Source organism: Bradyrhizobium sp. F1.4.3, from assembly GCF_040548375.1.
GTDB lineage: Bacteria > Pseudomonadota > Alphaproteobacteria > Rhizobiales > Xanthobacteraceae > Bradyrhizobium.
The window spans coordinates 1-53,661 of sequence record NZ_JBEPRN010000019.1 but is presented as its reverse complement, the minus strand read 5'-3'; the positions used below and the strand labels follow the sequence as shown (position 1 = coordinate 53,661).

The window sequence follows — 53,661 nt, the reverse complement described above, 5'->3', positions numbered from 1 at the left end:
TGCTTGGCGCTGCCGCCGGCCGAGTCACCCTCGACGATGAAGAGTTCTGAGCCGTCCAAGCCCGCATCGCTGCAGTCGGCGAGCTTGCCCGGCAGGCGAAGCTTCTTGCCGGCGGTCTTGCGCGCGGTCTCCTTCTCCTGGCGGCGGCGCAGCCGCTCCTCGGCGCGATCGATGACGAAGTCGAGGAGCCTGTTCGCCTGGTTCGGATTGCCCGAGAGCCAGTGGTCGAACGGATCCTTCATCGCCTGCTCGACGATGCGTTGCGCTTCGGCGGTGGCGAGACGATCCTTGGTCTGGCCCTGGAATTCAGGCTCGCGCACGAACACCGAGAGCATCACGGCCGCACCGACCATCACGTCTTCCGAGGTGATGGAGGCCGCGCGCTTGCCCTGGCCAACGCGCTCGGCGTGATCCTTCAGGCCGCGCAATAGCGCGCTGCGCAGGCCGGATTCGTGTGTACCGCCATCGGGCGTGGGCACGGTGTTGGTGTAGGAGGACAGGAAGCCGTCGGCGTCCGCGGTCCAGGCCACCGCCCATTCGCAGGCGCCATGCGCGCCGTTGCGCCCCGATTTGCCGGAGAAGATATCGGGATGCACCAGCGTGTCGGCGTGGATCGCGGCTGCGAGATAGTCCTTCAGGCCGCCGGGGAAGTGGAACGTCGCTTCCGCCGGCACGTCCTCGACGCCCTTCAGCAGTTCGGGCGCACAATTCCAGCGGATCTCGACGCCGCCGAACAGATAGGCCTTCGAGCGCGTCATCTTGAACAGGCGCTGCGGCTTGAACGCGGCCTTGGCACCGAAGATGTCGGTGTCGGGCTTGAAGCGCACCCGCGTGCCGCGGCGGTTGTTGACCTTGCCGAGATCCTCGAGCTTGCCCTTCGGGTGCCCGCGCTCGAACGTCATGCGGTAGAGTTTCTGGCTGCGCGCAACCTCGACCTCGAGCAGCGAGGAGAGGGCGTTCACCACGGAAATGCCGACGCCGTGCAAGCCGCCCGAGGTCTCGTAGACCTTGGAGTCGAATTTGCCGCCCGAATGCAGCGTGCACATGATGACTTCGAGCGCCGACTTCTTCGGAAACTTCGGATGCGGATCGACGGGAATGCCGCGACCGTTGTCGATGACGGTCAAAAAGCCGTCGGCGCTCAAATCCACTCCGATGAAGGTCGCATGCCCGGCCAGCGCCTCGTCCATCGAGTTGTCGATGACTTCGGCAAAGAGGTGATGCAGCGCCTTCTCGTCGGTGCCACCGATATACATGCCCGGTCGGCGCCGAACCGGCTCCAGGCCTTCGAGCACCTCGATGTCGGCCGCCGTGTAGTCGGCTTCAGCGCCGCCTGCCCGCGACGCCGCCTTGGCGGGCGCCCGGGTCTTCGGCTCGTTGGCGCCGAACAGGTCGTCTTTTGCTTTGGTTTTCAACTGCTTGGACATATATTTTGATGCACTTTGAGGGCCGCAGAGGCGGCGAATCGGATAGGCCGACTATGCCACTTCTGGCTTGGAAAGGTCACCGCAAGGCAGGCCGGGCGCCGGAGTTGCGAGCCAATCCTGGCGATTTTACGCCGCTGGCCCGCCAGTTCCCGGCAATTTGACGTCCCGGCCCGGCCCGAGCCGGGCTTTGTGACTTGATGTCACACAAGTCCCTGGCTTACCAGTGCTTTTCATCGAGCAGGACCCTGAGACGGGGCGGGAAGGGCTAATCTGGAATGGAGCAGTTTGCGCACGCACTGGCCGACTTCGTGCGCGCTCACCAAGCTTGGGCCGCTCCGATCGTGTTCCTGCTGGCCTTCGGTGAATCGCTGGCGTTCATCTCGCTGCTGATCCCGGCCTGGGGCGCGCTGGTCGCCATCGGCGCCCTGATCGGGGCGAGCGGCATCAGCTTCTATCCGGTCTGGATTGCCGGCGGCATCGGGGCGGCGCTCGGCGACTGGGTCTCCTACTGGTTCGGCTACCGCTACAAGGAGCAGGTCGCGCAGATGTGGCCCTTGTCGCGCTATCCGGAACTCCTTCCTAGAGGAGAGGCCTTCGTGCGGAGCTGGGGCGTGCCCAGCATCTTCATCGGCCGCTTCTTCGGTCCCTTGCGCGCCTCCGTGCCGCTCGCCGCCGGTATCTTCGAGATGCCTTATTGGAGCTTTCAGGCCGCCAATTTCGTCTCGGCGCTGGTCTGGTCGGCGGCGCTCCTGCTGTTCGGCGATGTGATCGCAAAGATCATGGAATGGATCTGGCGGGTGGTTTGACGTCTTGAACCTTGACGGGAACCGTGGCTGGCCTTATAGCCGCGCGCCATGATCAACGCTGCGACCATCCTGTTCGCCCGTCGCCGCCGCCGCTCTTTAGCGGTTTGGGCGGTCGATCGCGTTTGAGATCATCGTCTTTGCCGCTGGACCCGATCCGCGGCATTCTTTCTCCTGTCAGCGCGATCTGATCCGGCGGCCCCCCAAGGAGGCCCAGCGGGAGACCACGATGTACACGCCCCCCTTTTTCAAGCAGGACCGCGCTGCGAGCCTGAAGTTTGCCGACGATCGCGGCTTCGGCACCATGTGCGCCTTCGACGGGAAAAAGCCGATCGCATCGGCGCTGCCGTTCTACCTGACCTATGCCGATGACGGCACGCCGCACGCCGCCTTTCATGTCGCCCGTCACAATCCGCTGCTAAAGCTTGCGGACGGCGCGACCTCCTGGCTGCTCGCGGTCAACGGCCCCGATGCCTATGTCTCGCCCGACTGGTACGTCTCGCCGGATCAGGTGCCGACCTGGCTCTACCAGTCGGTGCATTTGAGCGGGCCGGTGCGGCCTCTCTCGGACGACGAGCTGTCGGTGCAGATCGATACGCTCAGTGACAAGTTCGAGAACTGGCTGCTGCCGAAGAAGCCGTGGACGTCGGGCAAGATGACGGCGGGCCGGCTCGAAGCGATGAAGAAGGCGATCGTGGGTCTGGTGATGACGGTTGAAGAGGTCGAAGGCAGTTTCAAGCTCAACCAGCACAAGTCCGACGCCGATCATACGGCGATCAGCGATGCCATGGGTGCGCAAGGCAACGCCGGTTCACAGCAGATCGCGGGCCTGATGCGCGAGGCGCGCCCGCAGGCCTTTGCGTCCGGTACAGCCCAAGTAAACGAAGCGGCGACAGTTGAAAGGAACGTGTGATGAGCACGAAGAAGAAAATCGGCATTTTGGGCGCGTCCGGCTACACCGGCGCCGATGCGGTGCGCCTGCTGGCGCGGCATCCGAATGCGGAAATCACGGCACTCACCGCCAACACCCATGCCGGCAAGGCCATGAGCGAGGTGTTTCCGCATTTCTTCATGCTGGGTTTGCCCAAACTAGTGGAATGGGAAAAGGTCGACTGGACCAATCTCGACGCGGTGTTCTGCGGGCTGCCGCACGGCACCACGCAGCAGATCATCGCGGCGGTGCTGAAGGCCAACCCGAAGATCAAGGTCCTCGACATGTCCGCCGATTTCCGGCTGCGCAACAAGGAAACCTACGCGCAGTGGTACGGCCACGAACATCAGGCGCTCGAGTTGCAGGGCGAAGCCGTATACGGCCTGACCGAATTCTATCGGGAGAAGATCACCGCGGCGCGGCTGGTCGCCTGTCCCGGCTGCTATCCGACGGCAGCGCTGTTGGCGCTGGTGCCGCTGGCGAAAGCAAAACTGATCGACGTCGATGACATCGTGATCGACGCCAAATCAGGCGTCACCGGCGCCGGACGCGGCCTGAAGCAGAACACGCTGTTCAGCGAGGCAGGCGAGGGGATTTCGCCCTATTCGGTCGGCACGCACCGGCATGCGCCGGAGATCGAACAGGAGATCGGCGTCGCGGCGGGCGCGAGCGTGACCATCAATTTCACGCCGCATCTCATTCCGATGTCGCGGGGCGAGCTCTGCACGTCCTACGTCAAGCTCAACGGCGCGACGCCGGACGATTTGCGGGCCGCACTCGAGAAAGCCTACGCGAACGAGCCCTTCGTGCATGTCGTCAAGAAGGGCGTGCTGCCGCAGACCCAGAACGTACGCGGCTCGAACTATGTCCAGATCGGTGTCATCGCCGACCGGATCAAGAACCGCGCCATCGTGATTTCGGTGCTCGATAATCTGGTGAAGGGCTCGGCCGGTCAGGCGATCCAGAACATGAACCTGATGTTCGGATTCCCCGAGACCGCTGGACTGGAGCAGATCGCGCTGTTTCCCTGATCGGAGTGGTCGCCGTGGACGAAAAGACCCTGCAATTCTATCGGAGCAACGCCCAGTCCTATGCGGATTGGGCGAAGGCGCCCTCGACGCGGCTGCGGAGTTTTCTGGCCCTGCTGCCGCCCGGTGGCGCGATTCTCGAGCTCGGCTGCGGCGCCGGCAATCATTCGGCCGTGATGCTGGAGGCGGGTTTTGCCGTGCGCGCAACCGACGGCTCGCCCGAGATGGCCGAGATCGCCTCGCGCCGGCTCGGCCATCCCGTCGAGGCGATGCGGTTCGACGAACTGGATTCGCAACGGGCCTATGACGGCGTCTGGGCCAGCGCCTGTCTGCTGCATGTCCCGCGCGACGAGCTTGCCGGCGTCCTCGGGCGGATCCACCGGGCGCTCAAGCCGTCAGGCGTGTTCTTCGGCAGCTACAAGATGGGCGAGAGCGATGGGCGGGACAGCTTGGGGCGATACTACAACTACGCATCGCCCGAGTGGTTAGAGGCGACCTACGCCAGCGCGGGGCCGTGGACCATGCTGTCGTCGGAGACCTCTGTGATCCAGAGTTTTGACGAGACGCCCGCCAACATGCTGAATCTCGTCGTTCGCAAGGCCGTGGCCTGATCTTCAGGACACCGTGAAAATCACCGGCGCTATGCGGCGATCCATTCCAGCAGCGCGTTTTGCGCGTGCAGAAGGTAAGCCTTCGCCACCGTGCTCTGGCAAGCGAAATGGGTCATTGCATCAGTCGTGACTTCTTGACCTCTGGTCACCGGCGGGCAGGGGAGGAAAATTGCATCGCTGCGGCATTTGTCGAGGAACTGCGCCGATATCCGGTATTGCCCGAGTTGATCGTGATGCGCCCCGTCGGGCCAGCAATCCGTGATGATCACATCCGCCTCATGCAATGCGTCCAGATCGGTGCTTGCCGCGAACCGCGGACTTGCGATGTCGCGGATATGCCAATCGGCCGGGTAGGCTTGGGTCACCTCGATCGGCAGGGCGATGGACGCTTCGATCCAGGATCGCAGGATGTTGGCATCGGGGGCCACGCCGACAATCTTGAGGCCGTCGAGATGTCCTCGCTTGCACCGGACATAAGCAAGATCACCAAGCGTCTCGCAGGGGTGATTTGACCGCGTTCTCGCATTGACGACCGGCGCGGTGGCGTTCGATGCAAGCTCGTGCAAGGTCGCCAGTTCCCGGGTGCGGACGACCAGGATGTCGAACCAGTTGTCGAGATATTCTGCCAAGTCAGCGGTCGCCTCGCTGACATTGAATCGGATCGGCGGTTGCACGCAAATGCCGCCCATGGCCCTGACGCCAAGATCGAACGCCGTCGTATTCCGCCATCCACCATCGTCGGCGATAACGGCCACGCGCCTTCCAGCGAGGCTTTGAGGCATGGAAAGGTCGTCCCACGCTGCCGCCAGCACCTGCGCGCGGTCGATGATCGACAGGAGCGTGTCCGCGCCCAGATCGTGGAATTGGAGAAAATCCCGGCTGGATTCGTTGTGCATTGCTAGGCGTTGCGGCGCGTCCGGGACACGAGACTAAACCAGCTTGAAGATCGCCAGCGCCAGCACGGCCTGCGCCAGGAAGCCGACGGTGAAGGCCAATGTACGGAACACCGGAACCCCGAGCGCATAGACGATCAGATGCGCGACGCGTGACCAGAAATAGACCACGCAGGCGAGTACCGTCCATTTCGAGGAATAATCGATCGCGTTCAGGATCAGTACCAGCGGCGCGAACAGCACGAGGTTCTCGACGGCGTTGTCATGCGCGAACATCAGGCGGTTCGCCCACTCCGATTGCGGCTTGTCGCCGCGCGAGGGGTTGGCCATCGCGCCACCGAGCCCCCGAACCTGGCAGCGATTGATAGTGTAGGGAATCCAGAGGATTCCGGTCAGGATCACCGTACACGTCAGCCAGAACAATTCGCGCGTCATAACCCGGTCCCCTCCAAAATCGATGTCGTGAGCTTATACGAAAGCGCGCGCCGTTGCGCTATGCGCGAACCCTGACATAGCTGCCGGGCGCGTCTTCGATCGGCGGCAACGCTTCGCTGCCGACGCCGCGCGCCGGGACTTCCTCCGGATCGAGCCCACCAAGCCATTCGCGCCAGTCCGGCCACCACGAGCCCTTGTGCTCCACCGCGTCCTTCATCCACTGGGCCACGTTGACGTCCTTGACGTTGTCGTTGGTCCAGTACTGGTACTTGTTCGAGGCGGGCGGATTGACGACGCCTGCGATGTGGCCGGAGCCGGATAGCACATATTTCACCGGGCCGCCGAAGAACTGCGAGCCGTACAGCACCGATTCGGCCGGCGCGATGTGGTCTTCGCGGGTGGCAAGGTTGTAGACGGGGACCTTGACCTTGGAGAGGTCGAGCAGGGTGTTGTCGAGCACCATCGTGCCCGTGGACAGCCGGTTCTCCAAATAGCAGTTGCGCAAATAGTAGGAATGGTTCGACGCGGTCATGCGCGTGGCGTCCGAATTCCAGTGCAGCAGGTCGAATGCGCTCGGCTGCTGGCCTTTCAGATAGTTGCTGACGACGTAGGACCAGATCAAATCGTTGGAGCGCAGCATGTTGAAGGCCATCGCCATCTTTGAGCCTTCGAGCACGCCGGACGCCTTCATGTCCTGCTCGAGCGCTGCGATCTGATCCTCGTCGACGAAAACGAGGAGATCGCCGGCATGGGTGAAGTCGACCTGCGCTGCGAAGAACGTCGCCGAGGTCACCCGCTGGCGGCGCTTCTCGGCGAGCCAGGCCAGTGTGGTCGCGAGCATCGTGCCGCCGACGCAATAGCCGGCGGTGTGCACCTTCAACTCGCCGGTCGCGCGCTCGATGACGTCCATCGCCGTCAGAACGCCTTCCTTCATGTAGTCTTCCCAGCTCTTGGCTCCGAGCCGCTTATCGGGATTGACCCATGAGATCACGAACACGGTGATGCCCTGGTCGACGCACCACTTGATGTAGGATTTCTCCGGCTTGAGATCGAGGATGTAGAACTTGTTGATCCAGGGCGGCACGATGAGGAGGGGCGTGCGCAGCACCTTCTCCGTCGTCGGCGAATACTGGATCAGCTGCATCATCTCGTTCTGGTGGATCACCTTGCCCGGCGTGGTCGCCATGTTGACGCCGACGACGAGGTTGTCCGGATTGGACTGGCGGATCTTCAGCATGCCCTTGCCGGCGGCGATGTCCTCGGCCAGCATCGTCAGGCCGCGCGCGAGATTTTCGCCGCTGCTTGCGACCGTCTCGCGCAGCACCTCCGGATTGGTCAGCACGAAGTTCGACGGCGACAGCGCGTTGGTGACCTGCTGGGCGTAGAACTCGGCCTTGCGGCGGGTCTGCGGATCAAGCTCTGCGTCGCGCACCAGCTCCTGTGCCCATCTGGTCGTGAGCAGATAGAGCTGCATCATGAAATCGAAAAACTGGTTCGATTTCCACTCCGGATCGGCAAAGCGCTTGTCGCGCGGCGAGGGCGCAATCGCAGGCTGCGCGTCCTGGCCGGCCATCCGCCGCGCCGCGGAGCCCCAGAGGTCGAGATAGTCCTTGGCAAGCTTGGTCTGGACGTCGGAGGCGCGCGAGGTGTCCGACAGCCAGTATTCGGCGACCGACGTGAAGGCCTTGACGACTTCGGTAAGCTCGGCCGGCGGACGATCCTGAACCTCGCCGCTTTCGCGCGGCTTCAGATACGCGGCAAGCGCCTTGCCGCCGCTCTCCATGGCCCGCGCGACATTCATCGCGAAGGCCTCCGCATCGAACTTCGTGTCAGACTTCATGCCGGATTTGGGCGTATCGGTCGTGGCGGTACTCATGAAGGCGACAGTAACGATTCATTCCGTATTCGTCACCGCGAAGCTCGCACGTTTGGCGTCAAACAGGCGCGAAGATGTGCTGCACTGCGATAAAGTTTCTTGGTTCCGTCACAATCAGGCCGCACCGGTCCGCTTGATGGGTTTTGGATGTTTTCTCGCTCGCGCCATTTCGGGCAGCAATGGTTTGAGCTTGGGCGGGTTGTTGGGTTAAGCTTCCCACAGCCGGGCGCTGGGACGAGTAGGGGATTCCCAAGTGTTGGCGTTGAGGGACTTGCAAAAGACGCTGCTGATCTGCGGCGCGCTGCTGATCGCGGCGTTCGCGATGGGCGGCTGCTCGAGTCAACTCGCGGACCTCACGCCCGCCGACGCGCAGGCGCATCCGAAAGACCCCAGCGGCTACCTGCCGGTGCACGACCTGCCGCCGGATCGCGATCAGGCGGTCATCCCACCCGACCAGCGCGCCAAGATCGAGGCGGAGCTTGCCGCTGCGCGTGACCGCCAGGCCGTCGCCGCCAAGGATGCCAAGTAGAGAGGGGTGAGGCGGCGCAAGGTAATCGCTGGCGCCCCCGTCACTCCGTGCTAAAAAGACCTCAGTTCAGCCGAGAGTCAGAGCAAGGGACTTCAATCCCCGTCACTGAAATTCGCTCGAAGTATTTGATTTTGAGTGATTTTTGCGAAAGGGTCGAAGCCTCTCCAATGGTCCGTCTTGACCGTTCGATTCTGCCCTGACCGGTTGCCCGGAGCCCAAGAAGCGATGTCTGGACCCATGGAAGATTTTTACCGCATCCGCCGCCTGCCGCCTTACGTGTTCGAGCAGGTCAACCGGGCCAAGGCGGCCGCGCGGAATGCCGGTGCCGACATCATCGACCTCGGCATGGGCAATCCGGACCTGCCGGCGCCGCCGCATGTCCTGGAGAAGCTCAAGGAGACCCTGGGCAAGCCGCGCACCGACCGCTACTCGGCCTCGCGCGGCATCCCCGGCCTGCGCAGGGCCCAGGCCGGCTATTACGAGCGCCGCTTCGGCGTAAAGCTCAATCCGGACACCCAGGTGGTGGCGACCCTCGGTTCGAAGGAGGGCTTTGCCAACGTGGCGCAGGCGATCACCGCGCCCGGCGATGTCATCCTCTGCCCGAACCCGAGCTACCCGATTCACGCCTTCGGCTTTTTGATGGCAGGCGGGGTGATCCGCTCGGTGCCGTCGGAGCCGACGCCGCAGTTCTTCGAGGCGGTGGAGCGGGCGATCGTGCATTCGATCCCGAAGCCGCTGGCACTTGTGGTCTGCTATCCCTCGAACCCGACCGCCTATGTCGCGAGCCTCGACTTCTACAAGGACCTCGTCGCGTTCGCGAAGAAGCACGAGATCCTGATCCTGTCGGATCTCGCCTATGCCGAGGTCTATTTTGACGAGAACAACCCGCCGCTCTCGGTGCTCCAGGTGCCTGGCGCGATCGACGTCACCGTCGAATTCACCTCGATGTCGAAGACCTATTCGATGGCCGGCTGGCGCATGGGCTTTGCGGTCGGCAATGAGCGCGTGATTGCCGCACTTGCCCGCGTCAAATCCTATCTCGACTACGGCGCGTTCACGCCGGTGCAGGTCGCCGCGACCGCCGCGCTGAACGGCCCGGACGATTGCATCAAGGAGATGCGCGATACCTACCGCAAGCGCCGTGACGCGCTGGTGGAGTCGTTTGGCCGGGCCGGCTGGGAGATCCCGCCGCCGGATGCCTCGATGTTCGCCTGGGCGCCGCTGCCGGAAGCGTTCCGCAGCGTCGGCAGCATGCAATTCGCAACATTGATGGTGGAGAAATCCGGCGTCGTGGTCTCGCCCGGCGTCGGCTTCGGCGAGCATGGTGAAGGATATGTCCGCATCGCCATGGTGGAAAACGAGCAACGGATCAGGCAGGCCGCGCGCGGCGTGCGCCGCTTCCTTGAAAGCGGCATCGAAACGTTGCACAACGTCGTTCCGCTCGCCAACCGGCGTTAATTCTCTTCGACAGGTTTTCTGAAGCATTATGGTCGTACCCCTGAAAGTGGGCATAGCGGGGCTCGGCACTGTGGGCGCCGAAGTTGTCCGTTTGATTGAAACCCAGGCCCGCGTGCTCGCCGGCCGCAGCGGCCGGGGCATTCGAGTCGTCGCCGTCACCGCACGCTCGAAGGCGAAGAAGCGCAGCATCGACCTGCGCGGCGTCGAATGGGTCAGGGATCCGATGGCGCTCGCAACCCATCCCGGAATCGACTGCTTCGTCGAGTTGATGGGCGGCGCCGGCGATCCCGCGCTCTCGGCGGTCGAAGCTGCGCTCAACGCCGGTAAGTCCGTCGTCACTGCCAACAAGGCGCTGCTTGCCAAGCACGGGATCAAGCTGGCCAAGGCCGCCGAAAAGCATGGCGGTGCGCTGAATTTCGAGGCAGCCGTCGGTGCCGCGATCCCCGTCATCAAAACGTTACGCGAGGGCCTCGCGGGAACCGGTATCAACCGCGTCTACGGTATCCTCAACGGCACCTGCAATTATATCCTGACGCGGATGGAGCAGGAGGGCCTGTCCTTCGCCGAATGCCTGAAGGATGCGCAGCGGCTCGGCTATGCCGAGGCCAATCCGTCCTTCGACGTCGACGGCCACGATACCGCGCAGAAACTCGCGATTCTCGCCAGCCTCGCTTTCGGCACGAAAGTTGCTCAAAGCGCAGTGTATGTCGAAGGTATCTCCTCCATCGCGCCGGAAGATCTGCGCGCCGCTGACGATCTCGGTTACCGGCTCAAGCTGCTCGGCGTTGCGGTTCGCACCGCCAAGGGCATCGAGCAGCGCGTGCATCCGACCATGGTTCCAAAATCCTCCTCGATCGCGCAGGTGATGGGTGTCACCAATGCGGTCACGATCGATGGCGAGGGCATTCCGCCGATCACGCTGGTCGGCCCGGGTGCGGGCGGCGCGGCAACCGCATCCGCCGTCGTCGCCGACATCGCCGACGTCGCGCGTGGCATCCGCGCCAATCCGTTCGGCCGGCCCATCTCGCAGCTTCGCGAGACCAAGAAGGCGCCGATGGAGCGCCATGAGGGCGGCTACTACATCCGCCTTTTGGCGCGCGATTTCCCGGGCACCGCGGCTGCGATCGCGACCCGGCTTGCAGAGCAGAAGATTTCGATCGAGTCGATCGTGCAGCGTCATCCCAATGGCGGCACTGGGCCGGCAAATGGCAAGGCGGTGCCCGTGCCCGTCATCCTGATCACCTATGCGACGCATGAGGACGCGGTGCGCCGCGCGCTCGCCGCCGTGCAGCACGACAAGGTGATCAGCGGACGGCCGCAGGTCATCCGGATCGAGAAGAACTAGGGCATGCTCCGGATCCGAAGGATCGCGTTAGCGCCAAGCGTGAAGCGGTTTTCCGGAAAGAGCATGCTCAAACAAAGAGGACGGTTCAAACGAACGAACCGTGGGCGTTGCGAGTTGATGCGGGCAGAGACTTCTGTCCCGAACTGTTTGAAGGAGTGAGCCGATGTCGACCCATATTTCAGTCCCGCCGCACGCGTTGCTCGAGCGCATTCTCACGCTGGAAATCGTGCGGGTGACGGAGCGGGCGGCGGTGTCTTCGGCGCGGCTGCGCGGGCACGGCAATGAGAAGGCGGCCGACCAGGCCGCGGTGGACGCGATGCGGCGCGAGCTCAACAAGCTGCCGATCGAGGGCACCATCGTGATCGGCGAGGGCGAGCGCGACGAGGCGCCGATGCTGTTCATCGGCGAGAAGGTTGGCATGAACGCCGGCCCGCAGGTCGATATCGCGGTCGACCCGCTCGAAGGCACCACGCTGTGCGCCAAGAACATGCCGGGCTCGATTGCCACCATGGCGATGGCTGACGGCGGCACGCTGCTGCACGCGCCCGACGTCTACATGCAGAAGCTCGCGATCGGCCCCGGTTACGCCAAAGGCGTCGTCGAGCTCGACGCTACGCCAGCGGAAAACGTCCGCCGTCTTGCCAAGGCCAAGGGCGTCACGCCGGAAGGCATCACCGTGCTTGTGCTCGACCGTCCGCGCCATGCCAGCATCATCGAGAGCGTGCGCTCGACGGGGGCTGCCGTGCGCCTCATCACCGACGGCGACGTCGCCGGCGTGATCCACTGCGCAGACCCCGATAACACCGGCGTCGACATGTATCTCGGCACCGGCGGCGCGCCGGAAGGCGTGCTCGCGGCGGTGGCCCTGCGCTGCATCGGCGGTCAGATGCAGTGCCGGCTCATTCTCGACTCCGACGAGAAGCGTGAGCGCGCTGCCAAGATGGGCGTCAACGATCCCAAGATGATCTACGGCATCGAGGATATGGCGCGGGGCGACTGCCTGTTTGCCGCCACCGGCGTTACCACGGGCTCGCTGCTCTCGGGCGTGAAGTTCCGCAAGGACGGCGTGATCGAGACCGAGACGGTGGTGATGCGCTCCGTCACCGGCACCGTGCGCTACATCAAGGCCGAGCACCGCGAGTTGGCGAAGTTCCACCTCGACTGAAGCACGGCTGTCATTCCGGGGCGACGCGAAGCGTCGAGCCCGGAATCCATAACCACGATCGGGAGTATGGATTCCGGGCCTGCGCCTCACGGCGCATCCCGGAATGACCAAAAATGAGCAATACAGGGAAGCGCACATGTCCGATCTCACCGCCGTCAAAGCCTTGGTGTTCGACGTGTTCGGCACCGTCGTCGACTGGCGTACCAGCCTGATCACCGACCTCATGTGGTGGGGCAAGGGCCGCGGTATCACCGCCGACTGGACCGCACTGGTCGATGGCTGGCGCGGCATGTACACGGCCGCGATGGATGACGTGCGCAAGCACCCTGAACGCGGCTACGTCATCCTCGACGCCCTGCACCGCCGTTCGCTGGACAAGCTGGTCGAGACATTTGCGATCAAGGGCCTCACCGAGGCCGACCTCGACTACATTACCAAGGGCTGGCACCGCCTGCATCCCTGGCCCGACAGCGTCGCCGGCCTGACGCGGCTGAAATCGAAATTCATCATCTCGCCGCTCTCCAACGGCAACGTCGCGCTGCTCACCAACATGGCGAAATTCGCGGGCCTCCCCTGGGATCTCATCATGTCGGCCGAGCTGTTCGAGCACTACAAGCCCGATCCCGAGACCTATCTTGGTGCCGCGCGATTGCTCGGCCTCAAGCCGGAAGAGGTGTTGATGGTCGCGGCCCACAATTACGACCTCAAGGCCGCGCAGAGCTACGGCTTGAAGACCGCTTTCGTCGCGCGGCCGACCGAGTATGGTCCGCTGCAAAAGATCGATTTCGAAGCCACCGGCAACTGGGACATCGTCGCCAGGGATTTCGGCGGCGTCGCCGATAGGCTCGGCTGCTAGGCCTCGCTGCGCCGCCGCTCAAATCTTGCCGAACGCGACCGTAGCCTTATCGTAGACGCCGTCGCCCATCGTGCCGGCTTGGAAAATGCCGTGCTTCTCGATCCAGTCGAACGACTGTTCGTAGATCTCGCGCGAATAGGGTTCGAACACGATCCTCTCGCCGGGCCCCCAACGCCGCGTATCCATGGCCGCGTGGAAGTGCTCCGGAAACTCGTTCTTGTAATAGCGGGTGTAAAGCTCCGGGCGTAGGTCGATGTCGCGCTGGGCTTTCTTCAGGGCACGGAAGTAGCGCTTGATGTCTTCGGGGGCCGGATCGCCATTGATCATTGAAGCGATCATGAACGTCGTGTCGACGATCTTGCGATAGCCGAGCTGCTCGGCGAAATAGTAGGGACCGTTGAACAGTGCGGCGGCTTCGCTCTTGCCCTCGAACAGCAGCTCCATCCTGCGAAACAGCATGCCGTCCTCGAAGGTCAGGTTGATCTGGTCGGGCGCGAGGTACTGCTCGAGCGCCTGGATTGTCGAATAATGGCTGCCTGACTGGAAGCCGACCGAAATCGGGACGCCGGCAAGGTCGGAAGGCGTGCGGATCTTGGAATCGGCCGGAACGTAGATTCCGGAAGGCGCGACCGAGTAGACGTCGGCATAAAGCTTGGCGTGGCCGTTCGAGGCGGCGACGTTGACGGTCCAGTGACAGGCGCAGCTGACGTCGGCCTTGCGCCCCTTCTCGATACTCTGGAAGGCGCCTTCGTTGACCTTGTTGTGGTGCTGGCCTTCCGTCGAGCGGATCAGCTCGCGGAATTCGTAGTCGAGCCCTTCGTCGCGGAAATAGCCTTTCTCCTCGGCCACCCACTCCTGAAGACGGAAATGCGATTCGATGACGAATTTGGTCATGGCTTCCTCCATATTCGCCGGAGCGGTCCGGCCGTTCGATATGTCTTTGACTGCAGGATAGCAAACAGCGAAGCTCGATCCATGGCTCAATAGGAATGTTTCATATGTCAAAAATGGAATCTTCCGGGATCGACTTCCGCGACCTCAAGGTGCTCGACGCGTTGATCCGCGAGGGCAGCATCACTTGTGCTGCCGCAAGTCTCGAAACCACGCAGCCGGCCGTCAGCAAATTACTGGCGCGATTGCGCCTCCGCTTCGACGATCCCCTGTTCGTTCGCCGCGGCAGCGGCGTGCAACCGACGGCGCGTGCGATCGAGATGGCTCCGCAGATCCGAGCCTTGCTCGAGATGACCGACAGACTTTGGCAGGATCGGCTGCCGTTCGATCCGCAGAAGTCGGAAAAGACCTTCAGCCTGCTTTTGACCGACGTCGGCATGGTGCGATTTCTCCCGCCCTTGGTCGCCCGCCTCGCGAAACTTGCGCCGCGAATTCAGGTGCGCGCATTGCCGCTGGATTCACGGCACTTCGCACTCAAGCTCGAGTCGGGGGAAGCGGATCTTGCGCTCGGCGCCTTGCCGCGAGCGGCGGGTCATCTTCGCTCCCAGCGGCTCTATTCGGACGGCTATGCCAGTGTGGTCCGGCGAGGGCATCCGAGACCGGCGGACGCGCGCACGCGCCGGGGATTTCTGGCCGAGCAGCATATCCTGATCACCGCGTCCGAGACCGGGCATGCAGCCCATATCGAGACGCAGCGCGTGCTGACGCGCACGATCGCGCGCGCCAATATCCTGTTGCTGGTGCCGAGTTTCATCGCGGGCGCGATCGTGGCGTCGCAAACCGATGGCGTCGCGACCTTGCCCGCCAATCTGGCCGCCATCATCGCAGAACCGCTCGGAATGACGGTATTTAGAACGCCGGTTGCACTGCCGCGTATCGAGATCGCCCAATATTGGCACGAGCGTTATCATCGCGATCCCGCCCACCGCTGGCTGCGATCGGTCACGCTCGATCTGTTCGGCAATCGGGCCTAGCACGGAAGAACGCGTGCGCGCGCTCGCTTCGATGCCTCGGCAGGTTGAACCTTTGGAGGCGTCAAAGCGGTGACCATGGCCGCAGCAGGACTTATGGCAATCGCGGCCTTGTGGCCACAAACGCGGCTCTCGCGGAGAACTCCGACCACCAGTAACTAACTGCGGGGTGCTTTTGGAGAAGCGCTCTGCCTTGGTCGGAGAGGACAAAATAGCCAATCATCGGCGCCAGATGGATGTCGGCCAGCGACACTTGATTGCCGCAGAGGTACGGGCCGCCGCCAGCGGCTGCCTCCAGCGCTGCAAGTATCCCTGGCGCAGCTTCGAGGCCTTTTCGAAATTCGTCCTTGTCCACCGGCAATCCCATGCGCGGCCTGAAAACTCCGTGGGAGAAGACTTGCCTCACCAGCGGCCAGTACGCGTAGCTGTCGACGATCGACATGATCTGATTGCCGCGAGCCCGCTCTCTCGGCTCCATGGACTGAAGCCTGGGACCGTCAAAAGCTTCATCTACATAACGCGTGATGGCGCCCGTTTCGTAGGCGATGAACCCAGCGTGAATCAGTGCGGGCACGCGCTTGAAGGGATGCGTTGCGAGGTAGCTCGCAGGGATAGTCTCGGCGAATGGATTCACCTCGATCCAATTGTGGGCCACGCCCTTTTCGTGGAGAGCCAGGCGGGCGATCCAGGAATAGACGCTGTATTGGTAGCCGTGCAGCTCTATTGCCATGCGACGCGGTCCTGACCCTGCCACGATCAGCATTGCCCGATCTTGGCGGGTTTACAAGCCGTCGTGACTTCTAGTGAGCGGCCGCGCGAGTGGCCAGGTCCGTGCGACACTGGCCGGCGGTGCTGTGCGAACACTTGTGGTCACGGAATTCTCAGCGTGAGCTCATTCGCCTCCGCTTCGGCAAAACCTGCCTGCAAGACCTCTTCGCGCTTGTGCCGCAGATGCGCACGCAGGATGTGCGAAAGGCCGACGCCGTCGCGCCTTTGGAGCGCGTTCAGGATCGCTTCGTGCTCGCTGACGGCGAACGCCCAGCGCTGCGGCGTCATCGGCGTGACGTAGCGCGCGCGCCGGATGCGCGCGGTCACGGATGCATAGAGCCCGGTCAGCGCCGGATTTCCGGCCGCGATGACGATGGCTTCGTGAACGGCGCGGTTGCCGCGATAGTACTGAATCAGGTCGCCCTCGCGATAATGCTGAACCATGACCGCGTGCGCGGCGGCGATCTCCGCGATCTCCTGATCCGTGATGCGCTCGCAGGCGAGTTCGCCGGCAAGCGCCTCGAGACCCTGGCAGACTTCGAACAGGTCGCGCATGTCCTTGTCGGTCAGCTTCGCGGCGCGCGAGCCGCGATGGGGCAGTAGCTGCACGAGACCCTCGGCGGCCAGCACCTTGAGCGCTTCACGCAGCGGCGTGCGCGAGATATCGAGCCGGTCGCATAGCTCGCGCTCGGGGATCCGCGCGCCCGGCGGGATTTCGCCGTCGAGCAGAATGGCGCGGATGCGGCCGACGACCTCCTCATGAAGCATATGATCAAGCTCTATTTTGCATTCAAAAGTGAATTAATTAGCGCGTTACGACCAACTTATAGCTTGAAAATCTGAAATTTTGCATTCAAAAATACAAAAAACAGGGAATGTGAGGAAATGGACCAGGCCACAGAGGCGGAACACCTCGTTTTCGAACTTGAGGACGGCATCGGGCGGGTCACTTTCAACCGCCCGCAGGCCCGCAACGCCTTCACCTTCGCCATGTACGAGCGCTTGGCAGCCATTTGCGAGCAGGCCAATGGCGATCGCGCGATCAAAGTCCTCGTGCTGCGCGGTGCCGGCGACAAGGCCTTCGCTTCGGGCACCGACATCAACCAGTTCCGCGAATTCAAGACGCCGCAGGACTCGATCGACTACGAGAACCGGATCGATCGCGTCCTCACCACGCTCGAACAGTGCCGGGTACCGACAATCGCGGCGATCAACGGGTTCTGCACGGGCGGAGGGGCGGGCATTGCCTCTGCCTGCGACCTGCGCATCGGCACGAAAAGCGCCAAGATCGGGTTTCCCATCGCCCGGACGCTCGGCAACTGCCTGTCGATGTCCAATGTCAGCCGTCTCACTGCGCTGATCGGTGCCGCGCGCGTCAAGGACCTGATCTTCACCGCGCGCCTTGTCGACGCCACGGAGGCTGCAAGCGTCGGGCTGCTCGGCGAGGTCGTCGAGGATGGCGCGGCGCTCGACCGGCGCGCCGATGAGGTTGCGCGGCTGCTGGCCAGCCACGCGCCGCTGACGCTGACCGCGACCAAGCAGGCGGTGGCCCGCCTGCAAAAGCGGCTGACGCGGGACGAGGGAGAAGACCTCATCCTGATGTGTTACACGAGCCAGGATTTTCGCGAAGGGCTCGATGCTTTCCTCAACAAGCGCGCGCCGCAATGGCGCGGTCAATAGGACAGGCCGATGCAAAGCGATCGATCGCAAACAACCTCCCGTCGTCCGGGACCGCTCGCCGGCCTCAAGGTCATCGATCTCACCCATGTCATGGCGGGGCCGACCTGCACCCTGATGCTCGCCGACATGGGCGCCGACGTCATCAAGATCGAGAAATGGCCGAACGGCGATGACACCCGCCATTCGGTGCCGCCGAAGATCGGCGACGAGGCGGCGTCCTTCCTGATGATGAACCGCAACAAGCGCGGCATCGTGCTGGATCTGAAGACCGACGGCGGCAAGCGCGTGCTGCGGCGGCTGATCGCGGGCGCCGACGTGCTGGTCGAGAATTTCGCGCCGGGCGCCATGGAGCGCCTGGGCTTCGGCTACGAGGATCTGCACCAGGAATTCCCGACATTGATCTACTGCTCGCTGTCGGGCTTCGGCCGCACCGGGCCCTACAAGCACCGCCGCGGTTTTGATCTGGTCGCGCAGGCCATGAGCGGCATCATGAGTTTTACCGGCGAGCGCCCCGACGGTCCGCCGGTGAAGTGCGGCCCGCCACTGTCCGACATCACTGCGGGGTTGCTCGCAAGCATGGGCATTCTGGCCGCCTACACCCATCGTCTCAAGACCGGCGAAGGGCAGTGGGTCGAGACGTCACTCTATGAAGCAGCTCTGGTGCAGACCTACTGGCAATCGACGATCGCGCTTGCCGCCGGCACGGCGCCGCGTGCGATGGGCTCGGCGCATCCGCTCAATGCGCCGTATCAGGCTTTTGAAGCCTCCGACGGCTGGCTCGTGGTCGGCGGTGCCAACAAGAAGCATTGGCTGTTGATGCTGGAAGCGCTCGGCGCGAGCGAACTCGCCGCCGACCCGCGCTTCGTCACCGGGGCCGATCGCATGGCGCATCTGAAGGAGCTCGAAGCGGTCCTGAGCGAGCGCTTCCGCACCAAATCGCGGTCGCATTGGCTCGCCGCACTCGACGAGAAGGGCGTGCCGTGCGGACCCGTGCACGACATGCTGGAGGCTTTGAGCGATCCGCAGACGCTGGCGCGCGAGATGGTCGTCGAGGTCGAGCATTCCACGCTCGGCCCCGTGAAGACGATCGGGCTGCCCGTCAAATTCTCCGAGACGCCCGGCAAGGTCCGCTCCGGTGCGCCCGTCTATGGCGAGCACACCCGAGAGGTGCTGGCCGAGCACGGGTTCAGCGACCAGGACATCGAGGCCCTCGAGAAGCAGGGCGCCATCGTTTCGGCCTCTGGGAGGCGCGCGGAACGCGTCGCCTGAGCGAACGCCGCTACGACAGACACAAGACCAGCAAAATAAACAAAATCAGTCGGAGGGAACCATGGGTCGCACGTCAACATTTCTGCTGTCCGCAGCCGCGGTCGTGATCGCCGGCACGATGCCGGCGCGCGCAGCCTGGCAGCCGCAGAAGCCGATCGAGTTCGTGGCGACCGCAGGTCCCGGCGGCGGCACCGACAATATCGCCCGCGCGGTGCAGAACATCATCACCAAGTACAAGCTGACGGACCAGCCGATCGTCGTCGTCAACAAGGCCGGTGGCAGCGGCGCGGAAGGCTATGTCTACGGCAAGGCCTCCGCCGGCGATCCCTACAAGGTGATCTTCGGCACGTCGAACGCCTGGCAGCAGCCGCTCGTCTCCAAGGTCGCCTTCAACTACACCGACCTCACCCCGATCGCGGCCATGGCGCAGGATGAATTCCTGCTCTGGGTCAAGCAGGACGCGCCCTACAAGACGGCGGGCGACTATCTGAAGGCTGCTGCCACAGGCGATTTCAAGATGGGCGGCGCGCAGTCCAAGGATACCGACGAGGTGCTGACCCGCATGATCGAGAAGGCCGGTCATGTGAAACTCACCTACATCCCCTTCAAGAGCGGCGCTGAAGCCGCCGTGCAGCTCGCCGGCGGGCACATCGATTCGCATGTCAACAATCCCAGCGAGAGCCTCGGGCAATGGCGCGGCGGAACGCAGCGCCCGCTCTGCGCCTTCAGCCCGAAGCGACTGCCGCAGGGCGCCAAGATCACCGCGACCGAAGGCTGGAGCGACGTTCCGACCTGCGTCGAGCAGGGCCTCGACATCGCGCAATATGAGCAGCCGCGCACGGTGTGGCTGCCCGGCAAGATCACGCCGGACCAGGCGGCGTTCTACGTCGACCTCATGAAGAAGGTGCAGGCCACGCCGGAATGGAAGGACTACATCGAGAAGTCCTCGCAGATCGACACGTTCCTGACGGGCGCGGAGTTCGACAAGTTCATCAAGGAGGATCTCGAGCATCTCAGGCAGGTTGCAAGCGAGCAGGGCTGGCTCATCAAGTAGGATGGCGGAGCACCGCACCATGATGTTCCGTTGCTCGCCGCAGGAGTGGAGCTTCTGATGATATCGCGCCGCGCTCTCGAACTCGCGACCGCTATTCTGACCGGCAGCTTCGGTGTTGCAGTGGTGGTCTCAAGCCTGGACAACGGCATCGGCTGGTCGAGCGCGGGCGTGGATTCCGGCACATTCCCGTTCGCGGTCGGTCTCGTGATCGTACTCGGAAGTTTCTACAATCTGGTGCGGGGTGTGCTGCCGGCCACGTCGCTGGCAAGTGTCCCTGTCGCCATTACGCCGTTCGAGCTGCGCCGGCTCGCCGGCCTGTTCGTACCGGCCGCAATCTTCGTGGCCGCGATCCCGCTGCTCGGGATGTATCTCGCCTCCGCTCTCTATATCTTCGCCGTGCTCGCAATTCCCAGGCATCAATCCGTGCTTCGGTCGCTCGCGATGGCGGCGGCGACGGCGCTTGTGCTCTACGTCGTGTTCGAGCGCATGTTCCAGGTGAGCTTGCCGCATGGCGCGCTCGCAGCCGCGCTCGGCTTCTGACGGAGACGCCGATGGACAATCTCGGGGAACTCCTGCACGGCTTCACGATCGCGGTCACGGTGCCGCATCTGGCGCTGATGGTGGTCGGCGTGCTGCTCGGCATTCTCGTCGGGGTGCTGCCGGGGCTCGGTGCGCCGAACGGCGTGTCGCTGCTGCTGCCGCTGACGTTCGGCATGCAGCCGGTCTCAGCCATCATCCTGCTCTCCAGCATGTATTGGGGGGCGCTGTTCGGGGGCTCGGTGACCTCGATCCTGTTCAACATCCCAGGCGAGCCGTCTTCTGTTGCCACCACCTTCGACGGCTATCCGATGGCGCGCGACGGACGGCCGACCACGGCGCTCGCCACCGCCTTCGGCTCGGCCGCGTTCGGCGCGCTGGTCGGCGTCATCCTGATCACCTTCCTTGCGTCATGGGTGGCGCAGGTCGCGCTCGCCTTCGGACCGCCGGAATATTTTGCGGTCTATTTCCTCGCCTTCGCGAGCTTCGTCGGCATGGGCGGCGCAGCGCCGATCAAGACGGTCGTGGCGCTCGCGATCGGCTTTGCAATCGCCGCCATCGGCATCGACACCGTCTCCGGCAGCGTGCGCCTCACCATGGGCATCGATGAGCTGGTGAAGGGCGTGAACTTCGTCGTGGCGGTGATGGGCCTGTTTGGCATCGGTGAGCTTCTTGTCGCGGTCGAGGAGGAGTTTCATGCCCGCGCGGTCTCGTCGAAGATCGATTGGCGCGAAGTATTCCGGGCAGTTGGCCGCCTGCCGCGGCATGGCGCAGCGCTGCTGCGCAGCGCCGCGATCGGCTGTTGGATGGGGATCACGCCGGGCGGACCGACGGCGGCGTCCTTCATGAGCTACGGCATTGCCCGGCGCTTCTCGCGGCGTGGCCGCTACTTCGGCACCGGCGAGGTCGAAGGCATCATCTCGCCCGAGACGGCCGACCATGCGGCTGGCACCAGTGCGCTGTTGCCGATGCTTTCGCTCGGCATTCCCGGTTCGGCCACCGCGGCGGTGATGATGGGCGGGTTGATGATCTGGGGCCTTAATCCCGGGCCGATGCTGTTCGTCGACCAGAAGGATTTCGTCTGGGGCCTGATCGCCTCGATGTATGTCGGCAACATCGTCGCGGTTGCGTTGGTGCTGCTGACCGTTCCGGTGTTTGCCGCACTGATGCGGATTCCCTTCGTGATCATCGCGCCGCTGATCGTGATCATCTGCGTCGTCGGCGCCTATTCCGTGTCGAACTCCTATCTCGACGTGGTCATGATGCTCGGCTTCGGCATCGTCGGCTATCTCTTCAAAAAGCTGTTCTATCCCCTGGCGCCGCTGGTGCTCGCGATCGTCATCGGCGACAAGGCCGAGGACGCGTTCCGGCAATCGATGCTGATGTCCAAGGGATCGCTCGGGATCTTCTTTGCAAACCGGCTGGTGACGAGCCTGGTGGTGGCCGGCATGGCGCTGCTGCTGCTTCCGCTCGTGTTGCAGCTCGCGCGGTTGCTGCGTAAGCCTGCATCGCCTGCCGCTGAGACGACAAGCCAGGAAAAGGTGATCATATGACCGCAAAGCCGCTCATTGCTCTCGCAATGGGAGATCCCGCCGGCATCAGCCCGGAGTTGACCGCGAAGCTCGTGGCGCTGGACGAGGTTCGCGCCCGTAGCCGCCTCGTCGTGATCGGCGACCGGCGCATCTTCGACGAGGGCGCGCGCGTCGCCGGTGTCACACCGGAGCTGGAGACGGTGAAGCCCGGCGCCGACCTTCGCGCGGCGCAGGGCGAGACGCTGTTTGTCGATCTCGGTCATCTCGATCCCGCAGGGATCGAGCGGGGAACTGCGAGCCTTGCCGGCGGCAGGTTCGCGCTGGCCAACTACCGGCACGCGCTCCAGCTCGGCCGGGATGGCCGCGTCGATGCCGTCTGCTTCACGCCGTTCAACAAGCAGGCGATGCGGCTCGCCCGCGCCGACTATGACGACGAGATCGCGTTCTCCGCGGAGATCGCCGGCCTCAAGACCCCGGCAAGCGAATTCAATGTGCTCGGCGAGCTCTGGAATGCGCGGGTCACCTCGCACATTCCGCTCAAGGACGTCGCTGCAAAGCTCTCCAGCGACCGCATCCATCGCGCGCTGACGCTGACCGATGCCTGCATGCGCAACGCCGGTTTCGCGCGGCCGCGCATCGCGGTCGCAGGCCTCAATCCGCATGCCGGCGACGGCGGCAATTTCGGCCGCGAGGAGATCGACATCATTGCGCCTGCGGTCGCGGCGGGTCAGCAAGAGGGGATTGCCACAGAAGGACCGTTTCCCGCCGACACCGTGTTCCTGCGCGCCAAGGGCGGCGCTTTCGACGCGGTGCTGACGATGTATCACGACCAGGGCCAGATCGCGATGAAGCTGATGGGCTTCGATCGCGGCGTGACGTTGCTCGGCGGCTTTCCGTTCCCGATCTGCACGCCGGCGCATGGCACGGCCTACGACATCGCGGGGCAGGGGATCGCTTCCACCGGCGCGACCCGCGCCGCTGTGCTGCTGGCAGCCGAGATGGCCGCGCGTCGCGCCACGTGATTTGCACGAATGGGCGCGTGCTTGTTGCGCTGCCCCGCGCGCGAGATTTCCGGAGTTTCGGGAAAAACCGGAAACTTCCGTCGTCTCGCCGAGTTGCCATTCCGATGAACGTCTCCACCTCGGAGCTGGCACATGGTCGACGACGGCCCGCTACGGACTGCGGTGGATAGCGCTTGGTCCGTCTATCCCGCTTGGCAGCTCTGTATCCTTCTGGTCTTCGCCCTGATGGCTGCGCCGGCGTCCGCTGGCGAAATGACCGCAGAGACCATCAATTCTGCTCAGCCGTCGAAGAAGACCCTCTCGAACGAGAAGCCGACCCCGGCGGGAGTCCGGCTACAGGTCCTTCTGGACCGGGCGCACTTCTCGCCGGGCGAGATCGACGGCAGGTTCGGGGAGAACGCGAAGAAGGCGCTGCGGGCCTATGCGGAAGCGCGGCAATTGCCAAGCTCGGACGCTTTGACCGAGGACGTCTGGAAGGCGCTCCAAGTGGACGATCGGCCGGTGACGGCGACCTACACCATCGCCGGGCAGGACGTCGCGGGTCCGTTCCTGCGCAAGCTTCCGTCGAAGATGGAGGACATGAAGGATATCCCGAAGCTTGGCTTCACCAGTCCGCGCGAAGGGTTGTCCGAGAAATTTCACATGAGCGAGCAGCTTCTGGTGGCGTTCAACCCCGGTCACCAATTTGATCGCGTCGGCGACACCATCGTCGTGGTGGACGCCGCTGGCGGAGGAGGCGGCGCGGTCAAGGCGGACAGGGTCGAGATCGACAAGAGCCGGCAGACGGTGAAGCTGTTCGACAAATCGAATGCGCTGATCGGATTTTATCCGGCGACGGTCGGAAGCGAGGAGAAGCCATCACCTTCGGGCACGCTGAAGGTCACGGAGATCAGCCGAAATCCGTACTATCGCTACAATCCCGCTTATCACTTCAAGGGCGTCCATTCCCGCAAGCCCTTCACCATCAAGCCCGGTCCGAACAATCCGGTCGGCACGGTGTGGATCAACCTGTCCGCCGAAGGCTACGGTATTCACGGGACGCCATCGCCGGGGAAGATCTCCAAGGCGGAATCCCACGGCTGCGTGCGTCTCACCAATTGGGACGCCGAACGCGTCGCAGCCAGCGTCTCGAAAGGTACGCCGGTCGCGTTCGTGGCGGGCCCCGGATGATGCGAGCGGCCCGTTCCAGCAACGCCGTCTGCTAATCTGGCGTTACTTCGTCGCGAGCCATGTTGCGAGCGGCGTTTTCCCCAGCCGCGCCTCGCCGAGCGGGTTCAGCGACGTGTCATTAATGGGAGCGCCATAATACTGCGCGCTGCGATCTCCCACCACCGGACGGCTGTCGCCGGACGCTTTCAGGCGTCGCGTGACGAATTCATTGAAGGGAGCCTTCTCGGGGCCTGCGATATCGATCGTACCGCTCACCGGCCGTCCCGTTGCGATCTCGGCGAGACAATCGACCACATCGTCGGCCGCGATCGGCTGAAACAATGCCGATGGAACGACGATATTGCCTCCAACCGCCGCCGCTTCACCAATGGCGCCGAGGAATTCAAAGAACTGGGTGGCGCGGACGATCGAGTAGGGGATCGGAGAGGCCTTGACGATGGTTTCCTGGGCGAGCTTGGCACGAAAATAGGCGATGTCGGGCGAGCGATCGGTTCCCACGATCGACAGCGCCACGTGATGCTTGACGCCAGCTGCTGCCTCAGCCGCAACGAGGTTCGTGCTCGACCGCTCGAAGAATTCGAGTACGGCGGCAGGCTCCCAGGACGGCGCGTTGGCCACGTCGACCACAACATCCGCGCCAGCCAGGGCCCCAGCCAGGCCTTCGCCGGTCACGGCGTTCACGCCCGATTTTGGCGAGGCTGCCACGGCCTCGTCGCCCTGCTGGGCGAGCTTCGTCACGAGCTTGGATCCAATCAACCCGGTTCCGCCGATCACGACGATCTTCATGGCATGTCTCCTCAGCATCCTGCGAACGTGAGTTGATCAAAGCCAACGGGCACTCACGCCCTCACGTCGATGAACGTGACGCGAAGCAAATCTTACCCGAGCAATGGGGCAAGCTCTTGCCTTTAACAGGCCTGTCCTGCCGAAAAATGCTCCCGGGTTATCGTTGCGATGCGACAGGAATTGGTAATGGATCATTCCCCTCTGTCTTGTGACTGCGTCTGCTTGTCGCAAGAAACGTATGGCTGCTGGGGGTTGACCGGCTTACCAACGCGGCCGGATTTCTGGAGGAAATGTACGGTTCCGGTGCTCGGGGAGCGCCGAATTGCGACGGCGACCGCCGCAGGCCTCTTCGCGCTCCGAGACCGCCTGGCGATGATGCTTGTCGATGTCGCTCAGCGAAGGAGCCGAAATATCGCAAGCCTCGCTGTGATCACGCGCGTATTTGGCGACCTCAGCCCACGCCACGGAGAAGCGCACATAGGCATCGCAACGGTCCTGCGCGACGAGCCCGGCAGCTTTCTTCAAGGCTGTGTCAGCCTCTGAGTACGGTCGTGTCAATGTCGAGCACGGGTCCTGCGAGGCAGCGGGAGCGGTGAAGCCAATCAACAGCATCATCGCCAGGGTGAAACCAGCCGTACGCCGCATGGGCTTCCTCCGACTTGGTACCTGCCGGATGCGTAGGAGGACGTTGGGGCGTATCTGTGACCCGACGGAGGTGTTCACCTGCGAGGCGCCCACTGTACACCGATGAAGCGGCGGTGCGCCCGCTCACAGCTCAGCGGCCAGCCGCGCCACCTGCTCGCGCAACCAGGCGTGCGCCGGATCGTGATCGTAGGACGCGTGCCACAGCAATGAGACCGTGACCTCACGCAGCTCCAGGGGGAGGGGGCTAAGGCTGAGCCCGAGTTCGGCGGCGAACATCCGGGCCAGTCGTGCCTGCATGGTGACGATCACGGGCGCCCGCGCCACCAACGACGGCACCGTGAGGAAGCGTGGTGTGGTCAGGGCGATGGAGCGACGCAGGCCGAGCTTGTCCAGCGCTTCGTCGACAATGCCGCGGACACTGCGACCGGGTCTCAGGCTGGTCAGCACGTGTGGAATTCTCACGTAGTCGGCAAGCGAGATCGGGGGAGTGATGCCCGTCTTCTCGGCATTGAACATGCATAGATAGCTATCTGTGAACAGCTTGCGGCGCTTGTGGTGAAGCTGGCCCTGCTGGAACGCGTCGTAGCCGATAGCGAGCTCCATTTCGTCGGCGTCGAGATCGTCGAGCAGGCGGGACGCATCGAAATTATAGAGCCGGAGGTGGATGCCGGGCGCGACCTCCCGCATGCGCGCGAGCAGCGCCGGCATGAACAGGATTTCCATGCTATCCGGCAATCCGAACCTGAATGTTCGCACGGCTGTGGACGGATCGAAGGTCTGGTCGCGCGACACCAGTGCCTCGACCTGCGCCAGCATGGCCTGCACCGGCTCCAGCAGCACCACCGCGCGCGGGGTAAGGCGCATGCCTTCGGGCGCTCGCGTCAGAAGCTCGTCGCCGAACAGCTCCCGCAGACGCGCAAGGTTGTGGCTCATCGCGGACTGACCAATGCCGACGCGGGCCGCCGCCCGCGTGACGCTCCGTTCGGTGAGAAGCGTGCCGAGATGTACGAGGAGATTCAGGTCGATACGACCTAGATTGACGGTATCGATACCCATTATCGACCCTATCTGTTTGATCGATGATCATAGCCTGCCCATGTCCTGCGGCAAGGGAGCTGACGGGCGTCCTGCCCGCCGCCCAAGCCAACGGAGGGTCCTATGTCGATCCGCAACACGCTTCTCGCAGCCGCCTTCACCATAGCTTCACTGGGAGCCGCTCACGCCAACGGCCTGAGGCCGATCGCGGGCCAGAGCATCAATCTCGGCGACATGTCTGGTGTCGCCTATTACACCGTCGAGCCCGATGGATTCCGCGTCGTCTCGACCCTTGCTCAGGGCGAGGCGGGAACGCCGATCCGCTTCGTCTCGGTGCTTGCACCCGGCCAGCGCGTCGTTCTCTCGACGCCGACCCAGGCAGGCGTGCTCGAGATCGCCCGGGACGGCGACACACTGCACGTCCGCCAGGCGAACGCGGTCTCCAACTGAATTCCGGGAGCCACAGATGTCCACGATCCGTCTCCACCGAACCACCACCCTGACACCCGAGCAGTACGTTGCCGCGCTCACCGACTTCGGGCCGGCCCGCTCCAGGCTCTTCGGCAACAGCGCCGACGAGTATCTCGAACTGCATTATCTCGGCCTTACGCGCGCCGATGTGACGGAAGGCTCGCGCGGCATCTGGGAGCGCCTTCACTACGACTGGTCCAATCCGAACCACGTCGTCCTGACAACGTTCGACTCCAATGTCTGGGGAGGCGCCTCGGGCCACACCTACACGTTCCGGCGGCGGAGCGACGGCACGACCGACATCGACGTGGTCGTCGTGCGCGAGGGCAAGAATCTCAAGGGTTGGATCCTCGGCCTCGTGCTCGGCACGATCGGCAGAAGCGTCCTGGAGAAAGCATTCGAGAGCTCTGTCGAGGCCATCGAAATCCGGAATCGTGTTTCGAACCAACCCGACCGGGTCGCCGCGTAACCCCTGGCTTCTAAGCACATACGCCGGATACCAGGAGCCAGCCCTCGTCATTATGGACGCGACATGGGTGCGGTTGGCGCAGCGTGTCCCGGTCGGGGTCGCGCCCGACCGTGCCGAGCGCAGCGAGCTCGTAGCCGGAGCCACCGCGGCCGTCGAGGTGCTCGGATTGACGCTTGCGGGCGGTTCGGACGGACGGCGTCCAGGGGCGGGGCGCTCCGCAGCGGCTGGCATGTCGCGCGGTGCAGCTCGCATTGGGCTCATCATCCTTCTGCGGCTGACTTAGTGGCAGCGGAGCAGCATGGGGTCAAAATTGTACTGAGCTCAATGTTTCCATTGAACCGGTACATAGCTCGGAGCAATACTTCCCGGCGCCAAATCGATTGCACGCGGCGAACCGGATCAGGCGCAGTTGCGCCGATCCTGGAGACGAGCACATGGATCTCACGGTCACCACGCTCCTCATCGCCTTTGCCGGCGTGTTCCTGATCTGTTTCATGAAGGGCGCGTTCGGCGGCGGTTTCTCGATCGTTGGCATTCCGCTGTTGTCGTTCGTGATGGACCCGGTGACGGCTGGCGGGCTGCTCGCGCCATTGTTCATCGCGATGGACCTGTTCGCGCTGCGCTACTGGAAGCCCTCGACCTGGTCGAGGCCTGACCTTGCGCTGTTGTTGCCCGGGCTCGTGGTCGGCATCGGGGTCGGCTATCTCCTGTTTCGCGTGCTCGACCATCGCGCCGTCGCGATCGTGATGGCGGTCGTCACCTTGATCTTCGTCGGCCTATGGTTCGTGAGCGACCCGAAGCTGATCATTCGTCCACGCTCGACGCCGAAGGCGGTCGCTGCCGGTCTCGCCTCGGGCGTGACGACGATGGTCGCGCATTCCGGCGGACCGCCGCTGGCGATGTATCTGCTGCCGCTCGGCCTCAGCAAGGAAGTCTATGCCGGGACCACGAGCCTGTTCTTCACCGTCGGCAACGCGACCAAGGCGGTGCCGTGGTTGCTGCTGGTGCGGCCGGCCGGCAACGTCTGGATCGTGATGGCCGTGTGCCTGCTCGCCATTCCCAGCGGCGTCTGGCTGGGTTGGCGGCTGCATGGAAGGCTGGACCAGCAGCAGATCTACCGGGCCTGCTACGGATTGCTGGTCGTGACGGCGCTGAAGCTGCTGTGGGACGGAGTGTCCGGCTATCTCGGGTGAATTGAGACCGAAGATGTTACCCGAGAGCCATTGACGATGTTCACCGCCGGCATGCGTTGTTTGGCGATTTTTTAGTCGGACCGACGGATCTGTCGGATCTGTCGCAGGCGCTGCATTGACCGGTCTCCGCTTCACGCCCCGCAGACGATCACGCCGTACCAGCCGAGGCCGTGATAAGTCTCGTAGCCCGGCGTGGCATGGAAGGCGACCAGGGTGCCCGAGCGGTCCTGATAGAAGCCGGAGCGCTGCCCGTTGAGCGACAGCGCGATGCGCTCGCTCAAAATGCCCTGGCCGTCGGAGGCCGCGATGACGCGGAAGTTCGAGTCGACCAGCAGCACGCGGGCCTTGTCGTGGTCGCCGACGCGGACGCCTTGCACGATCGCGCGCGCCTGCGGCTCCCAGTCGAAATGGATCGCGAGCACGCCGATCGGCGCGCCATTGGCCTGGCCGCCGGCGCGCACGCTGGCGCAGTAGGTCGCGACCTGCGCATTGCCGAGCAGCGGCTGGTTCTCGACGTCGCCGGCGACATAGTCATCGCCGGAGCGCAGGCCCTTGGCCTCGCGAAACCATTTGGTGTGGGCGACGTTCTGGCCGACGACGCGAAAGCGGTCGGCACGGCCGTTGGCGATGACGTTGCCGTCGAGGTCGCAGAGCCAGAGATCGAGATAGACGGTGTAGGCGCCGAGGATGACGCCGAGCCGTTCCGAAGCATATGTCACAGCCGACGCAGTAGGCGCGGCCGCGCAGTCGACCACGGCGGAATCGGTCGCCCACCAGCGCACGTCGCAGGTGCGCTCATAAAGGTTGCGGTCGATCAGCTCGATGGCATTGAGGGACAGGTCCATCATGCGCTCGCCGCGCGAACGCTGGCTCATGCGCTCGATCGAAGCGACGAGGTCGCCGGTGCGTTTCGTCAGCTGGGTTTCGAGTTCGCGCGCGATGGTCTCGACCTGCTGGCCGACGCCGCGCACCTCCTGCGCCACCACGGCGAAGCCGGCGCCTTGCGCGCCGGCGCGCGAGCTTTCGATCAGCGCGTTCAGCGCCAGCATCTTCATCTGGTTGGTGATCTGCTGGATCGACTTGGTCTTGTCGACGGCGATCTGGTTGACCTCCGCGGTCAGGCGGTTGATCAGCGCGGAGATGTCGGAATCATCATCTGCGGGTTCGGTGGCGATCGGCTTGGCTTTCAGACCCAGCGCAGCAGACATCGGGTAACTTCCCTTGGCAATGAGGCCTGATCTGCAACGAACCCGGAACAACAAATCACAGATCGAATACGAGTCTTTTTCGAGGATTCCGCCTAACGCCTGCTTAATTTGCTGTTCGGCGGAGTGCCTAAATGGTAGTCACTCCGGCCGATGAGGCGGCCATCCACCGCTTTGTGTGGGGTGGCCGTTGCAAATGTCCGTGGTTTCCCGGCCAATCATCCGCCGGACGACCGGACGCATCGCTTACGACCGGCTCCGGGTTCCTCAAGCCCTTCTCGAATCATGACGCCGCCCGCCACCGCCTTGCCCGTCGAATCGCCCCAGGCCTTCCTGGGTGTGGCGCGCTCGCTCACCGACAAGCTCTGGCGCGACCGGCTGGACGCGCGTGGCGCGGCCAAGGCGCTCGCCATCGTGCAGCGTCACCAATTGCCGGAGCTGTTGGCGCGGGTGCTGGCCGGCCGCGGCGTTGACATCGACGCCGTCGCCGACTTCCTCGATCCGACCATCCGGAAGCTGCTGCCGGACCCGTACAGTGTCACGGAGATGGAAGCCGCGGCGAAGCGGATCGCGGATGCCGCTGTGAAAGGCGAGAAGGTCGCGATTTTCGGCGACTACGACGTCGACGGTGCGACCTCGGCAGCGCTGCTCGCCTGGCACCTGCGCCATTGCGGGCTCGATCCGCTGATCCACATTCCCGACCGCATCTTCGAAGGCTACGGCCCTAACGTCGAAGCGGTGCGCGCACTGGCGGCAAAGGGCGCCACGTTGCTCGTCACCGTCGATTGCGGCACCACAAGCATCGAGCCGCTGGCTGAGGCGAAACGCCTCGGAATGTCCGTGGTCGTGATCGATCATCACCAATGCGGCCTCGATCTCCCCGAGGTCGACGCGCTGGTCAATCCGAACCGCCTCGACGATCTCTCCGGCCTCGGCCATCTCGCCGCTGTCGGCCTCGTGCTGGTGACGCTGGTCGCGGTCAATCGCGAGCTGCGCCAGCGCGGCTTCTGGACCAGCGAAATGCCCGAGCCCGATCTGCTCGGCATGCTGCATCATGTCGCGCTCGGCACGGTCGCGGATGTTGCGCCGCTGATCGGTCTCAACCGCGCTTTCGTCGCCAAGGGATTGATCGCGATGCGGCGGCGCGATCATGTCGGACATACTGCGCTGATGGATGTGGCGCGGCTCAACGGGCCGCCGGAGGCCTGGCATCTCGGCTTCATGCTGGGGCCGCGCATCAATGCCGGCGGCCGTATCGGCCGTGCCGATCTCGGCGTGCGGCTGCTGCTCGAAGGCGACAGCGTCGAGGCGGCGCGGATCGCCGCCGAGCTCGACCGCCTCAACAGCGAGCGTCGCGTCATCGAGCAGGCGGCGGAGGCGCAGGCCGAAGCCGAAGCGCTCGCCTCGATCGGGTTCGAGGACAAGCTCGGTGTCATCGTCACGGCGTCCGAAGGCTGGCACCCCGGCGTGGTCGGCCTCGTCGCCTCCCGGCTGAAGGAGAAGTTTTCGCGGCCCGCCTTTGCGATTGCGCTCGAGCCCGGCGGTATTGGCACCGGCTCGGGCCGCTCGATCGCCGGCGTCGATCTCGGCAAGGCGGTGCGGCAGGCGGTGGCCGACGGCATTTTGCTCAAGGGCGGCGGGCACGCAATGGCCGCGGGCGTGACGCTGCGAAAGGACAAGCTCGGCGAGTTTCGGGCCTATCTCGAAAATGCGCTCGCGCGCGACGTCGCCGAGGCGCGACATGTCAATGAGCTCTATATCGACGGCGCCGTCTCCGCGCGCGCGGTGACGACGGAGCTTGCGGCCACGCTCAACCGCGCTGGTCCGTTCGGCAGCGGCAACCCGGAAGCCGTGCTGGCGCTGCCGGCGCATCAGCTCGTCTATGCCGACGAGGTCGGCCAGGCGCACTTAAGGCTGCGCTTCAAGTCGGGCGACGGCTCCATCGTCAACGGAATCGCGTTCCGGTCGGTCGGCCAGAAGCTCGGCAATGCATTGGTGGCCAATCGCGGCCAGCAACTGCATGTCGCGGGATCGTTGTCGGTCGACCGCTACCAGGGCGCCGAACGGGTGCAGTTTCGGGTCATCGACGTCGCGCTACCCGATCAGGGACCGTCCATGATTAGATAGCGCATGATTCCGGAAAAGTGCGAAGCGGTTTTCCCTCGCGACAAACGCGGAACGCGTTTGCGCGGAGATCATGCGCAAAAATAGATCGCGCAAACAAAAAAAGAAAGGGAGTGAACATGGCAGGGCAGGTTGAGGGCAAGGTCGCGTTGGTGACGGGCGGCGCCTCGGGTATTGGCGAAGCGATCGTCGAGCTGTTCGTGCGCGAGGGCGCCACCGTTATCGCCACCGACATCGACGAGCTGAGAGGCCCCGAGCTCGCCAAGCGCATCACCAAGGCCGGCGGCAAGGCGATCTTCCTGGAGCAGGACGTCACCAGTGAGGAGCGCTGGATCGAAATCGCCGCCGAGATCGCGAAGCGCTATGGTCGGCTCGACGTGCTCGTCTCCAACGCCGGCATCGGCATTGCCGTGCCCTCGATCGTCGACATGACGCTTGGCGACTGGCGCAAGCAGAGCGCAATCAATCTCGACGGCGTCTTTCTCTCCGTCAAACATTGCCTGCCCCTGATGCGTAAAACTGGCGGCGGCTCGATCGTCATGATGTCCTCGCTCGCGGGCCTGCGCGGTTCGCCCGGGCTCTCGGCCTATTCGGCGACCAAGGGTGGCGTACGCCTGTTCGCAAAATCGATCGCGATGGAATGTGCGGCCGCAGGCGACGGCATCCGCGTCAACTCCGTGCATCCCGGCATCATCGATACGCCGATCTGGGGCAAGATCCCGACCGGCGCGACCGGCAACCAGGGCAATGCGCCGATCGACCCCGAGGAGCGCGCCAGGGTCGTCGCGCCGCTCGGCCGTGCCGGCCAAGCTGCGGAGATCGCCAGCGGCGTGCTGTATCTGGCGTCCGATGCCTCGCGCTACGTGACCGGCAGCGAACTCGTCATCGACGGCGGCATGAACGCCGGCGGCGTGCCGCGGCGGCAATAGGCCGCCGCGCATTGCGCGAAGGGCAGGGTGGCGGCCGGAGGGGCTGACGCGCAAGCGTCGCCCCTGTACAACGCAGGCAGTTTCCGACCGAAAAAGGTTTCCTTCGCCATGGCGCACGGCCTTCACGCTTCCTCATCCTCGTCTGGGCCCGTCCGCTCGAACCGCCCGGACCTCGCCACCGACGCGATCCGCACCGCGCGCGAGGATCTTGCCGCCTGCTTTCGGATGGCGGCGCGCAACGGCTTTGAGGAGGGTATCTGCAACCACTTCTCGGCCGTGGTGCCGGGCCATGACGATCTCTTCCTCGTCAATCCCTACGGCTACGCCTTTCGCGAGCTGACCGCGTCAAAGCTCCTGATCTGCGATTTCCACGGCCATGTGCTCGATGGCGAGGGCGAGCCCGAAGCGACCGCTTTCTACATCCACGCCGAGATGCACAAGCGGCTGCCACGCGCGAAGGTCGCCTTCCACACCCACATGCCCTACGCCACGGCGCTGTCGATGACCGAGGGAGATCCCCTGATCTGGGCCGGTCAGACCGCGCTGAAGTTTTATGGCCGCACGGCGATCGATCGCGACTATAACGGCCTTGCGCTCGACAACCGCGAGGGCGCGCGCATTGCATCGACTGTCGGCGATGCCGACATCGTCTTCATGAAGCATCACGGCGTGATGGTGCTGGCCCCGACCATCGCGGAGGCCTGGGACGATCTCTATTACCTCGAGCGCGCCGCCGAAGTGCAGGTGCTGGCAATGTCGACCGGACGAAAGGTGCTGCCCGTCGATCCCGAGATCGCGGCGGCCACCTACAAGCAGATGCGCGAAGGCGATTCCGAATCCGCGCGGCTGCATCTCGCCGCGATCCGCCGCCAGCTCGATGCGGAGGAGCCGCAGTACCGGCACTGAATTCTCAGAGGTGTCATTCCGGGGCGCGCGAAGCGCGAACCTCAGGTGTGCAATTGCACATCGGGGAATCCATCGTGCAGCAAGCGAGGCGGAAAAATGGATTCCGGGCTCGCGCCAAGTGGCGCGTCCCGGAATGACAGAAGCCATTATCCGCCCTGCCGCAGCTTCGCCAGCACCTTCAGCCCGCCATAACCATCGGCCGGTATGATCCCTGCCCGCTGCTGGAAATCCTTGATCGCCTTCATCGTGTCGTTGCCGACGCGGCCGTCGGTGCCGCCGGTGTCGAAGCCGGCTTTTGTCAGGCGCGTCTGCATTTCCTGCACTTCGGCGAGCGTCAGCACGCGTTCGGAGCCGGGGAAGGGCTGGATGAAGGGCGGCGCACCCAGGCAGCGGTCGCCGAGATGGCAGATCGCGAGCGCATAGTTCATCGAGGGATTGTAGCTCTTCACCGAATAGAAATTCGGTCCCAGCAGGAAGGTCGGTCCGCCCGCGACCGGCGTCCACATTTGCGCGGATCCATTCGGTTGCGGAAACGGCTGGCCGTCGGCGCGGGTGACGCCGGCTGTTTGCCACGCCGCATAGGTGCGGCTGCCGCCGATGTCGCCGGCCGCACGGACCTCATAGCCCCAATGCTCGCCGCGACGCCACTTGCCGCGATTGACAAGATATTTGGCGGTCGAGCCTAGCGCATCATCCGGCTTGCCGAATGGCGACACTTTGCCGTCGCCGTCATAGTCGATGCCGACATTGAGCCAGACTTCCGGCATCCATTGCGAATGTCCCATCGCGCCGGCCCAGGATCCCTGCATCTCTTCCGGCGTGCTCCAGCCCTTGTCGACGATGCGCAGCGCGTTGATGAGCTCGGTCTCCCAATAGGCTTTGCGGCGCGGCTCATTCCAGGCGAGCGCGGCAAGCGAGGGAAACACCGGCGTCATGTGGTTCTGCTGCACCAGCGGATCGCCGTAAGCTGATTCCACACCCCACAGCGCCAGCAGCGTGCCGCGCTCGACGCCGAAATCGCGCTCGATGCGCGCGAGCAGCGCCTCGTTGCTCTTCAGCGCGATCTTGCCGTTGATGATGCGCCAGTCGGAGACGCGGCGGTTGATGTATTGCCAGACCTGCTCGTGGAATTCCGGCTGGTTGCGCATTTGCTTGAACACGCTCATGTCCGGCTCGACCCGTGCCATTGCGCGCTGCCAGGTCGCAGCCGAAATGCCTTTCGCCATCGCGCGGGCGCGAAAACCCTCGCGCCATTCATCGAAACCCGGAGGCGCGGCAAGGGCGCCGGTGGGCGACGCGAGCAGGGTGGCTGCGCTCAGCGTAGCTTGGAGCAGGGCGCGGCGGGTGAGATCGGCCGAGGAATCAGCGTGCTTCATGGACGCATTCTAGCGGGAAACATGGCTCCTGTGAGTCGGTTCCTGGAGCGCGAGGAACAGTCGCATTCGCGGCCCGTTCCACGGAACAAAGTGTCGCACTGCTGCATTCCCTCCGCACACGCTGGAGGATGAGAAAATGAAGAAATATCTGTTTGCCGCCGCGATAGTCGCGGCCATCGCGGCCCCTGCGTTCGCTGATGAAGTCGGCGTTCATGTCGGCCCGGTCGGCACCGGCGTAACCGTCGGCGAGTCACACGAGTACCGCGACCGCGATCGCGACCGGACCACCGTCATCAAGGAGCGCGCGCCCGCCGACCGCACCACGGTGATCAAGAAGGAAGATCAATACGGCAATCGCAGCAAGACCGTGATTCATCACGACAACGACTGACGGAGCAAGGCCCCGGCCGATCGCCGGGGCCCGTATCCCTGCGAGACTTCGTATTCGGGGTGGAATGAAGATAAACGCGCATGCTGAAAGCCACGTCGTCGAACTGGACGACGGATCGCGGTGGCAGATTTTTCCGGGCGACCTCGCGGCGACGCTGAGCTGGAAGCCTGAAACGGATTTGCGCCTGGAGCAGACGAGTGACCGGGTGAGTTCGCATGTGCTGGTGAATGCCGCGGACCAGAGCCGTGTGCGGGTGATCGCAGCGGGTAAGACCTGGCCTGACGGCGAGGTTAAGAATGTGTTGAAGGGCGGGTAGGCCGCCCTCGCTCGGAACGACAAATCGTAAATTTCAGACCTGCCGCTTTACCTTCGGTTTGCTCCTGTCTGCACAGAATGCACGCATGCGGGAGCTGTTCGATATCGTTCGGGCCAATCCCTGGCCCTTCGGTGCGGGGCTGTTCGTCGTGATCATGATGATCATTGCGGAGAATTTCGGTCGCGGCATTCAGGGGGACGGCGACTTCGGCTTCGGCGACTTCTCGGACGGAGATGGGGGTGGCGGCGGCGGAGGCGATGGAGGAGGCGACTAGGCCTGATCCGTCGCGGGCACGCGCTTTGCCTAGTCTTCCTGCAAATCGGCCGCGATTCCGGCGAGCCAGCGCCGGATCGTTGTTTCCGACTTGGCATCCAACCCTGCGGCAAGACGCTTCTCCAGCGCGATGACGCGCTCCCTGCACGCTTTGAGCAGCATCGCGCCGCGCGGTGTCAGCGTCCATTGCTGGATCCGGCCGTGGACGGGATGCGGCGTCATCTCGATCGCACCGTCGCGTTCGAGATTGCGGATGATCACCCCGACGGTCTGCGGCGTCAGGAAGGTGAGGCGGGCAACGTCAGCGCCGGAGAGGCCCGGATAGGCGTTCAGCATGGTCAGCACTGCGAATTGCGGCGACGTCACGCCGAGATCGGCGAGCGTTCGCTCCATCTTCAGCCGGACTGCGGCGTGGGCCTGGCGCAGGAGGTAGCCGAGATAGCCTTGTTCGCCACGCTTGCCCTCGCCGGGGGCGGGCACCCGCACCACGCCATCAGCGCTGGGCCTGGGCGTATTCCGTCCGGGTTGCGATCTTGTGATGTCAGCCGACTTGCGTGCCATATAAGAGCCCTTATAATATATAAGCACCCTTACAATAACACGAGGTGAACGGCGATGTCACACGCCCGCAGTGAATACGAAGATTTCAAGCGGATCGCGCCCGATGCGTATGATCTGGTGCTGGCGCTGGGTCAGGTTGCGGCCAAGGCCGGCCTCGACAAGCAGCTCCTCGAACTGGTCAAGCTGCGCGCCTCTCAGATCAACGGCTGCGCTTTTTGCGTGCAGCATCACATCCTTTTCTCGGAGCGCATCGGCGTGCCCGTGGACAAGCTCAATCTGGTCGCGGTCTGGCGCGAGGCGCCGATCTTCTCGGCGCGGGAGCGCGCGGCGCTGGCCTGGGCCGAAGCGCTGACCTTCCTGCCCGAGGGCATCAGCGACGAGGTCTATGCAGAAGTGACCCGCGAATTCTCCGAGACGGAGCTGATGTACCTGACCTCGGCGGTCGCTTCGATCAACGTCTGGAACCGTTTTGGTGCAGCCTATCGCTGGACGCCGGCGAAGCGGCCGGTCGCAGCGAATGCTGCGGCATCCTGATTGCAACGACGGGAGGTCAACATGATTGCAATAAGTTTGGCCGCTATGCCGCGGCAGTTGCCATCGCGCGCGATGGCGCTGGCCGTCGTTGGTGGGCTCGCGTGCGCGCTGGCGATTGGCAAGATGCTGCCAGTGACGATGGATACTGTCTCCGGTGCGCTGGCGCCGCTCTGTGCCACCGCCGCCGAGAGCTCGCCGCTCGACAAGGTCGAGCCGATCGGCTCCTACGCGCTGCCGAACGTCCCGGGCAAGCGCGTCACCATCGTGCGCGTGTTCTACGGTCCCGGCGGGTTTTCAAGGCCGCATCGCCACGCGGGCTCGGTGACCGCCTACATCACCAAGGGCGAGATCCGCTCCCAGCTCGGCGGCGGACCGGTCGAAACGTTTACGGTCGGCCAGTCCTTCTTCGAGCCGCCGGGGGCGACGCATCTGGTCTCGGCCAATGCGAGCACCACCGAGCCCGCTGAATTGATCGCCGTGTTCGTTGCGGACGAGGGCGCACAGCTCACGACGTATCTGGAGTAACCCCACAGCCCGGAGGCTATCGTTCGTCAGCCTCCGTAGGAGGCTGGATCCGGGTTGTCGGACGGGTTCGCAAACGACTTCTTCAGCGAGGCCGGCATCGGGACGTGGAAGTTCAGGCCGCGCGGCGGCACCGGCTCCATGAACCATTTGTTGTAGATCTTCTCGATCTCCGGGCTCTTGTAGAGTTTTGCGGTCGTCCGATCGACCACCGCCTTGAACGGTGCGTCGTCCTTGCGCAGCATGATGCCGTAGGGCTCCGGATCCGAAAAGGCGCCCGAGCTGATGGCGTAGAGCGACGGATCCTTCGAGGCGGCGATCATGGCCGCAAGCTGGATATCATCCATGACGAACGCCTCGGCGCGGTCGGTCTCGACCATCAGGAATGCCTCGGGGACGTCCTTGGCATTCATCACGGTGATGCCGAGCGAGCGCGCAGCGTTGGCCTTGTTGAGCTGGGTGATGTTGGTTGTGCCCGAGACAGAGACGACGGCCTTGCCCTTGAGGTCATCGACCTGGTCGAGCTTCAGCGCCTTCTTGGACACGAAGCGGCTTGCCGTGAGGAAATGCGTATTGGTGAACCACACCTGCTTCTGGCGATCGGCATTGTTGGTCGTCGAGCCGCATTCGAGATCGACAGTGCCGTTCGCCATCAGCGGAATGCGGTTGGACGAGGTGACGATGTTCTCATTGACCTCGAGCTTCTCCAGCTTGAGCTCTGCCTTGATCTCGTCGACGATCTTCATGCAGATGTCGACTGCATAGCCGACGATCTTCTGCTTGTCGTCGATGTAGCTGAAGGGTACGGCACTGTCGCGGATCCCGAGCGTGATCGCGCCGGTCTCCTTGATCTTCTTCAAGGTGCCGCTCAATTCCTGCGCATGAACCGGCACGGCGAGCGCTGCGGCCAGAACGGCCGCCGTGGTGAGACAACGCATGTGCTTCCCTTCGTCCTGTTTGCCTGCCGGGAGCCAAGCAATTCTGGGGCCAGAGAAGGTCTGGTCGTGCGGTTGGTCTGGAAGCTGGCCTCGTCGGGCCGCGTGCGCAGAACGGCCTGTCATCGAGGCCACTGCGCGGCGTGGCGCGAGCAGCGTCAGTTCTCTTCGCCGCTTGACCCCTCGCGCTGGTCGGGCTTGACCACATCCTCGGACAGGGCGTGTGCGACGGGCTGCGCGGTGCCTGCGATCTCCGGGCCGGTCTCGCGGCCGCGGGCGCGGATCAGGCGCTCATAGGCCGAGACCAGGGTGACGTAGGGGCTGACCCAGATCCAGCCGTCGCGGGTGAACACCTGGACGTCGAAATGCAGGTGCATGGATGTGCCGGCGGGATGGTCGAGATAGTTCGAGACCACGCCGATCTTCTCGCCTTCGGCCACGATGCGGCCGTTGAGCAGGCCGTCGGCGTTCATCGCCTGCGGGTTCATGTGCATGTAGCGGAAGCGGATGTGCTCAGTGCGGCTGTTGACCTCGAGCGTTACGGCCTGGTCCTTGGCGTCACGGATCACCATGGCATCGCGCACGGCAACAACGCCGCGCTGCTTGGGGTCGCAGGGTTCGCGGCCGTCGCTTTGCGGCGGGCAGCCGGCAGCCCGGATGTCCTCGCCCTGGTGCCCGTAGCCGCCGCCGCATTGCCAGACTTCAAAGCTGCGAGACTCGCAGAAATTGTCGCGCCAGGGATAGGCCGTCGGGCCGTCGTTCTTGTCGCGCTTGCCGTAGGACTGCGAGCGCACGAAGGCGGGCGTCTTCTCGAGCGGAAAGCGGATCTGCGCATAGGTCATCACGTCGGGATGGCCGCCTTGCTTGCGGTAGCCGGTGTTCGGGATGATGTCGCCGCTCGGCCGGTAGCTGAAATCCGTCGAACGCTCCGCGGGACGATCGATGACGTCGGAGGCGATATCCATCAGCGGCCGCATGCGCTGGCCGCCGGCGATGTGCAGCGCCTTCAGAAAGCGCTCGGCGACCGGATAGGCTTCCTTGCAGGCCAGCCGCCGCGGCTTTGCGACGCTGTCGAGACACTGGATGGAGACGACATAGGCGACCCCGAAGCGGGAGAAGGCGTAGCGCACATAGCCTTCCCGAATGAACCTGCGCAGGTCTGGATAAATTGCTGCGAGCGGCTTGACCTGCTCGCCCTTGCCGCCGGTGGGATCGGCGATGTCGTAGACGAGCGCCGAGCCCGTGATCTGCACCTCGACCGGCTTTGCGAAGACGCGAGCCGGCATGCCGTCGCCGGCGCCGGGTTCAAATGAGAAGCTCGCGCTGTAGCCGGAGGGGCCGGCATCGAACACGTCGACGGAATTGAAATCAGCCTGGTAGCGCGACAGCGACAGGTTCGGTGTGCCGATGCGCTGGGCTTCCAGATAGGCGGCGGCGTCGAAGGGCAGCAGCACGGGGATAGAGCTGCGCGCAATGCCGGTGAAGAATGGCGAGGAGACCGCGTTGAGTTGCACCAGCGCCGGCATCGCGCGCGGATCGTAGCGCGGCACCGAACGGCGCGGCGCGAAGATGAAATCGCCCGCAATCTGGGGGCGGCTGTTGATCTCGGTGCGGAGCTGGTCGAGCGCTACGCGCCAATCGGCGCGCAGGGCCGTGAGTGAAGGGCTGCGGAATTCGTCAGCGGCGAGCGGAGTTGCGACGAGGAGCGAAAGCGACGCCAGGGCTTGCGAGATGAAGCGGAAACTCTTCCTACCCACTGTCTCGCCCCCCGGCGGCACTTGTCCGATCCCTCAGTCTCTTTCTTAGTCCTTGGCGCGCTCGGAGTAGGAGCCGTCTTCGGTCATCACCACGATACGGGTCCCGACTGCGATGTGCGGCGGCACGGTGGTGCGCAAGCCGTTGGAGAGCACCGCGGGCTTGTAGGAGGACGAGGCGGTCTGGCCCTTGGTCACGGGCTCGGTCTCGACCACTTCCAGCGTCACGCGCTGCGGCAGCGCGATCGACACCGGGTTTGCGTCGTGCATGGACAGCTTGACCGTCATGCTCTCCTGAAGATACGCCGCTGAATCGCCGATGACGTCCTTGGACACCTGGACCTGGTCGTAGGTCTCCGGGTTCATGAAGTGGTAGCCGTCGGCATCTTCATAGAGGAAGGTGTAGTTGCGCTCTTCGATCGTGGCCTTCTCGACCTGGTCGGTGGTCTTGTAGCGCTCGGAGATCTTTACCCCGTCCGAGATTCGGCGCATTTCGATCTGGCTGACCGGGGTGCCCTTGCCGGGATGGATGTTCTCGGCGGTCACGACGACATATAGCTTGCCGTCTTGCTCGATCACGTTGCCCTTGCGAATAGAACTGGCGATGACTCTCAAAGCTGTATTTCCTGCTTGCTTGGCCCGGCACCGGCCAGGACGTGGTCAAATTGATGGGGGACCTGGGGCCTCAAATCAGACCTCGGCGCCCGTTTCGGGCCGCAACATACTGATTTTGCCGTTGAATGCCAGCATTTTGCTGGCCTGCGGGGCGGCCGGCTGATGGCTGGGGACAAGCCGATGTCACCGTTCTGGTCCCCCTCGCGGCACCTCGACCGGCGGCCGTTCCTCCAGGCGAGGGGGGCGATCACCGGGGCGCTACGGGGCTTTTTCGTCGATCAGGGCTTCGTCGAGGTCGAAACCTCCGTTCTCCAGGTCTCCCCGGGCAACGAAACCCATCTCCATGCCCCGCGTACCCTGATCATGCGTCCCGACGGCAGCCGAGCCAGCCGTTACCTCCGAACTTCCCCGGAATTCGCCTGCAAGAAGCTGCTGGCAGCCGGCGAGCCGCGAATCTTCGAGTTCGCCCGGGTGTTCCGCGACCGCGAGCGCGGCGACCTGCATCTGCCGGAATTCACCATGCTGGAATGGTACCGGGCCGCCGCGCCCTATGACGCGATCATGGCAGATTGTGTCGTCGTCATCGCCCGGGCGGCGCAGGCCACCGGAATCGGGACGTTCTCGTTTCGCGGCCGGAGCGCGGATCCCTTCGCCGAGCCGGAATTGCTGACGGTCGCCGGCGCCTTCGAACGGTTCGCCGGGGTCGACCTGGTTGCGACCATTTCGGGCGGCGAGGGCGACCGCGCCGCGCTTGCTGTCGCAGCCGCCGGCAAGGTCCGCGTGGCCGAGGACGACACCTGGTCGGACATCTTCAGCAAGGTTCTGGTCGAGCATGTCGAGCCGCATCTGGGGCAGGGCCGTTTGACCATTCTGTTCGAATACCCATCTCCAGAGGCGGCATTGGCGCGCGCAAAGGCCGACGATCCGCGGGTGGCCGAGCGCTTCGAGGTCTATGCTTGCGGCGTTGAGCTTGCCAACGGCTTTGGCGAATTGACCGACGCCGAGGAGCAGCGCCGCCGCTTCGTGGAGTCGATGGCGGAGAAGCAGCGCCGCTATGGCGAAGCCTATCCGCTGGACGAGGATTTCCTGGCCGCGGTCGCAGCGATGCCGGAGGCGAGCGGCGTCGCGCTCGGTTTCGACCGGCTGGTGATGCTGGCGAGCGGCGCATCAAAAGTTGATCAGGTGGTGTGGACGCCGCCTGCAGATGAAACGTTAAGTGAGACATGACGAAGACCAACCTTGCACGTACGCTGCGCGAGCCGGCCGAGCTCGTAGCCGAGCACCTTGCGCCCGCAGCGGCGCTACCCGCACTCGAGCGCGTCGCCGCGCGCTATGCGGTCGCGATCACGCCGGCGCTGGTCGAATTGATCGACAAATCCGATCCCAATGATCCCATTGCCCGTCAGTTCGTTCCAACCGCGGCCGAGCTGGAGGTGCAGCCGGGCGAGAACGCCGATCCGATCGGCGATCACCCGCATTCGCCGGTGCCCGGCATCGTGCACCGCTATCCCGACCGTGTGCTGTTCAAGCTCGTTCACGTCTGCGCGGTCTATTGCCGCTTCTGCTTCCGTCGCGAGATGGTCGGCCCGGGCAAGGAGAATGCGCTCTCGGATAGCGCCTATCGCGCCGCAATCGATTACATCAGCGTGCATAGCGAGATCTGGGAGGTGATCCTGACCGGCGGCGATCCCCTGATGCTGTCGCCGCGGCGGATGAGCGAGATCATGGCCGATCTCGCCGGGATCGATCACGTCAAGATCATCCGCCTTCACACCCGCGTGCCGGTGGCCGAGCCTGCGCGCATCGGCGACGAGATGGTCGCGGCGCTGAAGGTCGAGGGCGCCACCACCTGGGTCGCGCTGCATGCCAACCATGCGCGCGAGCTGACAGGCCCGGCACGCGCCGCCTGCGCGCGGCTCGTCGATGCCGGGATTCCCCTGGTCAGCCAGTCCGTGCTTTTGCGCGGCGTCAATGACAGCATCGCCGCTTTGTCGGATTTGATGCGAGCTTTCGTCGAATGCCGGATCAAGCCCTACTATCTGCATCACGGCGATCTCGCGCCGGGCACTGCGCATCTGCGCACCACGATCGCGGAAGGGCAGGACTTGATGCGACAGTTGCGCGGACGGGTGTCAGGACTGTGTCAGCCTGACTATGTCATCGATATTCCCGGCGGCGCCGGCAAATCGCCGGTGGGTCCGAATTATGTGTTGGCGGTGCAAAATACCGCAGCCGATGAGCGTGAAGCGGAATCGGAAACGCGCTATCGTATCTTGGACTATTGCGGTGACGTTCACCTCTATCCGCCACAAATTTGAGTGGTGACGGAGGGAGACGCCGGTTTGAGGAACGGAGGAAGGAAATGAAGAAGCTCGTCGTGGCCGTGTCGCTCGTGGTTTTGTTCGGCGGCGCGGCGGTCGCGCAGACCGGTACCAAGGGATCGACATCCGGCGGAGCCTCGTCCGGCTCATTGCCGCCGGCGCCGGTCGGACATCGCCAGCCGCGTGCGGGCGACGTGCCGAACGAGAAGAATCTGAGCGACCCGAACAATCCCGTAAACAAGGAAGACGCGGCGCTCGACAAGAAGATCAAGAGCATCTGCCGCGGCTGCTGATCGCAATTGCGGGCAGGGCGCGAACAGCATCGCCCCGCCCGCGTTTGCCTGGTGCTACGCGGAACGCTCGCTCAGCCCTGCGCGTTGGGTGTTGCGCCGGATCTCGACCGCGTCCGCAAGCTGCTCGAGCACGGTTGCCGTGGTCGCCCAGTCGATGCATCCGTCGGTGATGCTCTGGCCGTAGGTGAGCGGTTTGCCGGGCACCACGTCCTGGCGGCCGGCGACGAGATTGCTCTCGATCATTACGCCCATGATGCGGTTCTCGCCGCCGGAGATCTGGCCGGCGATGTCGGCCGTGACCAGCGGCTGGTTTTCCGGCTTCTTGCTCGAATTGGCGTGGCTCGCATCCACCATTACAAGCGGCGCGACGCCGGATTTCGCCAGTTCGTTGCAGGCCGCCGCGACGCTTGCCGCGTCGTAGTTCGGCTTGCTGCCGCCGCGCAGGATGATGTGGCAGTCCTCATTGCCAGCGGTCGAGGCGATCGCCGAGCGGCCACGCTTGGTCACCGCCATGAAATGGTGCGGATGCGAGGCCGACTTCACGGCGTCCGCCGCGATCCGCACATTGCCGTCGGTGCCGTTCTTGAAGCCGACCGGGCAGGACAGCCCCGAGGCCAGCTCACGATGGATCTGGCTCTCGGTCGTGCGCGCGCCGATCGCGGCCCAGGACACGAGGTCGGCGATATATTGGGGCGTCGTCATGTCGAGGAATTCGGCGCCGGCCGGAAGGCCGAGATTGTTGATGGCCGACAGCACGTTGCGCGCAAGGCGCAAGCCCTTGTTGATGTCGAAGCTGCCGTCGAGGTCGGGATCGTTGATCAGGCCCTTCCAGCCGACGGTCGTCCGCGGTTTCTCGAAATAGACCCGCATCACGATCTCGAGCTGGTCGGCGAGATCCTCGCGGAGGCTCGCGAGGCGCTCTGCGTAGTCGAGTGCGGCCTTGGGATCGTGCACTGAGCAGGGCCCGACCACGACCAGCAGGCGGTCGTCCTGGCCGTTCAGGATGGCGTGGATGGCGTTGCGCGACGCCATCACCACGCGGGTGGCGGTGAGCGTGCGCGGGACCTCCCGCATCACCTCTTCCGGCGTGCTCAGCTCTTTCAGTTCGCGGATACGAAGATCGTCGGTCGTGCTCAGCACGGCGGGCTCCTGTCATTTTGAGAACCTGCCGGCCAATAAAAAAGCCGCCAGGTCTGGCGGCTGTTCGGACGTTTGCTTCAATATTCAGATTGAGCGCGATCCTCCTGCCGCCAGCGAGCTGTCGTAGCTAAAGTACCAAAGATAGCTGGTGACGAGGGTGATCATGGCGGCTCTATAGCGCAGCGGTTGGGGGTTGTCACCCCCAAATCGGCGCGGGACGCGCCGAGGCGCCTCAGGTGTTGCTGTTGCGCGCCGCCAGCGCCATCCCGATCAGGGTGGCGCCGCCGAACAAGAGGTTGATGCCGACGAGGACCCCGATGGCCCATTCCGCCGTGCTCGGCAGTCCCGTGATCACCATGAACGAGATCGCGATGTCGACGAGGCCCGAGATCAGCAGCCACGACCAGCGGCCGCTCAGCTCGCGGCGGTGCTCCAGCGCATACATGATGGTGGCGACGCCCTCGGCGAGGAAATAGGCGCCAAGCACGATGGTCAACGTCAGCACGGCCTGCATGGGCCGCGCCAGTAGCAACATGCCAGCGAGCACGGCGAGCGCGGCCGAGATCAGCGACCACCAGAAGCCCGGCGTGCTGCGCGCCCAGTAGGTCACGATCAGCCCGCCGATGCCGCTGATCAAAAACATCCAGCCGAGGAAGATCGCGATCGCGAGGCTCGCGAGCGGCGGCAGGATCAGTGCGGCAATGCCGAGAACGGCGAGCAGGATGCCTTCGAACAGAAACGCCTTCCAGTGCGCTTTCACTGCCTGGCTCATGGCGGATTGCAACCGTGAAAAATCCTTGGGCGATGTCATGATGGCCTCTGCGTCGTGGGAAGCGGATGCGGCTCAATCTAGTATGCGCGCAGCGCGCTGGCCATCCCGCGGCTCAACCGCCGCCGTGCGCTGACGAAAATCCTTCCCCGCTGGTGCGGATACGGTTGCGGCCGAGAATGTAGATCGCAGTTGTGACCATCAGCAGTGCGATGCCGAGAAGGATGGAAGTGAAGCCGATCGGGATCAGCGCCAGCGTCAGGTTACGCTCGGGGTTGATGAGCCAATGGTGGATCGAGGTCAGTACGAAGGCGAGACCGAGGAAGCCGACGCCACCGCCAGCAAGCAGCAGCGCCCACATCCGGCGCAACCGGCTGAGCCGCTCCCGCGCAATCTCGGTCCGGGGCGCGTGGTGGCGGGCGACGCGGCGCACCAGGCGCATGGCGAAGGCGATCGAGCTGAAGCCGATCAAAAGGCTCGCCGTGCCCAGCCACATCCGAAGAGTCGGATCGAGATCCGGCATTTGCTGCAGCGTGAGCAGCGGAAAGTCGAAGGCCGAATGCAGGGCCAGCGGGCCCATCAGCATCAGCAGGCGGCTGGAGAGACGGGCCCAGTCGCGATGATGACGGTTCGCGCCCAGCGCCGTGCCGGCGCGCGCGATCGTCAGATAGGCGCCGGCGATGATGCCGAGCGCGCCGTGGAACGGCACGGTGAGCACGCTGCGCAGGGCCGCGAGCGACCGCCACATCTCGGCATGCTGTACCAAATAGGCGAGGTTCTCGTACGCCGCGAAGCCGAGGCCGACGGCGGCGCCATAGACCACGGTGTCCATCGGATTGGCGAAGGTCCGCCGCTTGGTCGAGGAGACCAGCACGATGGCGATCACCTTCACGGCTTCCTCGGGCAGAGCGACCCCGAAGATCGAATGCATGGCGAGCGCCGCCCAGGGATTGTCGGGGGCCGCGACCATCTTGGCAAAGGGGGCGCGAGCGAGGCCCAGAAGCGAAATGCTGGCCGCGCCGAGCAGGAATGCGGTCCAGACCTGGGCCGGCGGACCCGGGCGTTCCTCGGCGGCAATGACAAGCCACAGCATCAGCAGCGCCGGAGCGATGGCGGCCGTTCCAATGACAGTGGGTAACGCTTCAATCAGATACATCGGCGTCGAAAATAGGTTCCCTGGGCCGGCTTATCTACTCTGACCAATGCGACGATGTGTCATGCGCTTGCTGTCGCCTCGCTTAACAACCGCGACAGATTCCGTTCATCCGCGCCGTGACCAGCGCATCCTCGGCACTCGGCGCGTCCGGGTATTTCTCGGAGTCCGCTTGCGACTTCGAGGTGAGGGCCCGCTTCGGTGCCGTGGCAAAGACCAAAAGTATAAGCGCAATCAATCGCATGACTGGACCTGTTCGATATCGATGGCAGCGACCGCGTGCCCATCTTGGGTCGCGATTGATGAATTAGATCAAAGGAGTATGAAGGTTTCTTCGATTCACGATGCACGGGTCCCAGCCGCAAGTCCAGAGGCGGCAACGTGGCCGACGCCTCGACAACGCGCGACCGAACTGACCGGCTTAGTCAAACTTCGTTGTCTGCCGGCGGCGTGATGGGGCGCGCCAGCGTGAGCGGGCCTGCTCCAGCTCCCAGAAGGCGCGGACCAGGCATGAGCCCAGGCAGAAGGCGATCACCAGCAACAGGAAGGTTTGGTCGACGGCAGCGAGATCGGGCATGCCCGTTGATCAAGCAACCGGCGTGCCACGCGTTTCCACGCTGTTCTGCGCTTCGCACGGTCGATCCTTACGCGAAACGCCCATCGTGGCGGCCTGAATCGTCGGACCGGAGGATCCCTCGTTCAGTGCGTGGTGAAAGGTGGACGGGCGTCGGGCGCAACGTCGAAGGCTCCGAGATGGAACTCCTCGCCTGCGGCCTCGTTCGGCACGGCGTGCAGTCCGAGCAACGTGAACGCCGCCTGCGGATATTGCTGCCAGATCGCGAGATCGCCGGCGGTGATGGTGAGCCAGCCGAAGGTGTATATGTAGCGTCCGGGCTCGGTGACCCAGCCGACCCTGTCCCAGGTGATCTTGTCGACTGCCATTCGGTCCCCCGATTGCAAGTCCGCAAATGACGTCCGGCACGAGGCACAGACCTTTAAAAGTTGATCCCGCAATGGGGCCGCGATAGGGCGCGGATGCGGAGGCAAGGCAGCCTGATGGCGGCCGCCGCCCAGTTAAAATTGCGCGGGAGGCTTTCAGGCCGGTTGCGGCATGATCGAGCGCACGATCAGGCGGACGAGGTCGTCGCGCTGCTGTTTCTCGGCGAACTTCACCGCAAAGCCGTTGGCAAATTTGCGGATGACGCGTCCGACACAGGCGCCGACCGCGAGCGGCGTTCCGACCGGCGGGTCGTATTCGCAGGATACCGCGACCCCGGCCGTGGAGACATCAATGATGAAGCAGGAATGTGTGCCGCCGTCGGCGAGAGTCAGGAACGTGTGCGAGGCCTGCGGCACGAAGCGCGCGTCACCCCGCAGCTCTTCGACGCTGGCGTCCTTCTGCTTTTTCTCGAGCCAGGTCAGCTTTTCCGACATCCAGGCACGTCGCGCCCGGGTCATGTCGAGTTCCATCAGAAAGCCGGATTTCAGCGTCGCGCTGATCGTACACTCGAACTCCCCGAAGTCCTGGAAGTAGGAGGTTACGCGCTCGCCGACCTTGCCGACGACCGGCACGTCCACGATCATGCGGAACGGCGAGACGCGCTTGGTGCGGCAGGCGAAGGTGCGGAGCTGGCCCTCGCAATCGTACCAGCGATGCAGCGAGTAGCTGCCGCTCACATTGACATCGACTGCGCGCTGCCTGAGGAACTCTGAGACCGACATGAGCGCCAATCGTGTTTGGGATTGTTTCCGTACTTCCACGGTAGCGATCAAATTCTAAGCAAAAGATACCGGCACTCATGAGCAGGGGTAAATTTCCGGTAAACGCGAGAGTCGATAATAATCCGAGGTAGGTGCCTTCGTGAAATGCACGCGATCTCGTCGCGTCATTGCGAGCGACGGCGCGTCGGTCCGGCGCGCGCTACGTCGTGCGGTGCATCCAAGGCGGGGGCGCCGTCCCGGCCAGGTTTTGCTTTGCGAGGGGCGCAATTTACATGCTGGCCCAAAGCCTCTATCCAACCTCTGGAAATCGGGACGCCCGTGGTTCAGAAACTCGTATTCCTCCCAAGACTTGAGTCATTGCGTGGCCTCGCTGCGGTCTCTGTCGTCGGCTATCACGCGTCCGGGCAATTCACGGACACATACGTCACGGGCATGGCGCCGGTGGTGCTCTTCTTCGTGTTGAGCGGCTTCGTGCTGGCGCGGTCGCTGGCCAGGAACGACGACATCATCGAATTCCTGCGCCACCGGATTTTCAGGCTGTTTCCAGCAGCGATTGCGACCGTGTTGCTGTTGACCGCGCTCCATGAGGCGTTCGGCTTTTATCACGGCTTCGAGCCGGACTTTTCGCCCCTCAACGTCATATTGAACGCGCTGATGATCAAACATGACATCAACGGGCCGATGTGGTCGATGACGGTGGAGTGTTTCGCCACTCCGGTCATCATTCTGAGCTTTCTGGCCGGCCGGCGATTTGGCCCGCGCTCGCTGATCCCGTTGATCGCTATTCTGTTCGGACTTTCGTTTGTCGGTCCATATGCGCACCTGCTTGGAGGCTACGCGAACCTTGCGCCACTCCATGCCTTTGTGCTTGGCGTGGCGCTTCACTTCTCGGGGCGCGGCCTCGTGGAAGCCATCGGCGGTCGGCAAATGGCGGCGGCTATCGTGGCCTGCATCCTGTTTTTCTACTGCGGTCTGCAAAAGCAAACCGCTCCGATCATCTTTCTCGAAGCGTGTTCATCTGGCCTGCTCATCGCGCTGATCGCGTTTGGAGCGCCGCAGCGCGGTTTTCGTTTTCTGGATCAGCCGGTGATCGGCTTCTACGGCCGGATATCCTTCAGCTTCTATCTTCTCCACATGATCGGCTTGAGCATTGCGGTCCGCATCAGCAGCATCGCCGGCTGGCCTATGCTGTCGATCCTGTTGAGCACTGTTCTCGGCGTGCTGTTGACCACCCCGATGGCGTGGATGTCCTGGCGGTTCATCGAAAAGCCGTTCATCGCCATGGGTAAGAAATGGCGCGACCCGCGACGTGGGGCTGTCACGACGACCTGAAGAAGCCGGGCGTGCAAGGCCGCCTCCGGCAAGAATTGATTGATTTTGATGGCGCTCCCTAGCGGAATCGAACCGCTCTCTCCACCGTGAAAGGGTGGCGTCCTAACCGATAGACGAAGGGAGCAAACGCAAGGCTCCGCCGCTTTTCGCGGCACGGCCGCCCGCCACCCGAGTCGTGCCGGGCGGCCGCGGCGGGCGAACGTATAGTGGCCTTTGGGCCGGTGGGCAAGCCGTCCGGAACGGTCTTTTGCCCGCGGTGGACAGCCGCCCCCGGCATCATTCGGAAGGTGATTTCAACCGTTTCTTAGGGTTCCCTGAGATAGCGCTGGAGCGGGAGATTTTTAAGCCAATGCCACCGCCCAAGAAGCGCGCAGCCCGCAAACTGCTGTCGCGGCATGCCTGGATCACGCTCGACGGCGGGTTCGCGGCACGGCATTGCCTGGTCCAGGACATCTCGAGCTCGGGCGCGAAGATCACGACGGACGAGGATGCGAGCCAGCTCCCCGGCGTGATCCGGCTGGCATTCGCGCGCGATGCGCGGACCGGGCGGAGCTGCCAGGTGGTCTGGCGCCGCGGCAAATCGGCCGGCATCAAGTTCCTCTGACGCGCCCCGGATGGCGCCTGGCGCGGCTCCGGGCTACAAGGCGTGAATGCGCGCCACCGTCCTCATTCTCGTCTCTCTCGCCGCGACATCGGCGGCAAATGCCGAGAGCTTGCGCTTGCCTCCCGCCGAGAAGCCGCAGGCCGGCAAGACTCTGCCGCTGAAGGGCACTTCGGGAGCGGCGAAGGCGAATGCCTGTGCCTCCTATGGCCGCGGCTTCTATATGGTCGAGGCGACGGGGACCTGCGTCAAGATCGGCGGCTCGATCAACGTCGATGCCGCGGTCCGGCGCTAGTCCGACAAAAAATGTCGAAAACAACCCCATGCACAGTAGCCGTCAAGAGCGGGCGTGACGCCGGACGCGCGCGGCAGAATGGCTAATCATCACGGTCCCGGCGCAACTTAGGCCGCGCCAGCGGCTCACGACATCGGCGGGGCGACGTGCTGGGCAAATCCTGGACGGCGGCCGAGCTCGGCGAGCCAGCGCGTCAGGTTCGGCTGCGCCGGCCGCGTGATGCCCTCGACGCCGAGCCAGCGCCGCGCATAGGCGCCGATCGCGATGTCGGCGAGCGTGAACTGGTCGCCCTCCATGAAGCGGCGCGCGGACAAGAGGCGATCGGCGATCGCCCAGACCTCGGCGGCCGCATCGGCATCCTGCTGGATCTTGATCATGTCGCGCTCGGCCGGCGGCGTGCGCACGATGCCCCAGAACACCGGGCGGTCGACCGGCTGCACCATCGACAGCGTCCAGTCGAGCCAGCGGTCGACGCCGGCGCGCAGCCTCACTGCCTCCGGATAGATCGGCGTGCCGCGCCCGTGCGCGAGGCAGAGATAGCGCATGATGGAGTTGGACTCCCACAGCACGAAGTCGCCTTCGACCAGCGTGGGGATCCGCGCATTGGGGTTCATCGCGAGATAGTCGGGCTCGCGGGTCTTGCCGTAACTCATGCCGGCGTCGACGCGCTCATAGGGCAGGCCAAGCTCGGTAAGGCACCACAGCACCTTCTGCACGTTGACCGAGTTGGCGCGGCCCCAGATCGTCAGCTGTGTGTCCGGCATGGTTTTCTCCCGCGGCGTTTTCGATTAGCGCGGGTGATAGCGGAATTTTGCCCAGCCGACGACCGCGATTGCGGCGAGGCCCTCATGCAAAAAGCTCCGCCATCGGCGGAGCCTTCATTGCAAGATAGACCTGATTGCAAAATAGACCCGGCGATCAGTGACCGAAGAACAGCCACAGCAGAATGATCACCGGGATAGGCACGCCCAGCAGCCACAACAATATTCCGCGTCCCATTGCGTCCTCCTCCGATCGCTCCATTGAAGAAACGCTGAGGACGAGGGCTTGTTCCTGCGGCGTGCGCGTTACCAGTGGCCGGTGTTGGGCATCGACGACCACGGCTCCTGCGGCGGCTTCGGCTCGCCCTTCTGGAGCAGCTCGATCGAGTGCAGATCGGGCGAGCGGACGAAGGCCATGTTGCCGTCGCGCGGCGGCCGGTTGATGGTGACGCCCGCCTTCATCAGCTGCGCGCAGGTGGCGTAGATGTCGTCGACCTCATAGGCGAGATGGCCGAAGAAGCGGTCCTCGCCGTATTTCTCCTCGTCCCAATTGTAGGTGAGCTCGACCAGCGGCGCGCCGCGCGTTTGCGGCTGCTTCTTCAGCGCCTCGAGGTCGTCGGACGAGCACAGGAACACCAGCGTAAAACGCCCCTTGTCGTTCTCGATCCGCCGCACTTCCTTGAGCCCCAGCGCATCCTGATAAAACTTCAGCGCAACATCGAGATTGCGCACGCGCAGCATTGTGTGGAGGTATCGCATGGTTGTTGCTCCCTTGAACGTTTGGAGGGTTTTGCTTTGGGCCGAGACGGCGGGGGTAGGAGATAGCAGGAAAATGCTGTGAGGGGCAGGGGGCGGGTGCACATGCGCGTGAGGGGGAATAAGGGCTCTGTCAGACAATGGCAGACGAGCGGCCTGTGATGAGTTGGGTCTGCCTAGGCTGATTGGTACCGTCTCCTTCGTGTCGCTCGTCTAGCGTTCACTCCTCCCCCTCATATTCGACCTCTGCGACAAGTTCGGCGCCCTCCGGGATGGCGGGAGGTGGTGGTCCGATGAGCTTGATCACCCGGCGCGCGTTGAGCTTCGATTCCGCTGCGATCTCTTCGAGGGCTTTTCGAGCGTTGTTGATGATCGGGTCGAATTGCGTCCCCCGGTTTACAATTCGCTCGAAAGCCAGCGCTGCCCTGACAACCGAACGCAGTCGTTCGGCCCGTTCCATCTTGAACATAGCCTTATAGTCGACCACAGAGAGGGCGCGGAGTGCACTGATGTCTTTCTGCGACCAGCTATTGTTCTTATCGATCCGCTCGAGAATTTCGACGGGGGCCACCTCAGTCTGGAATGTAGCCAGCTTATCCTTGAACGCTTTTCGTAAGTCCCGGTCTTTGTACCGCTCGCCGAACGGATGGTTTTCGAGATCGAAGAACGCGCGTTCCTCGCCAGCACGTTCCCGCATGAAGAATTCAATAGCCTCTTTGGCTACATCATCCCGGCCGAGCGCTTTCAGGAGACCAACCAGCGACTCCAGGTTGCTTGGAGTGACAATCTCAATGTTGTCCGTGTAGGCGGTCACAAGGCCTTCCAGCACCGCCTGCTCGTTCTCATCAAAGGAGTCATGAAAGAGTGCCCAAGCGTCATTCAATTCCTGGCCCGAATGCTTAGCCTTGTGCTTCGCATCGAGCACCTTCGCTTGCTCCTCCAGTCGCTCCGTATCGATGAAGCCATTCTTGACTGCGTCCAGGAGGACGAGATCGAAGTCATCGGTGTTTGTGAAGCCGTACCAGTCGAGGAGGGAGGACCACCTGCGTTCGTCGTCTGACAGGTTTTCCGGAATTACGGTGACAGTGCTGGACTGCACCCCTCAAGTGAGACACGATAATCTCGGTGACAGGGCGGTTGCCACGACGGGTTATCGTGCCTTGTTGT

The 53,661-nt window shown here is 63.9% G+C and carries 61 protein-coding genes and 1 tRNA gene (1 of these 62 only partly in view); 36 read left to right on the top strand and 26 right to left on the bottom strand.

What is annotated here, in order from left to right; all coding sequences use genetic code 11:
* Window positions 1-1,427, bottom strand: the 5' portion of a protein-coding gene (gene parE / locus ABIB73_RS32020; protein ID WP_354230667.1) for a DNA topoisomerase IV subunit B. It extends 619 nt beyond the left edge of the window; the window shows 1,427 of its 2,046 coding nt (coding positions 1-1,427); it begins with the start codon at window positions 1,425-1,427; its stop codon lies off the left edge, out of view.
* A gap of 275 nt (window positions 1,428-1,702) precedes the next feature.
* Here parE and ABIB73_RS32015 point away from each other — a divergent pair, with 275 nt between their 5' ends.
* The 4 genes from ABIB73_RS32015 to ABIB73_RS32000 all read left to right on the top strand — a co-directional run bounded on the left by ABIB73_RS32015 (window position 1,703) and on the right by ABIB73_RS32000 (window position 4,800).
* The gene (locus tag ABIB73_RS32015) at window positions 1,703-2,233 is read left to right on the top strand and encodes a DedA family protein (protein WP_354230665.1); all 531 of its coding nucleotides are present in this window, start codon (window positions 1,703-1,705) and stop codon (window positions 2,231-2,233) included.
* 226 nt (window positions 2,234-2,459) lie between these two features.
* On the top strand, window positions 2,460-3,143 hold the full coding sequence (locus tag ABIB73_RS32010) for an FMN-binding negative transcriptional regulator (protein WP_354230663.1): 684 nt from the start codon (window positions 2,460-2,462) through the stop codon (window positions 3,141-3,143).
* Window positions 3,143-4,192, top strand: a complete 1,050-nt coding sequence (gene argC / locus ABIB73_RS32005; RefSeq protein WP_354230661.1) for an N-acetyl-gamma-glutamyl-phosphate reductase — start codon at window positions 3,143-3,145, stop codon at window positions 4,190-4,192. Before ABIB73_RS32010 ends, argC begins: the two co-directional genes overlap by 1 nt.
* A gap of 14 nt (window positions 4,193-4,206) precedes the next feature.
* On the top strand, window positions 4,207-4,800 hold the full coding sequence (locus ABIB73_RS32000; protein ID WP_354230659.1) for a class I SAM-dependent methyltransferase: 594 nt from the start codon (window positions 4,207-4,209) through the stop codon (window positions 4,798-4,800).
* A 29-nt stretch (window positions 4,801-4,829) separates the two neighbouring features.
* On the opposite strand, the gene ABIB73_RS31995 is transcribed toward ABIB73_RS32000, so the two are convergent.
* From ABIB73_RS31995 to ABIB73_RS31985, 3 genes are read right to left on the bottom strand one after another with little or no spacing between them, the layout of a single operon-like run.
* Window positions 4,830-5,696 (bottom strand): ornithine carbamoyltransferase, encoded by an 867-nt coding sequence (locus tag ABIB73_RS31995; protein WP_354230658.1) that lies wholly within the window; start codon window positions 5,694-5,696, stop codon window positions 4,830-4,832.
* Between the two features lie 33 nt (window positions 5,697-5,729).
* Window positions 5,730-6,128, bottom strand: coding sequence for an MAPEG family protein (locus ABIB73_RS31990; RefSeq protein WP_354230656.1), 399 nt, complete (start codon window positions 6,126-6,128; stop codon window positions 5,730-5,732).
* A gap of 58 nt (window positions 6,129-6,186) precedes the next feature.
* Window positions 6,187-8,004, bottom strand: a complete 1,818-nt coding sequence (locus ABIB73_RS31985; protein WP_354230654.1) for a PHA/PHB synthase family protein — start codon at window positions 8,002-8,004, stop codon at window positions 6,187-6,189.
* Here ABIB73_RS31985 and ABIB73_RS31980 point away from each other — a divergent pair.
* The 6 genes from ABIB73_RS31980 to ABIB73_RS31955 all read left to right on the top strand — a co-directional run bounded on the left by ABIB73_RS31980 (window position 8,003) and on the right by ABIB73_RS31955 (window position 13,357).
* Complete coding sequence (locus ABIB73_RS31980; RefSeq protein ID WP_354230652.1) at window positions 8,003-8,215, top strand: hypothetical protein; 213 nt, start codon at window positions 8,003-8,005, stop codon at window positions 8,213-8,215. The two genes, ABIB73_RS31985 and ABIB73_RS31980, sit on opposite strands and share 2 nt — an antisense overlap.
* A gap of 42 nt (window positions 8,216-8,257) precedes the next feature.
* On the top strand, window positions 8,258-8,533 hold the full coding sequence (locus ABIB73_RS31975) for a hypothetical protein (protein WP_354230651.1): 276 nt from the start codon (window positions 8,258-8,260) through the stop codon (window positions 8,531-8,533).
* 237 nt (window positions 8,534-8,770) lie between these two features.
* A complete protein-coding gene (locus ABIB73_RS31970) occupies window positions 8,771-9,991 on the top strand; it encodes an LL-diaminopimelate aminotransferase (protein ID WP_354230789.1) in 1,221 nt (406 codons plus the stop codon).
* Window positions 9,992-10,019: 28 nt separating this feature from the next.
* The gene (locus ABIB73_RS31965) at window positions 10,020-11,336 is read left to right on the top strand and encodes a homoserine dehydrogenase (RefSeq protein WP_354230649.1); all 1,317 of its coding nucleotides are present in this window, start codon (window positions 10,020-10,022) and stop codon (window positions 11,334-11,336) included.
* 163 nt (window positions 11,337-11,499) lie between these two features.
* Window positions 11,500-12,501 (top strand): class II fructose-bisphosphatase, encoded by a 1,002-nt coding sequence (gene glpX / locus ABIB73_RS31960; protein ID WP_354230647.1) that lies wholly within the window; start codon window positions 11,500-11,502, stop codon window positions 12,499-12,501.
* Window positions 12,502-12,637: 136 nt separating this feature from the next.
* Window positions 12,638-13,357 (top strand): haloacid dehalogenase type II, encoded by a 720-nt coding sequence (locus tag ABIB73_RS31955; protein ID WP_354230645.1) that lies wholly within the window; start codon window positions 12,638-12,640, stop codon window positions 13,355-13,357.
* A gap of 18 nt (window positions 13,358-13,375) precedes the next feature.
* Here the strand turns inward: ABIB73_RS31955 and ABIB73_RS31950 are convergent, their stop codons facing one another.
* A complete protein-coding gene (locus ABIB73_RS31950; protein ID WP_354230643.1) occupies window positions 13,376-14,251 on the bottom strand; it encodes an ABC transporter substrate-binding protein in 876 nt (291 codons plus the stop codon).
* A gap of 104 nt (window positions 14,252-14,355) precedes the next feature.
* On the opposite strand from ABIB73_RS31950, the gene ABIB73_RS31945 reads away from it, so the two are divergent.
* Window positions 14,356-15,282: a LysR family transcriptional regulator gene (locus ABIB73_RS31945; RefSeq protein ID WP_354230641.1), complete on the top strand. Its 927-nt coding sequence runs from the start codon at window positions 14,356-14,358 to the stop codon at window positions 15,280-15,282.
* A gap of 91 nt (window positions 15,283-15,373) precedes the next feature.
* Here the strand turns inward: ABIB73_RS31945 and ABIB73_RS31940 are convergent, their stop codons facing one another.
* Together ABIB73_RS31940 and ABIB73_RS31935 are read right to left on the bottom strand one after the other, a co-directional pair.
* Window positions 15,374-16,009, bottom strand: coding sequence for a glutathione S-transferase family protein (locus ABIB73_RS31940; RefSeq protein WP_354230639.1), 636 nt, complete (start codon window positions 16,007-16,009; stop codon window positions 15,374-15,376).
* A 140-nt stretch (window positions 16,010-16,149) separates the two neighbouring features.
* Window positions 16,150-16,815 carry a GntR family transcriptional regulator gene (locus ABIB73_RS31935; RefSeq protein WP_354230637.1) on the bottom strand — a complete coding sequence of 222 codons (666 nt, stop codon included), beginning with the start codon at window positions 16,813-16,815 and terminating at the stop codon, window positions 16,150-16,152.
* A gap of 117 nt (window positions 16,816-16,932) precedes the next feature.
* Here ABIB73_RS31935 and ABIB73_RS31930 point away from each other — a divergent pair, with 117 nt between their 5' ends.
* The 7 genes from ABIB73_RS31930 to ABIB73_RS31900 all read left to right on the top strand — a co-directional run bounded on the left by ABIB73_RS31930 (window position 16,933) and on the right by ABIB73_RS31900 (window position 24,311).
* Window positions 16,933-17,727: an enoyl-CoA hydratase/isomerase family protein gene (locus ABIB73_RS31930; RefSeq protein WP_354230635.1), complete on the top strand. Its 795-nt coding sequence runs from the start codon at window positions 16,933-16,935 to the stop codon at window positions 17,725-17,727.
* Window positions 17,728-17,736: 9 nt separating this feature from the next.
* Window positions 17,737-18,996 (top strand): CaiB/BaiF CoA transferase family protein, encoded by a 1,260-nt coding sequence (locus tag ABIB73_RS31925; protein ID WP_354230633.1) that lies wholly within the window; start codon window positions 17,737-17,739, stop codon window positions 18,994-18,996.
* 61 nt (window positions 18,997-19,057) lie between these two features.
* A complete protein-coding gene (locus tag ABIB73_RS31920) occupies window positions 19,058-20,050 on the top strand; it encodes a Bug family tripartite tricarboxylate transporter substrate binding protein (protein WP_354230632.1) in 993 nt (330 codons plus the stop codon).
* A 57-nt stretch (window positions 20,051-20,107) separates the two neighbouring features.
* On the top strand, window positions 20,108-20,590 hold the full coding sequence (locus ABIB73_RS31915) for a tripartite tricarboxylate transporter TctB family protein (protein WP_354230630.1): 483 nt from the start codon (window positions 20,108-20,110) through the stop codon (window positions 20,588-20,590).
* 11 nt (window positions 20,591-20,601) lie between these two features.
* Window positions 20,602-22,140, top strand: a complete 1,539-nt coding sequence (locus tag ABIB73_RS31910; RefSeq protein ID WP_354230628.1) for a tripartite tricarboxylate transporter permease — start codon at window positions 20,602-20,604, stop codon at window positions 22,138-22,140.
* Window positions 22,137-23,141, top strand: coding sequence for a 4-hydroxythreonine-4-phosphate dehydrogenase PdxA (locus ABIB73_RS31905; RefSeq protein WP_354230626.1), 1,005 nt, complete (start codon window positions 22,137-22,139; stop codon window positions 23,139-23,141). The genes ABIB73_RS31910 and ABIB73_RS31905 overlap by 4 nt, the downstream gene beginning before the upstream one ends.
* A gap of 132 nt (window positions 23,142-23,273) precedes the next feature.
* Window positions 23,274-24,311: a L,D-transpeptidase family protein gene (locus ABIB73_RS31900; RefSeq protein WP_354230624.1), complete on the top strand. Its 1,038-nt coding sequence runs from the start codon at window positions 23,274-23,276 to the stop codon at window positions 24,309-24,311.
* Window positions 24,312-24,353: 42 nt separating this feature from the next.
* On the opposite strand, the gene ABIB73_RS31895 is transcribed toward ABIB73_RS31900, so the two are convergent.
* From ABIB73_RS31895 to ABIB73_RS31885, 3 genes are all read right to left on the bottom strand, one after another.
* On the bottom strand, window positions 24,354-25,097 hold the full coding sequence (locus ABIB73_RS31895; protein WP_354230622.1) for an SDR family oxidoreductase: 744 nt from the start codon (window positions 25,095-25,097) through the stop codon (window positions 24,354-24,356).
* Window positions 25,098-25,358: 261 nt separating this feature from the next.
* Complete coding sequence (locus ABIB73_RS31890) at window positions 25,359-25,742, bottom strand: hypothetical protein (protein WP_354230620.1); 384 nt, start codon at window positions 25,740-25,742, stop codon at window positions 25,359-25,361.
* Window positions 25,743-25,865: 123 nt separating this feature from the next.
* The gene (locus ABIB73_RS31885; RefSeq protein ID WP_354230618.1) at window positions 25,866-26,798 is read right to left on the bottom strand and encodes a LysR family transcriptional regulator; all 933 of its coding nucleotides are present in this window, start codon (window positions 26,796-26,798) and stop codon (window positions 25,866-25,868) included.
* A gap of 102 nt (window positions 26,799-26,900) precedes the next feature.
* Between ABIB73_RS31885 and ABIB73_RS31880 the strand changes: the two genes are divergently transcribed.
* From ABIB73_RS31880 to ABIB73_RS31870, 4 genes are all read left to right on the top strand, one after another.
* Window positions 26,901-27,227: a hypothetical protein gene (locus ABIB73_RS31880; protein WP_354230616.1), complete on the top strand. Its 327-nt coding sequence runs from the start codon at window positions 26,901-26,903 to the stop codon at window positions 27,225-27,227.
* A 16-nt stretch (window positions 27,228-27,243) separates the two neighbouring features.
* A complete protein-coding gene (locus ABIB73_RS31875) occupies window positions 27,244-27,717 on the top strand; it encodes a hypothetical protein (RefSeq protein WP_354230614.1) in 474 nt (157 codons plus the stop codon).
* Between the two features lie 52 nt (window positions 27,718-27,769).
* Window positions 27,770-28,000, top strand: coding sequence for a hypothetical protein (locus tag ABIB73_RS37660; RefSeq protein ID WP_502918472.1), 231 nt, complete (start codon window positions 27,770-27,772; stop codon window positions 27,998-28,000).
* Window positions 28,001-28,151: 151 nt separating this feature from the next.
* The gene (locus tag ABIB73_RS31870) at window positions 28,152-28,910 is read left to right on the top strand and encodes a sulfite exporter TauE/SafE family protein (protein WP_354230613.1); all 759 of its coding nucleotides are present in this window, start codon (window positions 28,152-28,154) and stop codon (window positions 28,908-28,910) included.
* A gap of 131 nt (window positions 28,911-29,041) precedes the next feature.
* Here ABIB73_RS31870 and ABIB73_RS31865 read toward each other — a convergent pair whose 3' ends face one another.
* The gene (locus tag ABIB73_RS31865; RefSeq protein WP_354230611.1) at window positions 29,042-30,118 is read right to left on the bottom strand and encodes a methyl-accepting chemotaxis protein; all 1,077 of its coding nucleotides are present in this window, start codon (window positions 30,116-30,118) and stop codon (window positions 29,042-29,044) included.
* 282 nt (window positions 30,119-30,400) lie between these two features.
* Here ABIB73_RS31865 and recJ point away from each other — a divergent pair, with 282 nt between their 5' ends.
* The 3 genes from recJ (at window position 30,401) to ABIB73_RS31850 (ending at window position 34,074) form a co-directional block, all read left to right on the top strand.
* Window positions 30,401-32,242, top strand: coding sequence for a single-stranded-DNA-specific exonuclease RecJ (gene recJ, locus ABIB73_RS31860; RefSeq protein WP_354230609.1), 1,842 nt, complete (start codon window positions 30,401-30,403; stop codon window positions 32,240-32,242).
* 116 nt (window positions 32,243-32,358) lie between these two features.
* Window positions 32,359-33,168, top strand: a complete 810-nt coding sequence (locus ABIB73_RS31855; protein WP_354230607.1) for an SDR family NAD(P)-dependent oxidoreductase — start codon at window positions 32,359-32,361, stop codon at window positions 33,166-33,168.
* 108 nt (window positions 33,169-33,276) lie between these two features.
* The gene (locus tag ABIB73_RS31850; protein WP_354230606.1) at window positions 33,277-34,074 is read left to right on the top strand and encodes an aldolase; all 798 of its coding nucleotides are present in this window, start codon (window positions 33,277-33,279) and stop codon (window positions 34,072-34,074) included.
* 146 nt (window positions 34,075-34,220) lie between these two features.
* Here the strand turns inward: ABIB73_RS31850 and ABIB73_RS31845 are convergent, their stop codons facing one another.
* Window positions 34,221-35,450: a lytic murein transglycosylase gene (locus ABIB73_RS31845; RefSeq protein WP_354230604.1), complete on the bottom strand. Its 1,230-nt coding sequence runs from the start codon at window positions 35,448-35,450 to the stop codon at window positions 34,221-34,223.
* A 136-nt stretch (window positions 35,451-35,586) separates the two neighbouring features.
* Between ABIB73_RS31845 and ABIB73_RS31840 the strand changes: the two genes are divergently transcribed.
* The 3 genes from ABIB73_RS31840 (at window position 35,587) to ABIB73_RS31830 (ending at window position 36,431) form a co-directional block, all read left to right on the top strand.
* Window positions 35,587-35,841 (top strand): hypothetical protein, encoded by a 255-nt coding sequence (locus tag ABIB73_RS31840; protein ID WP_354230602.1) that lies wholly within the window; start codon window positions 35,587-35,589, stop codon window positions 35,839-35,841.
* A gap of 64 nt (window positions 35,842-35,905) precedes the next feature.
* Window positions 35,906-36,157, top strand: coding sequence for a hypothetical protein (locus ABIB73_RS31835; RefSeq protein ID WP_354230601.1), 252 nt, complete (start codon window positions 35,906-35,908; stop codon window positions 36,155-36,157).
* A gap of 85 nt (window positions 36,158-36,242) precedes the next feature.
* Window positions 36,243-36,431: a hypothetical protein gene (locus ABIB73_RS31830; protein WP_354230599.1), complete on the top strand. Its 189-nt coding sequence runs from the start codon at window positions 36,243-36,245 to the stop codon at window positions 36,429-36,431.
* Window positions 36,432-36,460: 29 nt separating this feature from the next.
* Here ABIB73_RS31830 and ABIB73_RS31825 read toward each other — a convergent pair whose 3' ends face one another.
* On the bottom strand, window positions 36,461-36,991 hold the full coding sequence (locus tag ABIB73_RS31825) for a MarR family winged helix-turn-helix transcriptional regulator (protein WP_354230597.1): 531 nt from the start codon (window positions 36,989-36,991) through the stop codon (window positions 36,461-36,463).
* Window positions 36,992-37,045: 54 nt separating this feature from the next.
* On the opposite strand from ABIB73_RS31825, the gene ABIB73_RS31820 reads away from it, so the two are divergent.
* Together ABIB73_RS31820 and ABIB73_RS31815 are read left to right on the top strand one after the other, a co-directional pair.
* On the top strand, window positions 37,046-37,525 hold the full coding sequence (locus tag ABIB73_RS31820; RefSeq protein ID WP_354230595.1) for a carboxymuconolactone decarboxylase family protein: 480 nt from the start codon (window positions 37,046-37,048) through the stop codon (window positions 37,523-37,525).
* Between the two features lie 21 nt (window positions 37,526-37,546).
* Window positions 37,547-38,050, top strand: a complete 504-nt coding sequence (locus ABIB73_RS31815) for a cupin domain-containing protein (RefSeq protein ID WP_354230594.1) — start codon at window positions 37,547-37,549, stop codon at window positions 38,048-38,050.
* Between the two features lie 26 nt (window positions 38,051-38,076).
* Here the strand turns inward: ABIB73_RS31815 and ABIB73_RS31810 are convergent, their stop codons facing one another.
* From ABIB73_RS31810 to efp, 3 genes are all read right to left on the bottom strand, one after another.
* Entirely contained in the window at window positions 38,077-38,985 is a 909-nt protein-coding gene (locus ABIB73_RS31810; protein ID WP_354230592.1) for an amino acid ABC transporter substrate-binding protein, read from the bottom strand.
* A 155-nt stretch (window positions 38,986-39,140) separates the two neighbouring features.
* Window positions 39,141-40,760 (bottom strand): M23 family peptidase, encoded by a 1,620-nt coding sequence (locus ABIB73_RS31805; protein ID WP_354230590.1) that lies wholly within the window; start codon window positions 40,758-40,760, stop codon window positions 39,141-39,143.
* A 24-nt stretch (window positions 40,761-40,784) separates the two neighbouring features.
* Window positions 40,785-41,351, bottom strand: a complete 567-nt coding sequence (gene efp / locus ABIB73_RS31800) for an elongation factor P (RefSeq protein ID WP_354230588.1) — start codon at window positions 41,349-41,351, stop codon at window positions 40,785-40,787.
* A gap of 162 nt (window positions 41,352-41,513) precedes the next feature.
* On the opposite strand from efp, the gene epmA reads away from it, so the two are divergent.
* The 3 genes from epmA to ABIB73_RS31785 are packed head-to-tail and all read left to right on the top strand — an operon-like array spanning window position 41,514 to window position 43,965.
* Window positions 41,514-42,578 (top strand): EF-P lysine aminoacylase EpmA, encoded by a 1,065-nt coding sequence (gene epmA, locus ABIB73_RS31795; protein ID WP_354230587.1) that lies wholly within the window; start codon window positions 41,514-41,516, stop codon window positions 42,576-42,578.
* Complete coding sequence (locus ABIB73_RS31790) at window positions 42,575-43,669, top strand: lysine-2,3-aminomutase-like protein (RefSeq protein ID WP_354230585.1); 1,095 nt, start codon at window positions 42,575-42,577, stop codon at window positions 43,667-43,669. The genes epmA and ABIB73_RS31790 overlap by 4 nt, the downstream gene beginning before the upstream one ends.
* Before the next feature lie 44 nt (window positions 43,670-43,713).
* Window positions 43,714-43,965, top strand: coding sequence for a hypothetical protein (locus ABIB73_RS31785; RefSeq protein ID WP_354230583.1), 252 nt, complete (start codon window positions 43,714-43,716; stop codon window positions 43,963-43,965).
* A gap of 54 nt (window positions 43,966-44,019) precedes the next feature.
* Here the strand turns inward: ABIB73_RS31785 and ABIB73_RS31780 are convergent, their stop codons facing one another.
* The 6 genes from ABIB73_RS31780 to ABIB73_RS31755 all read right to left on the bottom strand — a co-directional run bounded on the left by ABIB73_RS31780 (window position 44,020) and on the right by ABIB73_RS31755 (window position 48,749).
* Complete coding sequence (locus tag ABIB73_RS31780; protein WP_354230581.1) at window positions 44,020-45,105, bottom strand: 3-deoxy-7-phosphoheptulonate synthase; 1,086 nt, start codon at window positions 45,103-45,105, stop codon at window positions 44,020-44,022.
* 232 nt (window positions 45,106-45,337) lie between these two features.
* The gene (locus ABIB73_RS31775; RefSeq protein ID WP_354230579.1) at window positions 45,338-45,916 is read right to left on the bottom strand and encodes an HdeD family acid-resistance protein; all 579 of its coding nucleotides are present in this window, start codon (window positions 45,914-45,916) and stop codon (window positions 45,338-45,340) included.
* A 73-nt stretch (window positions 45,917-45,989) separates the two neighbouring features.
* A complete protein-coding gene (locus ABIB73_RS31770; protein WP_354230577.1) occupies window positions 45,990-47,030 on the bottom strand; it encodes a PrsW family glutamic-type intramembrane protease in 1,041 nt (346 codons plus the stop codon).
* Window positions 47,031-47,448: 418 nt separating this feature from the next.
* Window positions 47,449-47,604 carry a hypothetical protein gene (locus ABIB73_RS31765; protein WP_354230575.1) on the bottom strand — a complete coding sequence of 52 codons (156 nt, stop codon included), beginning with the start codon at window positions 47,602-47,604 and terminating at the stop codon, window positions 47,449-47,451.
* Window positions 47,605-47,726: 122 nt separating this feature from the next.
* Window positions 47,727-47,969 (bottom strand): hypothetical protein, encoded by a 243-nt coding sequence (locus tag ABIB73_RS31760; RefSeq protein WP_354230573.1) that lies wholly within the window; start codon window positions 47,967-47,969, stop codon window positions 47,727-47,729.
* 153 nt (window positions 47,970-48,122) lie between these two features.
* Window positions 48,123-48,749: a PilZ domain-containing protein gene (locus ABIB73_RS31755; RefSeq protein ID WP_354230571.1), complete on the bottom strand. Its 627-nt coding sequence runs from the start codon at window positions 48,747-48,749 to the stop codon at window positions 48,123-48,125.
* Window positions 48,750-49,067: 318 nt separating this feature from the next.
* On the opposite strand from ABIB73_RS31755, the gene ABIB73_RS31750 reads away from it, so the two are divergent.
* Complete coding sequence (locus ABIB73_RS31750; protein ID WP_354230569.1) at window positions 49,068-50,081, top strand: acyltransferase family protein; 1,014 nt, start codon at window positions 49,068-49,070, stop codon at window positions 50,079-50,081.
* Between the two features lie 49 nt (window positions 50,082-50,130).
* On the opposite strand, the gene ABIB73_RS31745 is transcribed toward ABIB73_RS31750, so the two are convergent.
* Window positions 50,131-50,205 (bottom strand) — tRNA-Glu (locus tag ABIB73_RS31745).
* A gap of 225 nt (window positions 50,206-50,430) precedes the next feature.
* On the opposite strand from ABIB73_RS31745, the gene ABIB73_RS31740 reads away from it, so the two are divergent.
* Together ABIB73_RS31740 and ABIB73_RS31735 are read left to right on the top strand one after the other, a co-directional pair.
* Window positions 50,431-50,685: a PilZ domain-containing protein gene (locus tag ABIB73_RS31740; protein WP_354230567.1), complete on the top strand. Its 255-nt coding sequence runs from the start codon at window positions 50,431-50,433 to the stop codon at window positions 50,683-50,685.
* A 46-nt stretch (window positions 50,686-50,731) separates the two neighbouring features.
* Entirely contained in the window at window positions 50,732-50,977 is a 246-nt protein-coding gene (locus ABIB73_RS31735) for a hypothetical protein (RefSeq protein ID WP_354230565.1), read from the top strand.
* A gap of 125 nt (window positions 50,978-51,102) precedes the next feature.
* On the opposite strand, the gene ABIB73_RS31730 is transcribed toward ABIB73_RS31735, so the two are convergent.
* The 3 genes from ABIB73_RS31730 to ABIB73_RS31720 form a co-directional block, all read right to left on the bottom strand.
* Window positions 51,103-51,741, bottom strand: a complete 639-nt coding sequence (locus ABIB73_RS31730) for a glutathione S-transferase family protein (RefSeq protein ID WP_354230563.1) — start codon at window positions 51,739-51,741, stop codon at window positions 51,103-51,105.
* A gap of 303 nt (window positions 51,742-52,044) precedes the next feature.
* Window positions 52,045-52,497, bottom strand: coding sequence for a VOC family protein (locus ABIB73_RS31725; RefSeq protein ID WP_354230561.1), 453 nt, complete (start codon window positions 52,495-52,497; stop codon window positions 52,045-52,047).
* A gap of 217 nt (window positions 52,498-52,714) precedes the next feature.
* Entirely contained in the window at window positions 52,715-53,593 is an 879-nt protein-coding gene (locus tag ABIB73_RS31720; RefSeq protein WP_354230559.1) for a hypothetical protein, read from the bottom strand.
* Window positions 53,594-53,661 lie beyond the last annotated feature (68 nt).

Coding starts and splice junctions, on each gene's coding strand:
- ABIB73_RS32015 (WP_354230665.1), top strand. CDS start 1,703: ATGGAGCAGTTTGCGCACGCACTGGCCGACTTCGTGCGCGCTCACCAA.
- ABIB73_RS32010 (WP_354230663.1), top strand. CDS start 2,460: ATGTACACGCCCCCCTTTTTCAAGCAGGACCGCGCTGCGAGCCTGAAG.
- argC (WP_354230661.1), top strand. CDS start 3,143: ATGAGCACGAAGAAGAAAATCGGCATTTTGGGCGCGTCCGGCTACACC.
- ABIB73_RS31995 (WP_354230658.1), bottom strand. CDS start 5,696: ATGCACAACGAATCCAGCCGGGATTTTCTCCAATTCCACGATCTGGGC.
- ABIB73_RS31990 (WP_354230656.1), bottom strand. CDS start 6,128: ATGACGCGCGAATTGTTCTGGCTGACGTGTACGGTGATCCTGACCGGA.
- ABIB73_RS31980 (WP_354230652.1), top strand. CDS start 8,003: ATGAAGGCGACAGTAACGATTCATTCCGTATTCGTCACCGCGAAGCTC.
- ABIB73_RS31985 (WP_354230654.1), bottom strand. CDS start 8,004: ATGAGTACCGCCACGACCGATACGCCCAAATCCGGCATGAAGTCTGAC.
- ABIB73_RS31970 (WP_354230789.1), top strand. CDS start 8,771: ATGGAAGATTTTTACCGCATCCGCCGCCTGCCGCCTTACGTGTTCGAG.
- ABIB73_RS31965 (WP_354230649.1), top strand. CDS start 10,020: ATGGTCGTACCCCTGAAAGTGGGCATAGCGGGGCTCGGCACTGTGGGC.
- glpX (WP_354230647.1), top strand. CDS start 11,500: ATGTCGACCCATATTTCAGTCCCGCCGCACGCGTTGCTCGAGCGCATT.
- ABIB73_RS31955 (WP_354230645.1), top strand. CDS start 12,638: ATGTCCGATCTCACCGCCGTCAAAGCCTTGGTGTTCGACGTGTTCGGC.
- ABIB73_RS31950 (WP_354230643.1), bottom strand. CDS start 14,251: ATGACCAAATTCGTCATCGAATCGCATTTCCGTCTTCAGGAGTGGGTG.
- ABIB73_RS31945 (WP_354230641.1), top strand. CDS start 14,356: ATGTCAAAAATGGAATCTTCCGGGATCGACTTCCGCGACCTCAAGGTG.
- ABIB73_RS31940 (WP_354230639.1), bottom strand. CDS start 16,009: ATGGCAATAGAGCTGCACGGCTACCAATACAGCGTCTATTCCTGGATC.
- ABIB73_RS31935 (WP_354230637.1), bottom strand. CDS start 16,815: ATGCTTCATGAGGAGGTCGTCGGCCGCATCCGCGCCATTCTGCTCGAC.
- ABIB73_RS31930 (WP_354230635.1), top strand. CDS start 16,933: ATGGACCAGGCCACAGAGGCGGAACACCTCGTTTTCGAACTTGAGGAC.
- ABIB73_RS31925 (WP_354230633.1), top strand. CDS start 17,737: ATGCAAAGCGATCGATCGCAAACAACCTCCCGTCGTCCGGGACCGCTC.
- ABIB73_RS31920 (WP_354230632.1), top strand. CDS start 19,058: ATGGGTCGCACGTCAACATTTCTGCTGTCCGCAGCCGCGGTCGTGATC.
- ABIB73_RS31915 (WP_354230630.1), top strand. CDS start 20,108: ATGATATCGCGCCGCGCTCTCGAACTCGCGACCGCTATTCTGACCGGC.
- ABIB73_RS31910 (WP_354230628.1), top strand. CDS start 20,602: ATGGACAATCTCGGGGAACTCCTGCACGGCTTCACGATCGCGGTCACG.
- ABIB73_RS31905 (WP_354230626.1), top strand. CDS start 22,137: ATGACCGCAAAGCCGCTCATTGCTCTCGCAATGGGAGATCCCGCCGGC.
- ABIB73_RS31900 (WP_354230624.1), top strand. CDS start 23,274: ATGGTCGACGACGGCCCGCTACGGACTGCGGTGGATAGCGCTTGGTCC.
- ABIB73_RS31895 (WP_354230622.1), bottom strand. CDS start 25,097: ATGAAGATCGTCGTGATCGGCGGAACCGGGTTGATTGGATCCAAGCTC.
- ABIB73_RS31890 (WP_354230620.1), bottom strand. CDS start 25,742: ATGCGGCGTACGGCTGGTTTCACCCTGGCGATGATGCTGTTGATTGGC.
- ABIB73_RS31885 (WP_354230618.1), bottom strand. CDS start 26,798: ATGGGTATCGATACCGTCAATCTAGGTCGTATCGACCTGAATCTCCTC.
- ABIB73_RS31880 (WP_354230616.1), top strand. CDS start 26,901: ATGTCGATCCGCAACACGCTTCTCGCAGCCGCCTTCACCATAGCTTCA.
- ABIB73_RS31875 (WP_354230614.1), top strand. CDS start 27,244: ATGTCCACGATCCGTCTCCACCGAACCACCACCCTGACACCCGAGCAG.
- ABIB73_RS37660 (WP_502918472.1), top strand. CDS start 27,770: ATGGACGCGACATGGGTGCGGTTGGCGCAGCGTGTCCCGGTCGGGGTC.
- ABIB73_RS31870 (WP_354230613.1), top strand. CDS start 28,152: ATGGATCTCACGGTCACCACGCTCCTCATCGCCTTTGCCGGCGTGTTC.
- ABIB73_RS31865 (WP_354230611.1), bottom strand. CDS start 30,118: ATGTCTGCTGCGCTGGGTCTGAAAGCCAAGCCGATCGCCACCGAACCC.
- recJ (WP_354230609.1), top strand. CDS start 30,401: ATGACGCCGCCCGCCACCGCCTTGCCCGTCGAATCGCCCCAGGCCTTC.
- ABIB73_RS31855 (WP_354230607.1), top strand. CDS start 32,359: ATGGCAGGGCAGGTTGAGGGCAAGGTCGCGTTGGTGACGGGCGGCGCC.
- ABIB73_RS31850 (WP_354230606.1), top strand. CDS start 33,277: ATGGCGCACGGCCTTCACGCTTCCTCATCCTCGTCTGGGCCCGTCCGC.
- ABIB73_RS31845 (WP_354230604.1), bottom strand. CDS start 35,450: ATGAAGCACGCTGATTCCTCGGCCGATCTCACCCGCCGCGCCCTGCTC.
- ABIB73_RS31840 (WP_354230602.1), top strand. CDS start 35,587: ATGAAGAAATATCTGTTTGCCGCCGCGATAGTCGCGGCCATCGCGGCC.
- ABIB73_RS31835 (WP_354230601.1), top strand. CDS start 35,906: ATGAAGATAAACGCGCATGCTGAAAGCCACGTCGTCGAACTGGACGAC.
- ABIB73_RS31830 (WP_354230599.1), top strand. CDS start 36,243: ATGCGGGAGCTGTTCGATATCGTTCGGGCCAATCCCTGGCCCTTCGGT.
- ABIB73_RS31825 (WP_354230597.1), bottom strand. CDS start 36,991: ATGGCACGCAAGTCGGCTGACATCACAAGATCGCAACCCGGACGGAAT.
- ABIB73_RS31820 (WP_354230595.1), top strand. CDS start 37,046: ATGTCACACGCCCGCAGTGAATACGAAGATTTCAAGCGGATCGCGCCC.
- ABIB73_RS31815 (WP_354230594.1), top strand. CDS start 37,547: ATGATTGCAATAAGTTTGGCCGCTATGCCGCGGCAGTTGCCATCGCGC.
- ABIB73_RS31810 (WP_354230592.1), bottom strand. CDS start 38,985: ATGCGTTGTCTCACCACGGCGGCCGTTCTGGCCGCAGCGCTCGCCGTG.
- epmA (WP_354230587.1), top strand. CDS start 41,514: ATGGCTGGGGACAAGCCGATGTCACCGTTCTGGTCCCCCTCGCGGCAC.
- ABIB73_RS31790 (WP_354230585.1), top strand. CDS start 42,575: ATGACGAAGACCAACCTTGCACGTACGCTGCGCGAGCCGGCCGAGCTC.
- ABIB73_RS31785 (WP_354230583.1), top strand. CDS start 43,714: ATGAAGAAGCTCGTCGTGGCCGTGTCGCTCGTGGTTTTGTTCGGCGGC.
- ABIB73_RS31775 (WP_354230579.1), bottom strand. CDS start 45,916: ATGACATCGCCCAAGGATTTTTCACGGTTGCAATCCGCCATGAGCCAG.
- ABIB73_RS31770 (WP_354230577.1), bottom strand. CDS start 47,030: ATGTATCTGATTGAAGCGTTACCCACTGTCATTGGAACGGCCGCCATC.
- ABIB73_RS31765 (WP_354230575.1), bottom strand. CDS start 47,604: ATGCCCGATCTCGCTGCCGTCGACCAAACCTTCCTGTTGCTGGTGATC.
- ABIB73_RS31760 (WP_354230573.1), bottom strand. CDS start 47,969: ATGGCAGTCGACAAGATCACCTGGGACAGGGTCGGCTGGGTCACCGAG.
- ABIB73_RS31755 (WP_354230571.1), bottom strand. CDS start 48,749: ATGTCGGTCTCAGAGTTCCTCAGGCAGCGCGCAGTCGATGTCAATGTG.
- ABIB73_RS31740 (WP_354230567.1), top strand. CDS start 50,431: ATGCCACCGCCCAAGAAGCGCGCAGCCCGCAAACTGCTGTCGCGGCAT.
- ABIB73_RS31735 (WP_354230565.1), top strand. CDS start 50,732: ATGCGCGCCACCGTCCTCATTCTCGTCTCTCTCGCCGCGACATCGGCG.
- ABIB73_RS31730 (WP_354230563.1), bottom strand. CDS start 51,741: ATGCCGGACACACAGCTGACGATCTGGGGCCGCGCCAACTCGGTCAAC.
- ABIB73_RS31725 (WP_354230561.1), bottom strand. CDS start 52,497: ATGCGATACCTCCACACAATGCTGCGCGTGCGCAATCTCGATGTTGCG.